Origin of the sequence: Bradyrhizobium oligotrophicum (genome assembly GCF_051168495.1) — a bacterium.
Classification (GTDB): domain Bacteria; phylum Pseudomonadota; class Alphaproteobacteria; order Rhizobiales; family Xanthobacteraceae; genus Bradyrhizobium; species Bradyrhizobium oligotrophicum_A.
The window spans coordinates 1-57671 of the sequence record NZ_JBNPVB010000013.1; the positions used below are offsets into that span (position 1 = coordinate 1).

Annotated in this window: 48 protein-coding genes (1 of these 48 running past the window's edge); 20 read left to right on the forward strand and 28 right to left on the reverse strand. The window is 65.4% G+C overall.

What is annotated here, in order from left to right; genetic code table 11:
* The first annotated feature begins 225 nt into the window (after positions 1 to 225).
* The 4 genes from ACQR1B_RS22995 (at position 226) to ACQR1B_RS23010 (ending at position 1591) form a co-directional block, all read left to right on the forward strand.
* Positions 226 to 480: a DUF433 domain-containing protein gene (locus tag ACQR1B_RS22995; RefSeq protein WP_434833845.1), complete on the forward strand. Its 255-nt coding sequence runs from the start codon at positions 226 to 228 to the stop codon at positions 478 to 480.
* Positions 477 to 893: a DUF5615 family PIN-like protein gene (locus ACQR1B_RS23000; RefSeq protein ID WP_434833846.1), complete on the forward strand. Its 417-nt coding sequence runs from the start codon at positions 477 to 479 to the stop codon at positions 891 to 893. Before ACQR1B_RS22995 ends, ACQR1B_RS23000 begins: the two co-directional genes overlap by 4 nt.
* Positions 894 to 1105: 212 nt before the next feature.
* Positions 1106 to 1234: a hypothetical protein gene (locus ACQR1B_RS23005; protein ID WP_284416324.1), complete on the forward strand. Its 129-nt coding sequence runs from the start codon at positions 1106 to 1108 to the stop codon at positions 1232 to 1234.
* A 36-nt stretch (positions 1235 to 1270) separates the two neighbouring features.
* On the forward strand, positions 1271 to 1591 hold the full coding sequence (locus ACQR1B_RS23010) for a hypothetical protein (protein WP_434833847.1): 321 nt from the start codon (positions 1271 to 1273) through the stop codon (positions 1589 to 1591).
* Between the two features lie 183 nt (positions 1592 to 1774).
* On the opposite strand, the gene ACQR1B_RS23015 is transcribed toward ACQR1B_RS23010, so the two are convergent.
* The 3 genes from ACQR1B_RS23015 to ACQR1B_RS23025 form a co-directional block, all read right to left on the reverse strand.
* Positions 1775 to 2542: a metallophosphoesterase gene (locus ACQR1B_RS23015; protein ID WP_434833848.1), complete on the reverse strand. Its 768-nt coding sequence runs from the start codon at positions 2540 to 2542 to the stop codon at positions 1775 to 1777.
* Between the two features lie 108 nt (positions 2543 to 2650).
* Positions 2651 to 5008 (reverse strand): restriction endonuclease, encoded by a 2358-nt coding sequence (locus ACQR1B_RS23020; protein WP_434833849.1) that lies wholly within the window; start codon positions 5006 to 5008, stop codon positions 2651 to 2653.
* 89 nt (positions 5009 to 5097) lie between these two features.
* Positions 5098 to 8862 (reverse strand): vitamin B12-dependent ribonucleotide reductase, encoded by a 3765-nt coding sequence (locus ACQR1B_RS23025; RefSeq protein WP_434833850.1) that lies wholly within the window; start codon positions 8860 to 8862, stop codon positions 5098 to 5100.
* An 834-nt stretch (positions 8863 to 9696) separates the two neighbouring features.
* Here ACQR1B_RS23025 and ACQR1B_RS23030 point away from each other — a divergent pair.
* Positions 9697 to 10590, forward strand: a complete 894-nt coding sequence (locus tag ACQR1B_RS23030) for a DMT family transporter (protein ID WP_434833851.1) — start codon at positions 9697 to 9699, stop codon at positions 10588 to 10590.
* Here ACQR1B_RS23030 and ACQR1B_RS23035 read toward each other — a convergent pair.
* From ACQR1B_RS23035 to ACQR1B_RS23045, 3 genes are all read right to left on the reverse strand, one after another.
* Positions 10553 to 12844, reverse strand: coding sequence for a CHASE3 domain-containing protein (locus tag ACQR1B_RS23035; protein ID WP_434833852.1), 2292 nt, complete (start codon positions 12842 to 12844; stop codon positions 10553 to 10555). The two genes, ACQR1B_RS23030 and ACQR1B_RS23035, sit on opposite strands and share 38 nt — an antisense overlap.
* Positions 12845 to 13045: 201 nt before the next feature.
* Positions 13046 to 15349, reverse strand: coding sequence for a CHASE3 domain-containing protein (locus ACQR1B_RS23040; RefSeq protein WP_434833853.1), 2304 nt, complete (start codon positions 15347 to 15349; stop codon positions 13046 to 13048).
* Between the two features lie 465 nt (positions 15350 to 15814).
* On the reverse strand, positions 15815 to 16492 hold the full coding sequence (locus tag ACQR1B_RS23045; protein ID WP_434833854.1) for a BA14K family protein: 678 nt from the start codon (positions 16490 to 16492) through the stop codon (positions 15815 to 15817).
* Positions 16493 to 16674: 182 nt separating this feature from the next.
* Here ACQR1B_RS23045 and ACQR1B_RS23050 point away from each other — a divergent pair, with 182 nt between their 5' ends.
* Complete coding sequence (locus tag ACQR1B_RS23050; protein ID WP_434833855.1) at positions 16675 to 17085, forward strand: NADH:ubiquinone oxidoreductase subunit NDUFA12; 411 nt, start codon at positions 16675 to 16677, stop codon at positions 17083 to 17085.
* A 92-nt stretch (positions 17086 to 17177) separates the two neighbouring features.
* On the opposite strand, the gene ACQR1B_RS23055 is transcribed toward ACQR1B_RS23050, so the two are convergent.
* Positions 17178 to 17876, reverse strand: a complete 699-nt coding sequence (locus ACQR1B_RS23055; protein WP_434833856.1) for a DJ-1/PfpI family protein — start codon at positions 17874 to 17876, stop codon at positions 17178 to 17180.
* Positions 17877 to 17988: 112 nt separating this feature from the next.
* Here ACQR1B_RS23055 and ACQR1B_RS23060 point away from each other — a divergent pair, with 112 nt between their 5' ends.
* The 7 genes from ACQR1B_RS23060 (at position 17989) to ACQR1B_RS23090 (ending at position 24861) form a co-directional block, all read left to right on the forward strand.
* Positions 17989 to 18936, forward strand: a complete 948-nt coding sequence (locus ACQR1B_RS23060; RefSeq protein ID WP_434833857.1) for a GlxA family transcriptional regulator — start codon at positions 17989 to 17991, stop codon at positions 18934 to 18936.
* 73 nt (positions 18937 to 19009) lie between these two features.
* On the forward strand, positions 19010 to 20086 hold the full coding sequence (locus ACQR1B_RS23065) for a M14 family metallopeptidase (RefSeq protein ID WP_434833858.1): 1077 nt from the start codon (positions 19010 to 19012) through the stop codon (positions 20084 to 20086).
* Between the two features lie 4 nt (positions 20087 to 20090).
* Positions 20091 to 21617, forward strand: coding sequence for a peptide ligase PGM1-related protein (locus ACQR1B_RS23070; protein WP_434833859.1), 1527 nt, complete (start codon positions 20091 to 20093; stop codon positions 21615 to 21617).
* Positions 21618 to 21639: 22 nt separating this feature from the next.
* Positions 21640 to 21978, forward strand: coding sequence for a hypothetical protein (locus tag ACQR1B_RS23075; protein ID WP_434833860.1), 339 nt, complete (start codon positions 21640 to 21642; stop codon positions 21976 to 21978).
* Between the two features lie 158 nt (positions 21979 to 22136).
* Positions 22137 to 22895, forward strand: a complete 759-nt coding sequence (locus tag ACQR1B_RS23080; protein ID WP_434833861.1) for an SDR family NAD(P)-dependent oxidoreductase — start codon at positions 22137 to 22139, stop codon at positions 22893 to 22895.
* A 15-nt stretch (positions 22896 to 22910) separates the two neighbouring features.
* On the forward strand, positions 22911 to 24161 hold the full coding sequence (locus ACQR1B_RS23085; protein ID WP_434833862.1) for an NAD(P)/FAD-dependent oxidoreductase: 1251 nt from the start codon (positions 22911 to 22913) through the stop codon (positions 24159 to 24161).
* Positions 24162 to 24192: 31 nt separating this feature from the next.
* Complete coding sequence (locus ACQR1B_RS23090; RefSeq protein WP_434833863.1) at positions 24193 to 24861, forward strand: amino acid ABC transporter permease; 669 nt, start codon at positions 24193 to 24195, stop codon at positions 24859 to 24861.
* Positions 24862 to 24971: 110 nt separating this feature from the next.
* Here ACQR1B_RS23090 and ACQR1B_RS23095 read toward each other — a convergent pair whose 3' ends face one another.
* From ACQR1B_RS23095 to ACQR1B_RS23130, 8 genes are all read right to left on the reverse strand, one after another.
* Positions 24972 to 25853 carry a transporter substrate-binding domain-containing protein gene (locus ACQR1B_RS23095; protein WP_434833864.1) on the reverse strand — a complete coding sequence of 294 codons (882 nt, stop codon included), beginning with the start codon at positions 25851 to 25853 and terminating at the stop codon, positions 24972 to 24974.
* A gap of 137 nt (positions 25854 to 25990) precedes the next feature.
* Entirely contained in the window at positions 25991 to 27004 is a 1014-nt protein-coding gene (locus ACQR1B_RS23100; RefSeq protein ID WP_434833865.1) for a Na+-dependent transporter, read from the reverse strand.
* A gap of 111 nt (positions 27005 to 27115) precedes the next feature.
* On the reverse strand, positions 27116 to 28180 hold the full coding sequence (locus tag ACQR1B_RS23105; protein ID WP_434833866.1) for a ketopantoate reductase family protein: 1065 nt from the start codon (positions 28178 to 28180) through the stop codon (positions 27116 to 27118).
* A 254-nt stretch (positions 28181 to 28434) separates the two neighbouring features.
* Positions 28435 to 29049 carry a YitT family protein gene (locus tag ACQR1B_RS23110; RefSeq protein ID WP_434833867.1) on the reverse strand — a complete coding sequence of 205 codons (615 nt, stop codon included), beginning with the start codon at positions 29047 to 29049 and terminating at the stop codon, positions 28435 to 28437.
* Positions 29050 to 29074: 25 nt separating this feature from the next.
* On the reverse strand, positions 29075 to 30241 hold the full coding sequence (locus ACQR1B_RS23115) for an amino acid aminotransferase (protein WP_434833868.1): 1167 nt from the start codon (positions 30239 to 30241) through the stop codon (positions 29075 to 29077).
* Between the two features lie 199 nt (positions 30242 to 30440).
* Positions 30441 to 30611: a hypothetical protein gene (locus ACQR1B_RS23120; RefSeq protein WP_434833869.1), complete on the reverse strand. Its 171-nt coding sequence runs from the start codon at positions 30609 to 30611 to the stop codon at positions 30441 to 30443.
* Positions 30612 to 30827: 216 nt separating this feature from the next.
* Positions 30828 to 31778, reverse strand: coding sequence for an alpha/beta hydrolase (locus tag ACQR1B_RS23125; RefSeq protein WP_434833870.1), 951 nt, complete (start codon positions 31776 to 31778; stop codon positions 30828 to 30830).
* A gap of 31 nt (positions 31779 to 31809) precedes the next feature.
* Positions 31810 to 32583 carry an SDR family NAD(P)-dependent oxidoreductase gene (locus ACQR1B_RS23130; protein WP_434833871.1) on the reverse strand — a complete coding sequence of 258 codons (774 nt, stop codon included), beginning with the start codon at positions 32581 to 32583 and terminating at the stop codon, positions 31810 to 31812.
* Positions 32584 to 32829: 246 nt separating this feature from the next.
* Here ACQR1B_RS23130 and ACQR1B_RS23135 point away from each other — a divergent pair, with 246 nt between their 5' ends.
* The gene (locus ACQR1B_RS23135; RefSeq protein WP_434833872.1) at positions 32830 to 33822 is read left to right on the forward strand and encodes a DUF2155 domain-containing protein; all 993 of its coding nucleotides are present in this window, start codon (positions 32830 to 32832) and stop codon (positions 33820 to 33822) included.
* Positions 33823 to 33828: 6 nt separating this feature from the next.
* Here ACQR1B_RS23135 and aat read toward each other — a convergent pair whose 3' ends face one another.
* The 10 genes from aat to tcuA all read right to left on the reverse strand — a co-directional run bounded on the left by aat (position 33829) and on the right by tcuA (position 43816).
* Positions 33829 to 34509: a leucyl/phenylalanyl-tRNA--protein transferase gene (gene aat, locus ACQR1B_RS23140; RefSeq protein WP_434833873.1), complete on the reverse strand. Its 681-nt coding sequence runs from the start codon at positions 34507 to 34509 to the stop codon at positions 33829 to 33831.
* 73 nt (positions 34510 to 34582) lie between these two features.
* A complete protein-coding gene (locus tag ACQR1B_RS23145) occupies positions 34583 to 35671 on the reverse strand; it encodes a sensor histidine kinase (protein WP_434833874.1) in 1089 nt (362 codons plus the stop codon).
* Positions 35668 to 36105, reverse strand: coding sequence for a response regulator (locus ACQR1B_RS23150; protein ID WP_434833875.1), 438 nt, complete (start codon positions 36103 to 36105; stop codon positions 35668 to 35670). Before ACQR1B_RS23150 ends, ACQR1B_RS23145 begins: the two co-directional genes overlap by 4 nt.
* Positions 36102 to 37622 carry a sensor histidine kinase gene (locus tag ACQR1B_RS23155; RefSeq protein WP_434833876.1) on the reverse strand — a complete coding sequence of 507 codons (1521 nt, stop codon included), beginning with the start codon at positions 37620 to 37622 and terminating at the stop codon, positions 36102 to 36104. The genes ACQR1B_RS23150 and ACQR1B_RS23155 overlap by 4 nt, the downstream gene beginning before the upstream one ends.
* Before the next feature lie 115 nt (positions 37623 to 37737).
* Complete coding sequence (gene accC / locus ACQR1B_RS23160) at positions 37738 to 39087, reverse strand: acetyl-CoA carboxylase biotin carboxylase subunit (RefSeq protein WP_434833877.1); 1350 nt, start codon at positions 39085 to 39087, stop codon at positions 37738 to 37740.
* 83 nt (positions 39088 to 39170) lie between these two features.
* Positions 39171 to 39650: an acetyl-CoA carboxylase biotin carboxyl carrier protein gene (accB, locus tag ACQR1B_RS23165; protein ID WP_434833878.1), complete on the reverse strand. Its 480-nt coding sequence runs from the start codon at positions 39648 to 39650 to the stop codon at positions 39171 to 39173.
* A 43-nt stretch (positions 39651 to 39693) separates the two neighbouring features.
* Positions 39694 to 40185 (reverse strand): type II 3-dehydroquinate dehydratase, encoded by a 492-nt coding sequence (locus ACQR1B_RS23170; RefSeq protein ID WP_434833879.1) that lies wholly within the window; start codon positions 40183 to 40185, stop codon positions 39694 to 39696.
* 249 nt (positions 40186 to 40434) lie between these two features.
* Positions 40435 to 41163, reverse strand: a complete 729-nt coding sequence (locus tag ACQR1B_RS23175) for a DUF1236 domain-containing protein (protein ID WP_434833880.1) — start codon at positions 41161 to 41163, stop codon at positions 40435 to 40437.
* Between the two features lie 156 nt (positions 41164 to 41319).
* Complete coding sequence (gene tcuB / locus ACQR1B_RS23180; RefSeq protein ID WP_434833881.1) at positions 41320 to 42414, reverse strand: tricarballylate utilization 4Fe-4S protein TcuB; 1095 nt, start codon at positions 42412 to 42414, stop codon at positions 41320 to 41322.
* The gene (tcuA, locus tag ACQR1B_RS23185) at positions 42401 to 43816 is read right to left on the reverse strand and encodes an FAD-dependent tricarballylate dehydrogenase TcuA (RefSeq protein ID WP_434833882.1); all 1416 of its coding nucleotides are present in this window, start codon (positions 43814 to 43816) and stop codon (positions 42401 to 42403) included. Before tcuA ends, tcuB begins: the two co-directional genes overlap by 14 nt.
* Positions 43817 to 43983: 167 nt before the next feature.
* Between tcuA and ACQR1B_RS23190 the strand changes: the two genes are divergently transcribed.
* Entirely contained in the window at positions 43984 to 44652 is a 669-nt protein-coding gene (locus tag ACQR1B_RS23190) for a GntR family transcriptional regulator (RefSeq protein WP_434833883.1), read from the forward strand.
* A gap of 1062 nt (positions 44653 to 45714) precedes the next feature.
* On the opposite strand, the gene ACQR1B_RS23195 is transcribed toward ACQR1B_RS23190, so the two are convergent.
* Positions 45715 to 46479, reverse strand: a complete 765-nt coding sequence (locus ACQR1B_RS23195) for a DsbA family protein (RefSeq protein ID WP_434833884.1) — start codon at positions 46477 to 46479, stop codon at positions 45715 to 45717.
* 96 nt (positions 46480 to 46575) lie between these two features.
* A complete protein-coding gene (locus ACQR1B_RS23200; protein ID WP_434833885.1) occupies positions 46576 to 47973 on the reverse strand; it encodes a M48 family metalloprotease in 1398 nt (465 codons plus the stop codon).
* 144 nt (positions 47974 to 48117) lie between these two features.
* On the opposite strand from ACQR1B_RS23200, the gene ACQR1B_RS23205 reads away from it, so the two are divergent.
* Both ACQR1B_RS23205 and dctA read left to right on the forward strand, forming a co-directional pair.
* Positions 48118 to 49317 carry a pyridoxal phosphate-dependent aminotransferase gene (locus ACQR1B_RS23205; RefSeq protein ID WP_434833886.1) on the forward strand — a complete coding sequence of 400 codons (1200 nt, stop codon included), beginning with the start codon at positions 48118 to 48120 and terminating at the stop codon, positions 49315 to 49317.
* A 121-nt stretch (positions 49318 to 49438) separates the two neighbouring features.
* Entirely contained in the window at positions 49439 to 50776 is a 1338-nt protein-coding gene (gene dctA, locus ACQR1B_RS23210) for a C4-dicarboxylate transporter DctA (protein WP_434833887.1), read from the forward strand.
* Between the two features lie 102 nt (positions 50777 to 50878).
* Here dctA and ACQR1B_RS23215 read toward each other — a convergent pair whose 3' ends face one another.
* A complete protein-coding gene (locus ACQR1B_RS23215) occupies positions 50879 to 53233 on the reverse strand; it encodes an Rne/Rng family ribonuclease (RefSeq protein WP_434833888.1) in 2355 nt (784 codons plus the stop codon).
* Between the two features lie 21 nt (positions 53234 to 53254).
* Here ACQR1B_RS23215 and ACQR1B_RS23220 point away from each other — a divergent pair, with 21 nt between their 5' ends.
* The 3 genes from ACQR1B_RS23220 to ACQR1B_RS23230 form a co-directional block, all read left to right on the forward strand.
* The gene (locus ACQR1B_RS23220) at positions 53255 to 54241 is read left to right on the forward strand and encodes a hypothetical protein (RefSeq protein ID WP_434833889.1); all 987 of its coding nucleotides are present in this window, start codon (positions 53255 to 53257) and stop codon (positions 54239 to 54241) included.
* Positions 54242 to 54975: 734 nt separating this feature from the next.
* On the forward strand, positions 54976 to 56292 hold the full coding sequence (locus ACQR1B_RS23225; protein ID WP_434834053.1) for an N-acetylmuramoyl-L-alanine amidase: 1317 nt from the start codon (positions 54976 to 54978) through the stop codon (positions 56290 to 56292).
* A gap of 232 nt (positions 56293 to 56524) precedes the next feature.
* A protein-coding gene (locus tag ACQR1B_RS23230) for a penicillin-binding protein 1A (protein WP_434833890.1) crosses the window boundary here: on the forward strand, positions 56525 to 57671 show its 5' portion. The gene runs 1361 nt beyond the window's last position; only the first 1147 of its 2508 coding nucleotides appear in the window; it begins with the start codon at positions 56525 to 56527; its stop codon lies off the right edge, out of view.

Consider the following 57671-nt stretch of genomic DNA (forward strand, 5'->3'; position numbering starts at 1 on the left):
CCGCCCCTCGAAAAAACAACCCGACCTATCAAACGAGACTTGACTCACAAGACCCCATATGAGGGTGGGCAAAGCGCCGCCTTCAGGCGGCGCGTGCCCACCATCGCCACCGGCGGAGCGCGTCATGGGCGTTGCGGGGGATTGAGCTCGCCCCGGCTGCTCCTTCCCGCTCGCCACCGGGTCCCGGTCGCGCTATGATGGGCGCTCCAACCAAGAAGGGCTGTCATGACCATCAAGGTTGCCGTCAGGTCAGAAGTCGTTCGTGATCCCACGGTCATGAGCGGTGATCCGGTGGTTCGGGGAACACGCGTTCCCGCCGAAACCATCCTGGCCTACCTTCGCGCCGGCTATCCAGCGCAGGAAATCTTTGCCGACTATCCGAGCCTCCCGATCGATGGCATCGACGCCGTGATCCGCTGGGCCGAGGCGACCTATGGCGCTGATTGGCGGTCGCCGGAGACAGCGGCAGCCGATCGTTGAGCGAACGATTTCTGATTGACGAATGCCTGAGCGGCGCCCTGGTCGGAGTCGCAAAGGCGCGCGGCTATCAGGCCGACTACGTTACCCATCTCGGAAAGAGCGGCTGGCAGGACTGGAATCTGGTCCGGTTCGCGAGCGCGAACGACTACATCATCGTCACCGACAATCGCAGAGACGTCCTGAAAGAATATGCCAAGCTGGATGTGCATGCCGGGTTGATCATCCTGATCCCGAAAGGCACTCGGGATCAGCAGATGACCCTGTTTCAGAAGGCGCTCGATCTTTATTCGGTGCGCAATGCCGATCTCGTGAACAAGTTGATCGAAGTCGCACGCGACGGCTCGGTCCATATCCGCGAGTGGAGCACCGACGATCACGACGACGGACATATCAACGATCCCAGGTGGGACTGACCGTCACAGATGCTCAGCGGCCACGCGCGAAACACTGTCACCGTGAGGCCTCATTACGAGCGCCGCCTTTAGGCGGCGCGTGCCCAGCATCGCCACCCTCCGCGCCGCCGTTGTCACGATGCGATGCCGCCGCTGAGCCGCCATGCCATTGTTTGGGGCGGCGATAGCGGCTAAACGCGGCGCATCGGACCAACTTCATCCGGGAGAGCACCATGGCCAACGAAAAAGGCCCGAACATCAAGAAGAAAGCCAAGTGCAAGAATTGCGAAGGCAAGGGCATGCTCAAGAAGGGCGACAAGGTGGTGAAATGCCAGCGCTGCCACGGAACGGGACTGCGCTAGGGCAGGGCGTTCCGCCGCTGGTGCGAAGCCCTGGCGATGCGGCGCGATAACCCGCCGCGAGGAGACTTTGCGGTCTATCAAACCGTTTCGGAGGACTGTGTGAGTTCGGATCGACGAACAGTTCTGGAGTTGATCGAGCAGACCGTGCCGGGAGTCCATCGCGCTTGGATCGAGAGGGAATATGAGCCGGACGCGAGCCACTCGAAAATTCTGGTCATTCAGGTCGTATTTGACCCCACGGGTTTCGGCGGGGCGCCGATCACGAGCATCGCGCAGGATTGCCGACGCGTATGGTATGAGCACACGCCGATGAGGATTGAAAAAGTGCGGGTCGTTCCGCGAATCAAAAGCGCGTAGGCGCGCCTCATGCGCTAAGCATTTGCGCTCCACTCGTTAGAGGTGGCGCGCACTGTCGGCCGTGGAGGCCGTGGGGTAGGGAAAGCGCCGCCGCAAGGCGGCGCGTGCCCGCCATTGTCATCATCCACGCCGGCGGTGGGCACGATGCGACGCGGCTGCGCCGCGAGCGCTTCTTTGCCCACCCTACGTGACCTCCACCACCAGGGCCGGATCGAAGTCCGGGTTTTCGCGGCCATAGCCGTGCGGGTTGCAGATCACACGGGTGGACCCGATCCGGTAGTCCGAGAGCGTGTGGATGTGGCCGTGGACCCAGAGCGCCGGCTGGGTGGCCTGGATCAGCGCGGAGAGATCGGAAGCGTAGGCGGCGGTGACGCGGTCGTTGCGATGGCGCTCGGCGACCGAGCCCCAGCCGGGGGCGTGGTGGGTGACGACGATTGTCGGGCCGTCGAACGGCGTCTCCAACAGGCCGGTGAGCCAGGTGCGGGATGTCCGGTGCAGGCCGAGCGCCTCCTGCGGCCGGAAGCGCAGCCAGGGCTGCTTGCGCCAGGTGATGCGGCGATGGTCGTTCATGCGGTCGCGGCAGACCGCCATGGTGTGGACCTCGGAGCCGGGGCCAAAGATCGCATAGTCGGTCCACAGCGTGCAGCCGGCAAAGCGCACGCCCGCGAGCACGACCGCCTCGTTCTCCAGGAGATGCACCCCGAACCGCGCCGCCTCGGCGCGCGCCTGCTTCAGCTCCTCGGGATAGATGCGGTGATAGAATTCATGGTTGCCCATCACCATGACGATCGGCACGTCGTCGGCCACGATCTCGCGCAGCCGCGCAAACCCGTTCACCGCCCCCTCGCTGACATCGCCGGCGACCACGACCACATCCACCCCGGGCAGGGCGTCGATCGGTTTGATGTCGGCCATGTCGGCGTGGAGATCGGAGAAGATGTGCAGGTGCATGGGGGGAGGGAGGTGGAGCCAAGAGCTCGGTGCGTAGGGCGCGTTAGCGAAGCGTAACGCGCCGCCCCGGCCAAGCGGGGGATTGCGCTTGCTTATAAAGCTATAGATCTAAACAAATCGGGGACGAGAACGCACACTCTCTCCAATGACGTTCTGTCTGTCGAAGATCAAGCCATCTCTGGCCGCTTCAAACCAACTTTCAAATTTGCGGCGATCCGCAGTGGTAAGACTTTTTGCGATGTCGCTCCTTTGAATTTTTATCGTTGTCGATGCGTAGGCTTTTTCATCTACAATGGAGTGAGGAACCGCCAAGGAATGTTTGTACATGACTGATAAGTCCATCGAGACTGTTTCATCTTTGTGGTCGATGGATACCGATGACAATAAAGTCACGAAAAATCTTTCGGCGGGTGCTGAGATGCGGAAGTCTACAAATGGATGTCGTACGGTGCTATTGAGCTTATCAAGGTTGATGTTCTGGAATATTCGGAGCATGAGAACAGTTGCGGCCGCACTCCTTATATTTGGGCGATCGAGTGAGGTTTTGAGCAGCAATTGAGACGCTATGGCGGTTGATCGTGGATCGGCTAAATTTATCAATCTGCCGCACCGCCTCAACGTCGCTGTTGAATTTCCATCTTCGAGTAGTACCATAAACTCAACGGAAAACTGCCAAAATGCGTCAACTGGCGTCTGCTTGAAGATTTCAACGTTTGCTCTCACCGTGCGCGACGTGGCAAGTGCGGCTATGACGTAGTATGGAAGTTCTCCAGTATAGCCACGTAGATCTCTATAAAGTTTATAGAGTCCATCTGTTTCCTTATAACTCTCAACAAACTCTCTAATTTCCGGGTCGAACAGTTGAGCGATATTTTCAATGTCTTCGTTGCCAAGTGTTCGCTGAATGATGTACTCGGCTACCAGGAATTCTGTAAATGAAAGGTGGGGAAAATAAAACGTACCTGCATCCTTCTCAGTGAGTAAGGAGCCGATTGACTTTTCCTCCACGACGGAGCCAATGAGTAGCTCTCTTAGTTGTCCAATTTGATCTCCCTCTGTAGTGAAGTCCCTCGCCAACTTAAGCGGAATATCATTCACCGTGAATGTTCTTGTTCGCTTGATTGCCCAAAGCCACCAAGCAATGTCTTGCATGAATGTTCTTCTTACGGATCGTTCGGTCTTGCGGCGTTCAGGTTTTTCTTCCTCTCTGGCGAAGCAGTCGTCTATGAACATGTTGTAGAGGTCGTACTTGGAGACGTTCTCTAGCGAATTTTTCGGATTCAGAAGAATTTGGGCGAGCATTCGCGCTTGTACGGGGCGCCTTATCAGGTCTTCTAGTCCTAGACTCGAAAGTTGACTTAGGCGGTCTTCAATGAATGACTCTCGATCTGGGCCGCTATAAAAGCATTCTAAGTACTTGCGGAGGAATTCACGGTATTCGGGTTCAGAAAAGAAATCGAGCCGAAGTTCGGTGAACTCCGAAGTCAAATTGTCCGAAATTTCCAAATCGGCAACGGTGCGTGTTCCTTTAGTGAGTATCTTGTGTTCTTCGCCGGAAATAATTGCGTCAGGTCGCCCGAGCAGCAAAACGCGAGAATTTGGTAGACAAAGCTTGCGGATTTCACGAGAGATGTTGGCAAATTCAGCCCGCGTCATTGCGTGCTTCATCTCGTCAAACCCGTCAAGAATGATGACGAAGCGGCCAGCTTCGTGTAAATTCCAGAACGTGTTGAAGTTGTACCCGTGTACGCCGCTGTCCTTCGTAAGGACGTTAGCGAAAAGGCCGTCGAGGCGTGGTGCTGTGTAGAAATCTCCGAGTGGGATCAAAATAGGGATTCTTCCGGTTGGATCCCGGAGAAAATTCAGCGCAAGTTCATGAGCAAGGAAGGTGGCGTAGCTAGTTTTGCCCATTCCGTATCCGGCCCAGATCGCGATCGGCTTCGGTGATTGTTGAGTGAGCCAGTCGGTTATGACCGCGTGTGCTGTCGTGTTGGAGCCTTCAAGTCTCGAAGGGATATAGTAATTTGAGAGCTGGTCCTTTTCAAACTTGTCACGCAAATATGTGGCGTACAACGTGAAGTCGATAATATCTCTCTCAAGTTCGCTTAGGTGCAATATTTCGATGCCCACAAAGGCATCGATATGTTCCTGAACCGTTGGTGATACAGGATTGGGTGTCACAATCCAAAGTTCGTCGATCATCTTTTGATCGAATAGAGGCTTGTAGTCGAAATAGATCTTACCGACTGCGTTCCGATCCAGGCCTGATCGCCAGTTCTTGCATTCTACGGCGATGGTGCGGTATTTGTGCGGGTTCCATTGCTTCTCGAAGATTATGTCGACGTTTTTCCCGCAGATATGTTGTTGTTCGCGTACATTTCTATGCCCCGTCGATGATCGAAATAGACGTGCGACGTAGGTTTCAAAATCGGTGCCGCGCTGAGCGTTCGAAATTGTTTGGGTCATGTGGGGCAATTAAAGGTTGTTGTTTGGGTTGCGAAAAAGGGGCGAAATCTCGTCGCCCCTTTCTGTTTGACGTGCCTATTTCTCGATGATCACGAACATCCCGTCGTGCTTCCGCAAGTATCGCACTTCATACAAGTCCCGTTCCGCACCAGCGTGAAATTCCCGCATTCCGAGCACATCTCGCCTTCGTAGCCTTTGGCCTTGGCTTCGGCGCGGCGTTCGGCTTTGGACGCGACTTGCGTCGCGGCCGTGCCGGCCTTGCTCCATTGCAGGGCCTCGAGCTTCTCGGTGGGCGAGAGGTCGTGCTGCGCCTCCTGCTTCAGGGCGACGGCGCCTTCGATGGCGTCGCCGGCGCGGGACGAGGAGAGGGCGGTGACGCGGCCCGACGGGCCGGCGTCATGCGGGGTGGAGACCGCCGCCGTGCTCGACGAGGAGCCGCCGCGCATCACGACGAGGTTGTCGGTGCGGGAGCGGGTCAGGCCGCGCGAGACGTACTTTGCGGCCTGCTGGCTCGGGCCGTCCTCCGACGGCTTGCCTTCGTCGACGCCGCGGCCGAGCGCATCGAAATTGCTCTCGGAGGGGTCGACATGGGCGAGGTCGAAGCGCGACATGTAGCTGACGGCGAGCTCGCGGAACACGTAGTCGAGGATCGACGTCGCATATTTGATCGAGTCGTTGCCCTGCACGGGGCCGGCCGGCTCGAAGCGGGTGAAGGTGAAGGCGTCGACATACTCCTCCAGCGGCACGCCGTATTGCAGGCCCAGCGACACCGCGATGGCGAAGTTGTTGATGAAGGAGCGCAGCGCCGCGCCCTCCTTGTGCATGTCGATGAAGATCTCGCCGAGGCGGCCGTCATCATACTCGCCGGTGCGCAAATACACCTTGTGGCCGCCGACGACCGCCTTCTGGGTGTAGCCCTTGCGGCGATCCGGCATCTTCTCGCGCTCGCGCATCACCACGATGCGCTCGACCAGCTTCTCGACGATCTTCTCCGAGACCTGGGTGGCGCGCGCCGCCATCGGCTTCTCGTAGAAGGACTCGACCGCATCGTCCTCGTCCTCATCGTCGCTGATGAGCTGCGAGTTGAGCGGCTGCGACAGCTTCGAGCCGTCGCGGTACAGCGCGTTGGCCTTCAGCGCGAGCTTCCAGGAGAGCAGATACGCCGCCTTGCAGTCCTCGACCGTGGCGTCGTTCGGCATGTTGATGGTCTTGGAGATCGCGCCCGAGATGAACGGCTGCGCCGCCGCCATCATGCGGATGTGGCTCTCGACCGAGAGATAGCGCTTGCCGATCTTGCCGCAGGGATTGGCGCAATCGAACACCGCATAGTGCTCGGCCTTCAGATGCGGGGCGCCCTCGACCGTCATCGCGCCGCAGATGTGCACGTTGGCGGCCTCGATCTCGCGCTTGGTGAAGCCGATGGCGGCGAGCAGCTCGAAGGTCGGCGACGCCAGCGCCTCGGCGGAGACGCCGAGCTGCTTCGTGATGAACTCCTCGCCGAGCGTCCACTTGTTGAACACGAACTTGATGTCGAACGCGGTCGGCAGCGCCTTTTCGACCTTGGCGATGGCCTCGTCGGTGAAACCCTTGGCCTTCAGGGTCGAGGCATTGATGCCGGGCGCGTTGGACAGCGAGCCGTGACCGACGGCATAAGCCTCGATCTCGGCGATCTCGCTCTCGCGATAGCCCAGCGCGCGCAGCGCCTCCGGCACGGCGCGGTTGATGATCTTGAAGTAGCCGCCGCCGGCCAGCTTCTTGAACTTCACCAGCGCAAAGTCAGGCTCGATGCCGGTGGTGTCGCAATCCATGACGAGGCCGATGGTGCCGGTGGGGGCGACCACGGTGACCTGGGCATTGCGATAGCCGTTGGTCTCGCCGAGCGCGAGCGCGTCGTCCCAGGCCTGGATGGCGTGGCTGACGAGCGAGACCTGCGGGCAGTGGGTGTGGTCGAGCGGGACAGGGTTGACCGACAGCGCCTCATAGCCGGTGGCCTCGCCCTTCGCGGCGCGGCGATGGTTCTTGATGACGCGCAGCATATGCGCGGCGTTCTTCTTGTAGCCGGGGAAGGGGCCGAGCTCGCCGGCCATCTCGGCCGAGGTCTTGTAGGCGATGCCGGTCATGATCGCCGAGAGCGCGCCGCACAGCGCGCGGCCTTCCTTGGAGTCGTAGGACAGGCCCATGGTCATCAGGAGGCCGCCGATATTGGCATAGCCGAGGCCGAGCGTGCGGAACTCGTAGGACAGCTCGGCGATGGCTTTGGACGGGAACTGCGCCATCAGCACGGAGATTTCGAGCACGATGGTCCAGAGCCGGCAGAGATGCTCGTAGGCTCCGACGTCGAAGTGCTTGGTCTGGGTGTTGTAGAACGTCAGCAGATTGGCCGAGGCCAAGTTGCAGGCGGTGTCGTCCAGGAACATGTATTCCGAGCACGGATTGGACGCGCGGATGTCGCCGGACGCCTTGCAGGTGTGCCAGTCGTTCATCGTGGTGTTGAAGTGCAGGCCGGGATCGGCCGAGGCCCAGGCGGCGTGGCCGATCTTCTCCCAGAGGTCGCGCGCCTTCAGCGTCTTGACGATTTTCTTGTTGGTGCGTCCGACGAGATTCCAGTCGCTATCGGTCTCGACCGCGCGCAGGAAGTCGTCCTTCAGCGACACCGAATTGTTGGAGTTCTGGCCGGACACCGTGAGATAGGCTTCCGAATCCCAGTCCGTGTCGTAGATCGGGAAGTCGATGTCCTTGTAGCCTTGTTTGGCGAACTGGATGACCCGCTTGATGTAGTTGTCGGGCACCAGCGCGCGGCGCGCGAGCTTGATCTCGCGGCGGAGCGCCGGGTTCTTCTCGGGATCGAAGCAGTCGTCGCCGGAGCCCTCGCAATTGACGCAGGCCTTCATCACGGCCTTCAAATGCTTCTGGTTGATCTTGGAGCCGGTGACCAGCGCCGCAACCTTCTGCTCCTCCTTCACCTTCCAGTCGATATAGGCCTCGATGTCCGGATGGTCGGCGTCGACCACCACCATCTTGGCGGCGCGGCGGGTGGTGCCGCCCGACTTGATCGCGCCGGCGGCGCGGTCGCCGATCTTGAGGAAGCTCATCAGGCCGGACGAGCGGCCGCCGCCCGACAGCTTCTCGCCTTCGCCGCGAAGCCTGGAGAAGTTGGAGCCGGTGCCGGAGCCGTACTTGAACAGGCGCGCCTCGCGCACCCAGAGGTCCATGATGCCGCCGTCATTGACGAGGTCGTCCTCGACGCCCTGGATGAAGCAGGCGTGCGGCTGCGGGTGCTCGTAGGAGGACTTCGACTTGGTCAGCTTGCCGGTCTTGTAGTCGACGTAATAATGGCCCTGGCCGGGGCCGTCGATGCCATAGGCCCAGTGCAGTCCGGTGTTGAACCATTGCGGCGAGTTCGGCGCGACCATCTGCTTGGCGAGCATGAAGCGCAGCTCGTCGTAGAACGCGACCGCGTCCTCCTCCGACGAGAAATAGCTGCCCTTCCAGCCCCAATAGGTCCAGCAGCCGGCGAGGCGGTCGAACACCTGCTTGGCGGAGCGCTCGCTGCCGTAGCGCTCGTTTTCGGGCAGCGCGGCGAGCGCGTCGGTGTCGGGCACCGAGCGCCACAGCCAGGACGGCACAGACTCTTCCTCGACCTTCTTCAGGCGCGCGGCAACGCCCGCTTTCCGGAAATATTTCTGCGCCAGCACGTCGGAGGCGACCTGCGACCAGACCTGGGGCACCTCGACATTCTCGAGCCGGAACACCACGGAGCCGTCCGGATTCTTGATCTCGGACGTGGTCAGGCGGAAGTCGATCCCTGCATAGGGCGACTGTCCTTCGGTGGTGTTGCGCCGTTCAATCCGCATCGCGAGCCCCAATTGTTCTTGCCGGACCGCGTCAGTTGCGGCCGGTATCATTGCATCCAAGGGCGACGGCTTGCGAGTCCCGAACGCTCTCGGGGAGTTCACCTGCCGCCGCAGTTCAACCGGTCGCCCGGTCCATCTGTTCAGCCTCGGACGGCGGACGCTTTCGGCGCCGTTGTCCGGCGTCCCGCCCCGTCGTCCCTGCCGGCGCGTGCAGCCCGTCCGCTGCCCGCTCCGCCTGTTTCGCAAACACACCACACTCAACGCGTCACGCGTGCCATCCTGCTCCGTCGTCCCTGCAGGGGAGCCCCCACATCTAGTGGGTTCCCCGGCGGACGATGGTTGCATGGCACTCCCCGCGCGGGACAGACGAGGCCGCCCACGCCGGGCCGGATGGCCGGAAGCGTGATGGTCCTCGAACCCCTTTGGGAAGCGGCCGGCCAGACCCGAAACATGACAGTGCGCCGAACCGGGCCGGAAGCTAGGACGACTCCGCTTCGCCCGTCAAGGACTAGTGGGGGTTCCCTAACCAAACACTAAATATGGGGGAAAGTACGGGATAACCAGGGCGCGTGCCGGTATCGTGATGGCCGTAACTATCGGCGAGTCCTCGCGGATTCGAAACCGAAAAATTTTGTGCGACAGCCTGTCCACAGGGCTTCGTCCCGCTGTTCACAGGCGAGGAATTTATTCGTCTGCGAATGGTGTGTTTTGCTTGCATCGGCGGGACTCACGCGCGCCTACGGAGCGGCGCGGGGCAGGCATGCCCCACAATCCCTGGTGTGGCCGGGGAAACGCCGGCAAGCTGGCTCTCCCACGGACGCGGCCGGTGATTCCATGCCAGAACCAGACAAGGCCAGCGGGCGCATCGCGCCCGCCGGGCTGATATTCCTTGCCATCACCTCGCTCGGCTGGGGCTTCAACTGGCCGGTCACCAAGCACCTCGTCGGCGTGCTGCCGCCGCTGACCCTGCGCGGCACCACCGGCGTGGTCGGTGCGCTGCTGCTGGCGCTGCTGGCCGTCATCCGCAGCCAGAGCCTGGCCGTGCCATCGGAGGTCTGGCCGCGGCTGGTGCTGGCGGGCCTGCTCAACGTCACCGTCTGGATGGTGCTGATGGGGCTGGCGCTGCTGTGGCTGCCGGCGGGCGAGGCGGCGCTGATCGCCTACACCATGCCGGTGTGGGCCTCGCTGCTGGCCTGGCCGATCCTGGGCGAGCGGCCGACGTGGCTTCGCGTGCTGGCGCTGGTGCTGGCGTTCGCCGGGCTCGGCGCAATCATGGGCGCCAACGGCTTGCCGGCGAGCCGCGACAAGCTGCCGGGCATCCTGATGGTGCTGGGCGGCGCGTTCGGCTTCGCGCTCGGCACGGTCATGGCCAAGAAGCTGCCGATCAGGCTGCCGCCGCTGTCGGCGGCGGCCTGGCAGATCGGCATCGGCTGCGTGCCGATCGTGCTGGCGGGATTCGCGCTCGAGCATTCCGACTGGACCAAGCTCGACCAGCTCGACTGGGCGCTGATGGTCTATTCCACCGTGATCCAGTTCTGCGTCGCCTATGTCGCCTGGTTCGCCGCGCTGTCGCGGCTGCCGGCGTCGGTGGCGGCGATCGGCACCATGGCGGTGCCGGTGATCGGCGTCGTCGCCTCCGCGGTGGCGCTGCGCGAGCCGCTCGGGGCAGGGCAGGTGGCGGCGCTGGCCCTCACGCTGGCGGCGGTGGCGATGGCGACGCGGGGCTGACCGGTCGCAGCGCCGCGGCCGGGCCGTCCAGCGCCCGCCGCACCATCTGCGCCAGTTCGGCGCGGCGATAGGGCTTGGTCAGCAGCAGCGCGTCGGCCTCCTGCTGCCGGTTGTCGATGGTCGCATCGTCGGTATAGCCCGAGGTGTAGAGCACGCGCAGCGAGGGCCGTGTCGCCGTGATGGTGTCCGCGAGCTGCCGTCCGCTGACGCCGCCGGGCATGATGACATCGGTAAAGAGCAGATCGAACGGCTGGGCCTGCGCGATCGCCAGCGCCTCCGCGGCCTGCGAGGCGGCCAGGATGGTGTAGCCGAGGCCTTGCAGCTGGCTGAGCACGAAGTCGCGCACCAGCGGATCGTCCTCGACCATCAGGATCGTCTCGCGGCCGCGCGGCAAGGCCTGCTCCTGCTCCGGCTCGATCGGCTGCAGCGCCTGCGCCGCCGGCAGATGGAGCCGGATGGTGGTGCCGCGGTTCTCCTCGCTCGACAGCTTGACGTATCCGCCGGACTGCTTGACGAAGCCATAGACCATGCTGAGCCCGAGGCCGGATCCCTTGCCGGCCTCCTTGGTGGTGAAGAACGGCTCGAAGGCGCGGTCCTGCACCTCCGGCGGCATGCCGGTGCCGCTGTCGCTGACGGCGACCACGACATAGCGGCCCGGCACGACGCCGGGATTGGCGGCGGCATCGGCCTCATCGAGTGTCGTACTCATCGTCTCCAGCAGCAGCCTGCCGCCCTCCGGCATCGCGTCGCGCGCGTTGATCGCCATGTTGACCAGCGCGTTCGCGAGCTGCGCCGAGTCCACATGGGCCACCAGATCCTCGTCTGCGAGCCGGGTCCTGATCTCGACCATCTCGCCGAGCGTCGGCCGCAGCAGCTTGGCGATGTCCTGCACGGTGGCATTGACGTCGATGTCGCGCGGGCGCAGCGGCTGCTTGCGCGCGAACGCCAGCAGATGGCGGATCAGTTCGGTGCAGCGATCGGTGGCCTTGCCGATCAGCGCGGCGAGTTCGGCCGCCGCCGGCCGGTCGTGGACGGCGTCGATCAGCACCTCGATCGATCCGGTGATGATGGTCAGCATGTTGTTGAAGTCGTGCGCGACGCCGCCGGTGAGCTTGCCGATGGCGTCCAGCTTCTGCGCCTGCTGCAGCAGGCGCTCGATCTCGCTCTCCTCGGTCACGTCGTGATACACCAGCGCCGCGCCGCGGATCGCGCCCTCCGAATTGCGCAACGGCCGTCCGCTGACCATCAGGCGGAATTGCGGCCGGCCATCGGTCGGCTTGACGACGACCTCGCGGCGGTCGAACGACAACCCGCGCAGGGTTCGCGCGATCGGCAGCTCATCGTCCGGGATGCGCGTGATGCCGTCGCTTTCGTAGAACTTGTTCTCGACGACCATTTCCGCGAAGGTCTTGCCCACGCCGGTCCCGAGGAAACGTCCCACCGCCTGGTTCGACAGCATGATCATGCCTGCCGGATCGACCACCAGCACGCCCTCCGCCATGCTCCTGAAGGTTGTTTCGAGGATTGCCGATGAGCGGCGCAACTCGTCATAGGCCGCTGCGAGATCGCCGCGATTCTGCTGCGCCTGGGCTTCGAGCGACGTTGCCGTCGCCTGTGACAGGCTGAGGGAGCTACGCAGAGCCCGGTCCGACAGATAGGTACGGCGCACGAGATAGATGGCAATCATGAGTAGCAGGCTGATGCCGGCGAGATCGATCGCCAACAGCCAGGTGCCCGTCCGCCGGGAGGTCGCGGCGCGAACCGCGAGCAGCCGGCGTTCTTCTTCGGCGAAGGCGTCGAGCATGTCGTTGATCGCCGCCATCGCCGCCGGGCCGGCCGCGCTCCTCGCGAGTGCCTCCTGGCCGGCGCGGTCGTTCGCCGCACGGCGGCGAATGAGCTCGTCAGCGAGAGCAATGCGCCGCCGAATCGGGTCCTCGATCGCCTTCAGCCGCTCGCCCTGGACCGGGTTGTCCTGGACGAGTTGCAGCAGGTCGGCCAAGGCCGGTGGGATCCGGCCGCTCGCCTCCTGGAACTCGGTGACGAAGTGATCAGCGCCCGACAGTGCAAACCCGCGTGAGGTGGCTTCGGCCTGCCGCAGCAGCACGCGCAGATCGGAGCACTGTTCCAGCACCTCCATGGTGTGCTCGACGGCGGCCGTATCTCTGCGCGCAGCGATGTCGAGCGTGGTCGATGCTGCACCGATCGCCAGCAGGATTCCAAGCCCGAGCGCGATGGCCACACGCCGGCCTATCACTTCTGAGTCCTGATGGCGCACGATGCGCTCGGTTCTTCAAATGGCATTGCGATTATGAATTTGCCTATCCGCCAAGGCGAACAGATTTTCAAGGAATATCATGAGTTGTAAGCAATGCGCGGACTGCTGCCAACCGGCCGTTAACCGTTGCATGTGGATTGCTCCTGACTAAGCCCGTTCCTGCGTTGTCGAGCGACCCGCTCAGATCGTGCGGGCGTGGTCTGCAGACCGGAGGTCAGTCGATCGGAAGGCCGGGGTCTCGTCGCCGGGACCGAGCAGGGCGCGCCGCACCATCTGGGCTAGCTCCGACTTGCGATACGGCTTGGTGAGCAGCAGCGCGGCCTGATCGATGCGGCCGTGCTCGACCATGGCATTTTCGGTATAGCCTGAGGTGTAGAGCACCTTGGTTCCGGGCCGCTGTCGCAGCGCTTCCTCCGCGAGCTCATTGCCGTTGACGCCGCCGGGCATGATGACGTCCGTGAACAGGAGGTCGAAGGACTGTCCGGAGTCGATCTTGGCGAGGGCTTCAACGCCGGTCGACGCGGTGATGGTCTTGTAGCCGAGGCTCTGCAGCTGCGAGACGACGAAGTCCTGCACCAGCAGGTCGTCCTCGACGATGAAGATCGTTTCATCGCCGCGTGGCGGCGGCGGCTCGGGCGGGGCAGGGCTTGCGGCCTGGGCCTTGGGAACGGGGATGTAGAGCCGGATCGTGGTGCCCCGGCCTTCCTCGCTGTAGATCTTGATGTGGCCGCCGGATTGCTTGACGAAGCCGTAGACCATGCTGAGGCCAAGGCCCGAGCCCTTGCCGGCCTCCTTGGTGGTGAAGAACGGCTCGAAGGCGCGGTCGCGCACTTCGGGTGACATGCCGGTCCCGGTGTCGCTCACCGCCACCATGACATAGGGGCCGGGTGTCACGCCGGCATTGGCGGCGGCATAGGCCTCGTCCAGCATGATCCGGCGGGATTCCAGCAGCAGCTTGCCGCCATTCGGCATCGCGTCGCGGGCGTTGATGGCCATGTTGACCAGCGAATTGGCGAGCTGGGCCGAATCGATGTGGGCGATCACCGTCTCTTCCGCGAGGATCGAGTCGATCTCGATCTGCTCGCCGAGCGTCGGCCGCAACAGCTTGGCAATGTCGAGGATCGTACTGTTCACGTCGCTGTCGCGCGGATGCAGCGGCTGCTTGCGGGCGAACGCCAGCAGATGACGAATGAGTTCGGTGCAGCGATCGGCTGCCTGTCCGATCAGCGCGGCGGTCGCCGCGGCCGCCGGGCGGTCCCTCACTTCGTCGGCCAGCGTCTCGATCGTGCCGGTGATGATCGTCAGCATGTTGTTGAAGTCGTGGGCGACGCCGCCGGTCAGCTTGCCGATGGCGTCGAGCTTCTGCGCCTGCTGCAGCAGGCGTTCGGTCTCATGGGCCATCGTGATGTCGTGATAGACCATCGCCGCGCCGGTGATGCCGCCGGCCGCATCGCGCAGCGGGCGGCCGCTCACCATCAGGCGCAGCGTCGCGTCGCTGTCGAGCTGGTGAACGATGAGCTCGCGCCGGTCGAACGACTCGCCGCGCAATGCCCGCGGCGTCGGCAGGTCGTACGTTGCAATCGGCGTCACGCCGTCGCTCTCATAGACGCGCAGGTGAGCCCGGACATCGGACAGCTTCATGCCGGGACGATAGGCGAGCAGGTGCTCGACCGCGGGATTGGAGAACACCACCGTGTCGGCGGCATCGATCACCAGCACGCCTTCGGCCATGCTGTTGAAGGTGCTCTGCAGGATCTCGGCGGAGTGGCGCAGCTTTTCATGGGCCTCGACAAGGTCGAGATGCTGTTTTTCGGCCCTTTCGGCCAGCGAAATGGCCTCGGCTTCGGAGCGGACCAGCGAGGCGCGCAGCGCCCGGTCGTCGAGATAGGCGCGCCGGATCAGGTAGCCTGCGATGATCAGCAGCAGCGCCAGGCCGCACAGGTCGATCGCGAGCAGCAGCGAGCCGGTGGCTTTCGAGGTTGCCGAACGCTGCGCCAGCAGCTCGCGCTGTTCGGTCACGAAGCGGTCGAGATTGGCCGTGATCGCACTCATGGTGGCCGGACCTTCGGCCCTGCTTCCCAGCAGCGCCAGGCCGGCACGGTCGGAGGCTGCGCGCAGACGGATCACCTCGGCAGCGATCTCGACCCTGCGGGTGATGAGGGCTTCGGTCTGACCGAGAAGCTGCGTCGGCGTCGGGCTGTCGGCGACGGCGCGCTGCAGATCGGCGACGGCGGCGGGAATCTTGGCGCGAACCTCGTCGAACTCGGCGCGAAACGGCTCGCCCGCCATCAGCGCGAAGCCGCGCGAAGTGGCTTCGGCTTCGCTCAGCAGCAGCCGCAGCTCGGACGTCCTCTGCAAGATGTTCAGCGACGAGGTCACCCAGGCTGCGTCGTGGCGCGACTTGATATCGAGCGCCGTCGACGCCGCGCCGATCGCGAGCAGAATTCCAAGGCCGAGCCCCAGGGCGAGACGCTGACGAGTCATCCGCGTTTCTCAATCATCGACATGGTGCGCCTGCTGTCCGCCACGGCCAGCCTGAAGCACCACCGTTCTGATGCAACTGCGTCGAAGGCTTGACGGTATGTCGGCAAGGCGCGCCTCCTTGTTCGAACTTTCTGGCGCGTTCAAGAGCGGCAGACACCACCTTCGGAGCGCTGTGGTCTGCACTGCGCGGTTCTGCGCGATCCAAATGTCCATCAGTAGAAATCAACCACGCTCACGTTCCCACGTTCAGCGTCTCGAAGCAGAATCATGATGCGATTCATCATGGACTGAAATCCGCGATACATCTGCACGTCGCGGGGCACATTCTCGAAATTCGGCTAAAATCAGTCTGTAACGTGGCGGATCTGACACAGAAACGTCAACAATTCGACATTCATGAAACAATGAAAGGCGGCGAGGTACGTACCTCGCCGCCTCCTCAATCACATCATCGAGCGCGCTGCCTTACGGGCAGGGATGACGCAGGCCGTCATAGCCCAGATAGGTCCCCGAAGCCGGGTCGTAGGAGCGGTAGCGCCGCGCGCAGTAGCTCGGGTCGGCACCCTCTGTTCCGACGACCGCGACCGGTGCAGAGTCATCATAGTAGGAATAATCGCCGTCGTAGTAGTCCTGGCCGTAGTAGTACGGACTGTTGTAGTAGGCATATGAACTGCCGACGCCGCCGATGACTGCGCCTGCGGCGAAGCCAGGCCAGAATCCGCCACCTCGGTTCCAGCCGCCATGCCCACCGTGCCAGCCGCCGTGCCCGCCGCCACGCCATTGGCCACCGTTGAAGTTGCCGCCCGGATTAGCTGCGACCTGGCCGCCGCTGGGGCCACGACCGCCGAAGGCGGCGCCGCCGCCACGTCCCGGCGAACCGGCGAAGCCGGCGCTTGGGCCACCGGAGAATCCGCCGCGACTGCCACCGATGGCTGCGCCGCCACCCATCGCGCCGCCGCCGCGACCGCCGCCACCGATGGCCGCACCGCCGCCGCCACCACCACCACCGCCCATTGCGGCTCCGCCACCGCCGGGACCGCGTCCGCCGCCGCCTGGGCCTTGGGCAAAGCTCGTCGTTGCCGCTGCGAGGGGCAGAATCAGCGCCACCGCAGCGGCGGCGCTCAGTGTCTTCAGTCTGGTCATCGATGTGACTCCATCAGGGGAAAGTGACCTAACCGCAGGCAAAGGAGGTCGTTCCCATCGTGGCCAACAGGTGTGATGAACGCGCGGCCGGAGCCTCCGTACGCCGAAGGCGGGAACACTGGACAAGTGGCGGGCGGGGTGGCATCAGAGCCGGGACCTTCACAACACCCGGCCTCAAGCGCATGAAACAGTTTTTCCTCAAGCTCTTCACGTGGTGGAACGGCCAGACTTTCGGCACGCAGCTGTGGACGTGGCGTTTCGGTGAGCTGGTGGGACAGGACGCGCAGGGCAACCGCTATTACCGGACCGCCGGCGGCAAGATCGATCCGGTGCTGCATTTCGAACGCCGCTGGGTGATCTATAACGGCCTCGCTGAAGCCAGCCGCATTCCGCCCGACTGGCATGGTTGGATCCATCACACGGTCGACGTGCCGCCGACGCAGGACGGCTACAAGCCGCGCGAATGGGAAAAGCCGCATCAGCCGAACCTGACCGGCACGCCGCTCGCGTATCGTCCGTCGGGTTCGACTCTGGCCAGCGGCCGCCGGCCGAAGGCGACGGGGGACTATCAGCCCTGGACGCCCGGAAGCTGATTCGATTTTCTTGTGGATCATGGTGTCAAAAGAGGCCGTCCGGAGTTCCGGGCGGCCTCTTTGAATTCTGGCACTCGCGTGCTGCCAGCCGGCTACGTGGCGCTCCGCCTGAGGGCCGCCGCAGCGTGCTCCGCGGCCTCGACCCGCCGCTTCCGGAACGGTGCGATCCGCTCCAGCATGCGTGACAGCACCTCCGGCGGCGCGGTGTCGGGCGAGCCGGACGTGAACGGCGGCGCTGGATTGTATTCGAGCCTGAGCTGGATCGCCTCGGCGGTCTGGCGATCGACCAAATGTGCCACCAGTGTCAGCGCGAAATCGATGCCGGCCGTGACACCGCCGCCGGTCACGCGGTTGCGGTCGATGCAGACGCGCTCGGTGCTGACGGTCGCGCCGAACAGCGGCAGACACTCGCGCGCGCTCCAATGGGTCGCGGCGCGATAGCCGTCGAGCAGGCCGGCGGCGCCGAGCGCGAGCGAGCCGGTGCAGACCGAGGTGATGTACTTGGCGCCTTCCGCCTGGCGGCGGATGAAGCCGATCACCTCCGCGTCATCGAGGATGGCGTCGACACCGAAGCCGCCGGGAATGCAGATCACGTCGGCCTGCGGACAATCGGCGAAGGTCGTGGTCGGCAGCAGCGTGAGAACCGAGTCGGTCGTGACGGGTTCGATCCTCTTCCACACCAGATGCAGCGTCGCACCGGGCACGCTGGAGAACACCTGAACCGGACCGGTCAGATCGAGCTGCGTCACCTGCGGAAACAGCACGAGAGCGATCGACAGCGGTTCGGCCATGGGCGTGCTCCTGGATGATGGGTTGACGGCGGCCATCCTGCATGATCCGCTGCCTGTCTCATATGCCAAAGTTCCCTCAATTTCGGACAAGCGGTTCGCGGAGCCTTGCGGCATGATCGGCGTGCTCATCTATCCGGACTTCCAACTGCTCGATGCGGCCGGTCCCATTTCGGTGTTCGAAGTCGCCGCGCGTTATGCGAGCGCAGCGCCGAGACTCCGGGTGGTCGCTGCCACCCCCGGACCGGTGCGCTCGTCCTCCGGCGCCGAGATGCTGGCGCGGAAATTCGGTCCGGTTTCGGCGTTCTCGACCTTGCTCATCGCCGGCGGTGACGGCGTCGAAGCGGCGAGCCGCAACAATTGCACCTTGAATTTCGTCCGGAACGTCGCATGTCGCGGCACCCGCATCGCCAGCATCTGCTCCGGCGCGTTCGTGCTCGCCGAAGCGGGCCTGCTGGATGGACGGCGCGCGACCACGCATTGGCAGCGCACGCGGCAATTCCTGCGCGCCTATCCGAACGTGAAGCTGGAGCCGGACAGCATCTATGTCCGCGACGGCCAGGTCTGGAGTTCGGCCGGCATCACCGCCGGCATCGATCTCGCGCTCGCGATGGTCGCCGAGGACCACGGCGAGGAGATCGCGCAGAAAACGGCGCGCCAGCTCGTGCTGTATCATCGCCGCAGCGGCGGTCAGTCGCAGTTCTCCTCGCTGCTGGAGCTGAAGGCGCCGAGCGGCCGCTTCGCCGGTCTCCTGACCTGGGCGCGCGAGCATCTCGATGCGCCGCTGACCGTCGACGATCTTGCCGAGCGTGCCGGCATGAGCACGCGCCATTTCACCCGCGCCTTCGTCGCCGAGACCGGCACCACACCGTCGAAGGCGATCGAGCGTCTGCGGCTGGAGGTGGCGCGCGACCGTGTGCAGGCCTCGCATCAGCCGATCGAACTGGTAGCCGAAGCCACCGGCTTTCGCGATCCCGAGCGGATGCGCCGCGCCTTCATCCGCGCCTTCGGCCAGCCGCCGCAGGCGTTGCGGCGCGCAGCCCGCAGCGTCGCCGCCGGTTGATCTGAATCAGCAGGCGAGCAACCGCGCAGGATTATCCTGGGCCATAGGCTGACAGTTCCTGGAGCAGGGCATATTGACGGCTGATAGCGCTGAACTCGCGGCAAGTCCGTGTGTCGATCGTCCGCTCGCGCTGGCAAGGTATGATCACCTGCCGGATGCGCTGCTGGATGTGCCGGCGCCGGAGCTGTGGCGGCATCTGCCCGGGCCGACGCTGGTCCATTTGCCGGGGCGGCACGCCAGCACGCTGTTTCTCAGCGTGCTGCTGCATGGCAACGAGGACACCGGCTGGCGCGCCGTCCAGAGCGTCCTGAAGCGTGCAGGGGGACGCCCGCTGCCGCGTTCGATCCTGCTGTTTGTCGGCAACCTCGCCGCGGCGAAGGCCGGTGTCCGTACGCTTCCCAGCCAGCACGACTACAATCGCGCCTGGCCGGGCACCGCGCATCCGCAGACTCCGGAAGCCGCCGTCATGCGCGAGGTCGTGGCGATCGCAGAACGCACGCCGCTGTTTGCAAGCATCGACATTCACAACAACACCGCCAACAATCCGCATTATGCCTGCGTCAACAGCTGTGACGATCATCATCTGCAGCTGGCGGGGCTGTTCGGCCGCACCGTCGTGTATTTCGAGGAGCCTGTCGGCGTGCAGTCGGCGGCGCTGTCGCGGCTGTGTCCGGCGGTGACTGTCGAATGCGGACGGCCCGGCGTCGCGGCGGGTGTGGCGCATGCGGTCGAGCTGATCGAAGCCGCGTTGTCATTGCAGCACTTTCCGGATCATGCCGTCATCGACGCCGACATCGATCTGATGCGCACCTTCGCCATCGTCAAGGTGCCGGCGGATGCCACCTTCTCCTATGACGGCAGCGACGCGGACTTCTGCTTTCGCTCCGATCTCGATCATCTGAACTTTGCCGAGCTCGAAGCGGGCGTGTCGTTCGGAACGCATGCCGGGACGCGGCGACTCGAAATCGTCACATCGCAAGGTGGACATGCGGAGTACTTCGACTACAGCGACGGCGAGATCCGGCTGGCGCAACGCGCCATCCCGGCCATGCTGACGCTCGATCCCAACGCCGTCAGGCTCGATTGCCTCGGCTATCTCATGCACCGGATCGGCCGCGATGGCCGGCGGCTGGCCGGGACCGGAGGGTAGCGCGATGACCGCCGATGCCTCCCTATCGCAGGATGGCGTCAGCGATGCGGAGCGCGCGCGGTTCGAGCAATTGCAGGCGCAGTTTGCGGCCTCCTACACGGCACTGTTCGACGATCCCGGCCTGCCGCGTACGGTCGTGATCGTGCCTAGCCTGAGCCTCGATCCCGAAGTGCTCGCCAAGGTCTCGGGCGTGCATCACTACGAAGAGCGCATGCTGTGCATGCTGCTCCTGCTGCGCATGCCGCGCACGCGCGTGATCTACGTGACGAGCACGGCGGTCTCCGAGACCATCATCGACTACTACCTGCATCTCTTGCCAGGCGTGCCGGGCGGACACGCCCGTGCGCGATTGACGCTATTGTCCTGCGACGATGCCTCCGCGGCGCCGCTCACGCACAAGATCCTCGCACGACCGCGGCTGCTCGCACGGCTCCGCGCCGCGCTTGCGCAGGGCGGCCCGGCCCATATGAGCTGCTACACGGTGACCGAGCCGGAGCGACGGCTGGCGCTGGCGTTGGGGCTGCCGATCTATGGCTGCGATCCCGCGCTGCGGGCATGGGGCTCCAAGAGCGGGTCGCGCCGCATCTTCAAGGAGGTCGGGATCGACCTGCCGGAGGGGTTCGAAGATCTGTTCGATGCCGGCATGCTGGCCGAAGCACTCGCCGAATTGAAGCGCCGCAAACCGGAGCTGCGCAAGGCCGTCGTCAAGCTCAACGAGGGCTTTTCCGGCGAGGGAAACGCGATCGTCGATCTCGCTGCGGCACCTGACGATCAGGGGCTGCGGCGTTGGTTGCAAGATCGCCTGCCGGTCATGGCCTTCGAGGCGCGGGGGATGAGCTGGGAGGTGTTTGCCGACAAGCTTCGCGTGATGGGTGGTATCGTCGAGGAGTTCATTCCGGGGGCCGTCAAGCAGTCGCCTTCGGCGCAACTGCGGATCGATCCGCTCGGCCGGGTCGAGCCGATCTCGACCCATGACCAGGTGCTGGGCGGGCCGAACGGCCAGATCTTTCTCGGCTGCCGGTTTCCCGCCGACGACGCCTATCGCCGGGACATCCAGGCTCGCGGCGTCGCGGTCGCGGAGGCGCTTGCGCGCAAGGGGGTCATCGGCCGGCTCGGCGTCGATTTCATCTCGGTTCGCGACGGACCCGACTGGCGCCATGTCGCCATCGAGATCAATCTGCGCAAGGGCGGCACCACGCATCCGTTCCTGATGCTGCAGTTCCTGACCGACGGCCGTTATGATTCCGGCAGCGGCGAATTCCTCACCCCCGCCGGCCAGCCGCGCTGCTACTATGCCTCCGACAATCTCGAAAGCGAGGCCTATCGCGGATTGACGCCCGACGACCTCGTCGACATTGCCGTCGTCAACGGCTTGCACTTCCACGCCGCCGCCGGCGAGGGTGTCGCCTTTCATCTGATCGGCGCGCTGTCGGAGTTCGGCAAACTCGGCGTCGTCTGCATCGGCCAGACCCATGACCGCGCGGCCGAGTTCTATCGGCGCACGGTGGCAGTTCTCGACGCCAACGATTGATTTGAGTTGAAGCAATTTTAAGTTGTCCATCCCGCGCGAAGCGCGCATAGTCTGCCGATTGCCACTGCAAACGGAGGATATGATGCGCGTATTTCTCTCTCTGATTTTGTTTGTTGCGGTTTCGATCGGCGGTCTGGACAGCGCCTTCGCCGCGAAGGCGGACGTCACAGGGATGTGCGTCTGCAAGAAGGGCAGCAGCGTTCTCAACACCTACAGCGAGACGCTATGCGTGAAGAACGACCATGCCGGCTGCACCTCCGTGAAGGTGGCCTGCGTGAACGCCAATGCCGCGGCGTGCACCGCGGCCGGCGGCAAGATCTCCCAATCGACCAACAAGTGCAGGGTCGGCGCCAAGTGCTGAGCGGCCCGATCGGGCGGCCCGGCACGGGTCATCTCGACGGACGAGCCGAGAGGCAGTCCCGCGCGGCGGACATCGGCGCATGCCCGTCCGCGTGTTGGCATCCGTAGGCGTGAGACCTATAGTCCGCCCCGCAACAACTCAGGGGCAGATCAGGTCGCATGCGCGTCACCCTCATCACCGGCAGCGCGTCCGGCATCGGCGCTGCGGTGGCGCGCCGTGTCGCTGCGCCGGGACAGGCCATCATGCTGCACGGGCAGGGCGCCGATGCGGCCGGGCAGGCGCGTCTGCAGGATGTCGCCGCGGCGTGCCGGCAGGCCGGAGCCGAGGTCGGGTTTCATTGCTGTGACCTCGCACAGGCCGGAACTGCGGCAGGTCTGGTCGAGGCAGCCCGCAAGACGTTCCGCCGGATCGATGCGCTGGTGCATGCCGCCGGCTTTGCCGATCGCCGCAGCTTCCGTGATCTGCCGCGCGAGGGGCTCGATCGGTCATTGGCGGTCATGCCGGCGGCGTTTCATGAATTGGCGAGTGCGGCGCTGCCGGACCTGATGCAGAGTGCGCAGGCGCGCGTCATCGCCATCTCCAGCTTCGTCGCGCATCGCTTCGTGCCGGGCGGCACGTTTCCAGCCTCGGCCGCCGCCAAGGCGGCGCTGGAGGCGCTGGTGAAATGTCTGGCGATCGAACTGGCCGCGAACGGTGGCTCCGCCAACGTCGTCGTGCCCGGCTACACGCGCAAGGATGAAGGGCGACTCGGTTCGCTCGATCCGGCGGCCTGGCAGCGGGCGGCGCAGGCCAATCCGCAAGCACGATTGGCTGAGCCGGACGACATCGCCGCAGCCGTCGGCTTCCTGCTGTCGCGCGAAGCCGGCCACATCACCGGCGCCGTGCTGCCGGTCGATGGCGGCCTGACCCTGATGTAAATGGATCGTGCAGTGATGCAGAATGAACAACAGACCCCCGACGTGGTCGTGCTGGGCGCGGGGATCGTCGGTGTCTCCTCGGCCTACGCCATCCGGGAGCGAGGCCTTTCGGTGGTGCTGGTCGACCGCAAGGCGCCGGGCGAGGAGACCTCCTACGGCAATGCCGGCATTCTTTCCTCCGGCTCGATCCTGCCGTTCAACAAGCCGTCGCTGTTTCGGGCGCTGCCGTCCTATCTCGGCAACAGGAGCGCGGCGCTGCGCTGGGATCCGTCATGGACCCTGCGCAATATCGAGTGGGTGCTGCGCTTCCTCGCCAACGCCGTGGAGTCCCGCGTCAAGCCGCGCGCGACTGCGCTGCACGGGCTGATCGGCGCCTCGCTGTCCCTGCATCGCGATTGGATCGTCCGCGCCGGCGAGCCGCAGCGCATTCGCGAGACCGGCTGGCTCAAGGCGTGGCGCAGCGATGCGCTGGCCGCCGCCAAGGCCGAGCAGGACGTGCTGGCGGAGTACGGCATCAAGAGCGAGCTGCTCGACCGGCAGGCGATCTCGGCGCTCGAGCCGAACATGCTTCCGGTCTACAAGATCGGGCTGCTGCACAGCCAGACGGCGTCGGTCGACTCGCCGGGTAACGTCACCAAGGCTTATGCACGGATGTTCGAGGGCGCCGGCGGCGTGCTGCGGCAATCCGAGATCCGGGCGCTGCTGGCCGACGGCGAGGGCTGGCGTGTCGTGCTCGGCGACGGCGAACTGTGCGCGCGCCACGTCGTGGTCGCGCTTGGGCCGTGGTCGCCGGACATCCTGCGGCCGCTCGGCTATCGGGTGCCGATGGCGTTCGAACGCGGCTATCATCAGGAGTTCGCGCCGAACCCCGCTCGCACGCTGCAGCGGCCGATTCACGATGCCGAGGGCAGCTTCCTGATGACGCCGATGGAGAACGGCGTGCGTGTGACGAGCGGCGTCGAGCTGACCGACCGCGACGCGCCGTCGAATTTCGCCCAGCTCGAACAGGTGGTGCCGCTGGCGCGTGGCGTGGTCGAATTCGGCGACGCCGTCGCGGCGCCCTGGCGCGGCGCGCGGCCGAGCCTGCCGGACTCGCTGCCGATGATCGGGCCGGCGCCGCGGCATTCCGGCCTGTGGCTTGCATTCGGCAACCAGCACATCGGCTTCACCACGGGGCCGGCCACGGGGGCGGCGATCGCCGCGATGATCGCGGGCGAGGCGCCGTCGTTCGACGCGTCGGCGTTCGCTCCGGGCCGGTATCTGTGATGCGCCGCGATCACACCGCGCCGGGGCTGCGATGAACTACACCTGGGATTTCGCGATCCTCGCCAAGTACAGCCATCTGTTCTGGGTCGGGCTTGCCTGGACCATGGCCTATACGCTCGGCACGATCCTGCTCGGGTCGATCATCGGCTTGCTCGTCGGCATCGTCAGGCTGCGCCGTCTGGTCGTGATCGACTGGCTGCTGATCGCCTATATCGAGCTGTTCCGCTGCACCCCGCTGCTGGTGCAGATCATCTGGTTCTACTACGCGTTTCCGGTCGTGATCGGCATCAATATCCCGGCCCATGTCGCCGCCGTGACCGTGCTGTCGCTCTATGCCGGTGCCTTCTACGCCGAGATCGTGCGCGGCAGCATCGAGAGCGTGCCGCGCGGCCAGTGGGATGCGGCGCGGGCGCTGGGCCTGCGTCCGTGGCGAATGATGCGGCTCGTCATCCTGCCGCAGGCGCTGAAGCCGATGCTCGCGCCCTACGTCAACCAGTCGGTGACGCAGCTCAAGAACACCTCGCTGGTGTCGGTGATCGCGGTGCCCGATCTCGTCTACAACGCCACTCTCATCAACGCCGACACCTATCGGCCGCTCGAGGTTTACACCATCATCGCGCTGATCTATTTCGCCATCCTGTTTCCGGCGACCTTGCTCAGCCGGCGGTTCGAGCGCGGCATGAGCTACGACAAGGCGTGAGGCGGTAATTTGCAGCCGCCATTGCGAGGAGCGAAGCGACGAAGCAATCTAGAGCTACGTCGAGACCCTGGATTGCGTCGCTTCGCTGGCAATGACGGCGGGGTTTGCCGTCAGATGCTCAGCTCGACCGGCACGTCCTCGGCCTTGACGCCGGCAAGTCCCAGGCCCTTGACGAACCATTCGCGCATCTGGCCGATGCCGCGGTTGTAGTCGATCCAGACCGCGAGGAAGTCGCGCCAGCGCTTGTCGGACTCGCGGCGCACGCCCATGCTGGAGGTAATCGCGACCGACGGCGACGTCAGGATCTTGTAGCTGCCGAGATTGGGGTTCTTGGCGATCGCGGTGAGGCCGAGGATCAGCGCGTTGACGACGACGTCGACGCGGCCGGACGCCATCTCCAGCATCACCTCGTCGCGCGACTTCAGCGACTTGATGGTCGCGTTCGGCGCAAAGCGCCGGGCCACCGCCTCGTTGGCCGAGCCGACGTCGACGGCGATCTTGACCTCGGGCTTGTTGATGTCGGCCCAGGTCTTCGCCTCGAGGCCCTTCTTCAGCATGGCGCCGAACGGATGCGGGAACACCGTACCGCAGAAGTCGATGACGAGCGCGCGCTGCGGCGTCGGGTTGAGCGCGAAACCGAGGTCGATCTTGCCGGCCTGCAGGTCGAGCACCGAATTGCCGTAGGTCGACTCGACATATTCGAGCTTGACGTCGAGCAGCTTGGCGATGTCGTTGGCCATCTCGATCGAGAAGCCCGACCATGTGCCGGAAGCGAGGTCCTTGTTGAAATAGGGCAGCTCGCCCGGCAGCACGGCGATGCGCAGCACCTTGTTGGCGCGGACGCGGTCGAGCGTGTTGTCGGCCGCCGCCTGCGCCGACGCGGGCGTCGTCGTCATGGCTGACGCGAGCGCGGCGCCGGAGCCGATCGCGAGCGCGTAGCGCAGCGCCTCACGGCGGTCTTCGGAAATTGTCTGATCGTCTGACGTGGTCACATAATCCTCCTGCACCAATCGGCGATGAGCGTAGCGTTGGCCGTGCGTGCCAGCAACAAGCATATCCGACGTGATAGCAGGCGGCCGCGCCGGGATGCAGATCGAACCGGACGGAGGCGTTGCGATGCGGGGCTGCCTCATTCCGGTGCAGGGCTGATCAAGCCGTGGTCGGTCTCGCCAGATGAACGTGGTTGCGGACGCAGGCGCTCAACGAGCGGCCGCAGCAGCTGTGGCGCGAGGTGAATTGGAAACTGACTCATCGCGAAATACAGCCACGTGGTGCCGGGGATCGCGCCTTCGGTGGCGGCCAGCATCAGTCCCATGTTGCGCAGCGAGACCATCATGCCCAGCGCCATGGCGCGCTCGCGGCCGGCGCTGCGGAACAGCAGGATCGTAGTTCCCAGCAGCAGGAAGAACACGGCGAAGGCCAGCACCGCCAGTCCCAACATATGGAACGGACTTGCGACCAGGTCGGCCAGGAAATGGGCCATGATGGCCGAGGCGAACACGAACAGGATGAGGATGTTGAAGCCGTCGATCGGCGCGCGGTGCCGTCGGATTGCCGTGATGCCGAAGGCGAAGCGGATTGCGGCGGCCACGGCCACCGCTCCTGCGAGGATGGCGGCGAGCTTCAGCCCGAGCGCGGCCGGCGACAGCGATAGTGCCTGTCCCAGGAAGGCGTAGGCAAACAGCGGCGCCGTCAGCGGCACCAGCGCGGTCGATGTCACCAGAGTGATCAGAACCAGCGTCGCATCGAGCCCCATCAGCGCGGCGAGCGCAGGCGAGGCCATCATCGGCGATGCCGTTGCCTGCAGCATCAGCGCGAGTTGCAGGTCGGGGTCGGCGGTATCGAGGCCGGTGACACGCATGAGCGTGCCGGCCAGGAACGGAACGGCGATCGTGGTCCAGGCGGTCGCGGCGAGCACCAGGGCAGGTCGGCGCAGATGCGCGCGCAGCATTGCGACGTCGACGCGCATGAACGAGATGCAGAGCAGCAGGAAGATCGCGTGCGTGACGTAGGGCCGCGTCAGCTCGCCGAGCGGCGGCACCGCGATTGCCACCAGCAGCACCGCGACGATGGCGCGTGTGCCCTGATTGCCGAGCCAGCTCAGGGCCTGCAGGGGAAAGGCGAGAGGCCCGAAGGATGGCATCAGTATTCCAAAACGATGTGAATCAAAGAACGCGCGAACCATGCGTTGGCCGCGCTTTCCTGCAAAGTCACATCTGGTTACGGACGATGTCGGCGCTTGACGCGCCCGGGATCATTGCGCGCTCGAGCCGCCCACCACGATCTTCTCGTTGAGCTTGTAATCGACGGTCTGCACGGTCTGGTCGATCTCCGTGTTGGGCATGCCGAGCTGCTGCGCGATCAGCTTCACCAGGAGGTCGACACGCTCGATGAAGGGTGCGCCGGCGGCGACGGCGCGGGCCGCCGACGATGGCTTGAGCAGGCTTTCGGCGGCCTTGGCGTATTTCTCGAACGGCACCTGGTCGCTCGGATCGGCGCCGAGCTTGCGCGCGATCGCATCGACGTGCTCGTAGATCGCCTTCGACTGCGCGAGATTGCCGTGCACGGCGTCGCGGATCGGTTGCGGCTCGCCGCGCGTGATGCAGCGGTAATTGCCTGTCAGCAGCATCGACCATTTCGCCAGCGGCACGAACAGCGAGTCGAACACCTTCAGCTTGACCGGCACGTCGTGGCCGTCGAGCCTGACGGCGTCGATGTCGCGCTCCAGTTCGCGCAGCAGCGCGGTGTGCTTCTCGTCCTCGAAGGCGGCGGCCTTGAAGTTCGTCGGCAATCCGACATGCAGCACGTTCGCGGCTTCCTCCGGCGGCCGGAAGGCCTGCGGATCCGGCGAGCACAGCGTCACCAGTCCGTGCGTGAAGCGCTCCCAGACCTGGGCGTTGGTGTAGGCCTCTTCCAGATCGCTGCCCGCCAGCGCCGGGATGCGCTTCAGGTAAGGCAGCGGCGGCATGTTCATGATCGAGAGGCACGGCAGCCGGGCCTCGGCGATCTTGACCATCAGCACGCGGATGGTGTGGTTGGCGTATTGCGGCTCCTGCATCGCCAGACCGACGAGGTCGTAGCGTGACAGGTCGACGGCGTCGGGCGAGGCCGCGTCGAGCTTGCCGGGCAGGTCACGCGAGAAGATCGAGCGATGCGCCGGCTCGTCGCGCAGCTTGATGCGGACTTCGGTGCCGTCGCGGTTGATCAGCTCGGCGGTCTTCTTGCGGCAGACCAGCGTCACGTTGTGGCCGGCCATCAACAGCTTGGTGCCGAGGAGAGAGCCGTAGGAGGCTCCGAGAATCAGAATGTTGCGTGCCATACCTTGGTCGTCCCTCGAGATTGGTTTGTGTGCGTGTTTTTTTGATTGGCGATCCAGTCCCACCGAAGAGTCCGTCGGACGTCCAAGTGTGCGGATGGAAGCGGTATTCGGTTGCCTTGATTGCTGGCATACCAGAGCTTTCATCCCACGGAACGGGCAGTCTGGCAAGGTGCGGTGCACCCGTGCGGCATCCGCCGCGGGTGCGGTTTGACGGTGGTTGGCAGAGGCAGGGGAGGCGATGAAGCGGCAGGCGCTCAGCTCAGCGCCATGTAGCGACCGGGCTTGTGGTTGATCGCGATGATGACGTTGACGATCACGATGCCCAGGATCGACAGCGCGAGCCGGTCGACCGGGACGACGAAGGAGGCGGCGATCATGATGAGGACGTCCACCGCGAGCTGGAAGTAGCCGGCGCGGATCTTCCAGTGCTCCTGCAGATAGAGCGCGAGGATGTTGATGCCGCCGAGTCCGGTGCGGTGGCGGAACAGCATCAAGAGCCCAGTCCCCGTCAGGCCGGCGCCGATCACGGTGGCATAGAGCGGATCGATACGGCTGATGTCGACCCAGGATGCCGTCAGCCGTGAGAACACCGCGACCAGGCCGACCGCGACGAAGGTGCGGACCGTGAACGGCCAGCCCATGCGCCTGACGGCCAGCACATAGAAGGGCAGGTTGAGCAGGAAGAAACAGAGACCGAAGCCGTAGCCGCTGATGTAGCTGAAGAGCAGCGACAGGCCGGCGGTGCTGCCGACCAGCAGCACCGTCTTGCTGTAGATCAGCATGCCCAGCGAAACGAACAGCGTGCCCAGGGTCAGGGCCATCGCGTCCTCGTAGAGCTTGTGCCGCTCCTGCAACACCATCTCGGTCACGGCGTCGATCCTCGCCCGCGAGCGCTCAGAGCGCCTTGAACAGGCCGGCGACGCGCGTCACGTCCGACAGCTTCAGGCCGGCGACGTTGATGCGGCCGGAGGTCGGCATGTACACGCCGTGCTTCTCCCGCAACGCCATCACCTCGGCCGGAGTCACCGGCAGCACCGAGAACATGCCTTCCTGGATGCCGATGGCGATCGTGTTCGACCAGCGTCCGCCCAGCGCCTCGGCAAAGGAACGACGCAGCGTCGCAAGCCGCACGCGCATCGACTCCAGCTCCTCGCTCCAGTCCTTTCGCAGATCGGGGCTGCCGAGGATGGTCTTCACGATCGCCGAGCCGTGGTCCGGCGGCATCGAATAGCTGGTGCGGGCGATGGCCACGAGATTTGAGCGCGCCGTCTCGGCCGCGACCTGCGATGAGGCGACGGCGTAGAGCGCGCCGGTCCGCTCGCGATAGAGGCCGAAGGATTTCGAGCAGGAGACCGCGACCAGCGCCTCGGGCACGGCTGCGATCATGGCCCGCAGTCCGGCGGCGTCACCGTCGAGGCCGGCGCCAAACCCCTGGTAGGCGGAATCGATCAGCGGCACGAGCCCGCGTGCGGAAATCGCGGTCGTGATGCGCGTCCAGTCTTCGGCGCTCAGAGGAGCGCCGGTCGGGTTGTGGCAAGAAGCGTGGATCAGGACCGCGTCGCCCGGCTGGGCGCGCTGCAGCGCCGCCAGCATGCTGTCGAGTTGCAGCGTCTGCGACGGAACGTCGAAATACGGATAGGTCTCAATCTCGAGGCCGGCCGCAGCAAAGATGCCGGCGTGATTGGGCCAGCTCGGCAGGCCAAGCCAGATCCTGCCGGTGCCGGCCTGGCGAATGAGATCGGCTGCCAGGCGCAATGCGCCCGAGCCGCCCGGCGTCTGCACGCCCGCGGCATGGACCGGGGAGGCGGTCCCGCCGACCATCGACCACAGCAGGTCGAGGAAGGCCTGGTCGCCCTCTGGCGCCACATAGGCCTTGCTGGTCTGGCTTTCCCAGATGCTGCGCTCGGCGGCCTTCACGGCGCGGAAGATCGGCGAGTTGCCGGCCTCGTCGCGATAGACGCCGACGCCGAGATCCACCTTGTCGGCCCTTGGATCGGCCTTGAAGATGCCGATCAGGGCAAGGAGCGGATCATCGGGCTGGCGGCTCAGTCGTTCGAACATTGCAGCATTCCTGGTGGCGGTCAGCCCACGAGCCGACCATTCGCCGTCGTCGTGGGCGGTCGGACCCTATCGCGGTTGCAGTGCAAAGACAGCGGGATTTTTCGCAATGCATGGCTCCGTCCGGCGAATGCGCAGATCCGTCGCGCCGCTGCGTCGGCAATGCCGATCGCCGTCGGCCGAACAAGCTGCACGACAAAGCTCAGCGGTTACGCCCCGAGCCAAGATCGGGCCCGTCGATCGGCTGATCGGGCGCGGTGCCGATCTTGTTCGCGCGCTTGATGGCAAGCCGGGAGCGGACCGCGCCATCGACTTTTCGTCCGGTCGCGCGCTTCCATTTCCGCAGCTCGCTGGCCGTCAGAACGACTTTCACGACCTGATAATTATTACTGGCAAGGCCATCGATGGCTTCCTAGGCTGCTCAGCCATTCTTCGTAGGTATCTTGAAGATCCGGGCAGATCAGTTTGAGCTCGTCCCATTCCTCAGGCCGGTACCAAGCGAGGGCAATCGCAACGCTTTCTTCCATGTTCATCCTGCCGTGGCGTCGTGCGTGGTCATTGAGGCCGTCGCGGTTCGCGGGGGCCGCGCTCAGCGATCGAGCTGCTTCAGCCAGGCGCCGATGTCGCGCGCGGCGACGTTGGCCTGGTCGAGCAGCTTGCCCATGGTGAAGAAGCCGTGGAACTGGCCGGGGTGCGTCCGGTGCGTCACCGGCACGCCGGCCTCGCGCAGGCGCCGCGCGTAGTCGTCGCCTTCGTCGCGCAGCGGGTCGGCGCCGGCGGTGAGCACGTAAGCGGGCGGCAGGCCGGCCAGCGTCTCGGCCTTGGCGGGTGAGGCGCGCCATTCGTGGATGTCGGCGGCGCTGCTGAGATAGTGGTCGCGAAACCAGCGGATCACCGAATGCGTCAGCAGTACGCTGGTCTCCGGCTCGCTGTGCGAGGGATGGCTCATCGTGAAGTCGGTGGCCGGATAGATCAGCACCTGGCCGGACAGCTTCGGTCCCTTGCCGTCACGCGCGGACAGTGCGACCACCGCGGCGAGATTGCCGCCGGCGGAATCGCCGCCGACGCTGAGCCTCGACGCGTCGATGCCGAGCGCGGTCGCATGGTCGGCGACCCATTGCGCCGCTGCGACGCAGTCGTCGACCGCGGCCGGAAACTTGTGCTCGGGCGCAAGGCGGTAGTCGACCGAGATCACGATCAGCTCGCCTTCGTGGGCGAGCGCGCGACAGGCCACGTCGTGAGAGTCCAGATTGCCGATCACCCAGCCGCCGCCGTGGAAGAACACCAGGGCCGGCGCGAGGCCGCCGACCTGACGCAGGGATTTCGGCCGATACAGCCGGGCCGGGATCACGCCATGCGGGGCAGGGATGGCGAGCTCCCGGATTTCGGCCAGCTCCGGCGGCTCGGGATTGCTGACGGCGCGCGCGGCCAGATAGTAGTCGCGCGCCTCCGCCGGTGTCAGCGTTTCATAGGCGGGACGGCCGGCCTCCTGGAATGCCTTGTAGACGGCGGCGGCATCGGCATCGAGTTGAACGGGCATTGGCAAGGGACCTGTTGCGGTTGAAGGACGTTTAAGCGGCGGTGCGGCCGCCGTCGACGGTGTAGGCGGCGCCGGAGACGTAGCTCGCATCGTCGGAGGCGAGGAAGGCGACGATCGCGGCGACCTCCGAGCCCTGGCCGAGCCGGCGCGCCGGCACGCGGTCGACGACCTTGTCGACGGGGACGGGGGCGCCGCTGCGGCCCTCGATGATCGCGCTCAGCATGCGGCTGTCGATCAGGCCGGGGCAGACGCAGTTCACGCGTACCTTGGTGCCGGTGCATTCCCACGACGCACTTTTGGTCAGGCCGATGACCGCGTGCTTGCTGGCGCTGTAGACGGCGATCTGCGGCGAGCCGATCAGGCCGGCGATCGAGGCGGTGTTGATGATGGAGCCGCGGTTCTGCTTCAGCATGACCGGCAGCACGTGCTTCAGGCCGAGAAACACGCCGACGACGTTGACGTCGAGCACGCGACGGAACGCGTCCAACGGATAGTCGGTGATCGACTTGATCTCGCCTTCGACGCCGGCATTGTTGAAGAACACGTCGATGGTTCCGAATCGCTCGCAGGTTCGGCGCACATAGGCTGCGACCTGGTCCTCGTCGGTGACGTCGGCGGCGATGGCCAGCGCCTCGGCGCTGGCGGGCAGATGCGCGATCGCGTCCTCCAGATCCTGCTCGCGCCGGTCGACGGCGACGATGCGGGCGCCGCGCGCCGCCAGCGTCTGCATGGTCGCGGTGCCGATCACACCGGCCGCGCCGGTGACGACGGCCACCCGGCCGTCGAGGCGGATCGAATCGGTCATGTGCGTCCTTCCCTTGGCCCCGGCTTCTGGTGGCCGTGGCCTTGTTGCGTGTTGGTTTCACGCTATCTTCCGATCATGCAACTATCTCATTGGATGAACCAGATGGCCACCTCGCGGTGTGCTGGCAGGTCGCCCTTCCCCCGCCGTATTCGGCATGTTAACGGGAGGGCTGATCGAGAGCGGCGGATGGGTCATGACGCGATTTGATTGTCCCGAACCCCGATTCGCCTGATAAAGCCGCGCGAGATGCACCGAACAATCGTCCTGACCGGTATCGCGGCATTGCTGGCCGCCACATCCATCGCGCTGGCCGTGCCGGCGCGCGCGCAGATCGGCACCATTTTCTCGGATCCGGTTCCGCGCCCGCCCGGCAACATTCCGCGCCGCGGAGAGCCGATCCCGCCGCCTGACGAAGAGGAAGACATCCCGGAGCTGCCGCAGGGCCGCGTGCTGCCGGCGCCGACCCGTCCGCCGCCAGGGCAGGGCGCCGCGCTGCCGGGTCCGGTCCAGTCTCAGCCGCTGGCGCCGCCGCCGGGAACGACGGTCGTGCCGCAGACCAATCCGCCGGTGGCGGTCGCGCCGCCGCCCGGCCAGCCGGGGGCTGCGCCGGCTCAACCGGGCCAGCGCCAGGTGCCGCCCCGCGGTACGCCCCAGAATGCGGCGATCCCGCCGAACGGCGCGGTGCCGCAGACGCCCGCCACCATTCAGCCGGGCGACGAGGTCGTGACCGAGCCGCCGGCGCAGAAGATCGTGAACAAGAAGGCGAGCTTTTCCGGGCTCGACAAGATCACCGGCCGGATCATCAATTTCGACGAGGAGATCGGCGAGACCGTGCAGTTCGGCGCGCTCAGGGTGAAGACCGACGCCTGCTACACGCGGCCGGCCACCGAGGCCGCCAACACCGACGCCTTCGTGCAGGTCGACGAGATCACCCTGCAGGGCGAGGTGAAGCGAATCTTCTCGGGCTGGATGTTCGCCGCCAGCCCGGGCCTGCACGGCGTCGAGCACCCGATCTACGATATCTGGCTGGTCGATTGCAAAGAGCCGCAGACCACGGTCGTCAGCGCAGCGCCCGATCAGAAGCCCGCAGCCCAGGCTCAGCCGGCCCAGAAGCGGCCGCCGCAGCAGAAGCAGGCCGCACCGCGGCCGTCGGCGCCGCCGCCGCAATACCAGAGCCAGCAGTCGGCGCCACCTCCGCCGCCCCAGGCCGGTGGACCGTTCGGCGGGGTGTTCCGATAGCGGGCCTCAGCCGCGGCGGGCGATGATCGCCAGGGCCTCGTCCCCGGAGATCGGCCGCTCGACAGGGAGCCGGACGAAATTGGCCGCGGGGCCGGTCAGCGCCTTTTCGAGCAGGGCCGTGTAGCGCCGGCGTGGGATCTCGACCGCGCCGAAGGTCTTCAGGTGCTCGGTGACGTATTGCGTATCAAGCAGCTCGAAGCCGCCGGCGATCAGCCGCGCCACCAGATGCACCAGCGCGACCTTGGACGCGTCGCGCGTGCGGTGAAACATGCTCTCGCCGAAGAAGGCGCGGCCCAGGCTGACGCCATAGAGGCCGCCGACCAGCTCGCCGTCCTGCCAGCATTCCACGCTGTGGCAGTGGCCGATGGCGTACAGGCCGCTGTAGAGCTCGCGGATGCGCCGGTTGATCCAGGTGTCCTCCCGGCCAGGCTGCGGCGCGGCGCAGCCATCCATCACCGCCTTGAAGGCCTGATTGACGGTGACGGTGAAGGCCTCCGAGCGAACGGTGCGGGCCAGCCGCGATGCCACCCGAAAGCCCTCCAGCGGGATGACGCCGCGCAGCTCCGGCTCCACCCAGAACAAGGTCGGGTCGTCGGCGCTCTCGGCCATCGGGAATATGCCGCAGGCATAGGCACGCAGCAGGACCTCGGGCGTGATCTCGGACGCTGCGGAGTCGCGCGAATTCATCGGAACAGTCTAGCAGGATGCCGCGGGCGGCGCGATGGTCCGTTGGTCACACCCGGCCCGTGGAGCGTATGTCTCAGCCCAGCGCGGCTGCGGCCGGCTTCGGCATGTCCTTGACGAGGCGGAAGCGGACGACGATCTTGGTGCCCCCATGGCTCGGATCGGGTCCCACGATCGCATCGAGCTTGGTCGCCATGGCGCTGACGATGCGCTGCCCCATGCCGGTCGACCGCGGATCGCTGGTGGCGTTGAGGCCGACGCCGTCATCGGCGATCGACAGCACGACGTCGCCAGCCTCCAGCTTCAGCTCGACGTGAATGGGGCCGGGCCCGTCGGGATAGGCGTATTTGACCGCGTTCATGACGAGCTCGTTGACGACGATACCGATGGCGACGGCGCGATCCGGGTCGATCTCGATCGCCTCGCCCCTCAAGGTCAGTCGTGACATCCGGTTGCCCTCGGCCGAACGCCTGAGGTCGTCGAGCAGGGCGTCGAGATACTGGTTGAGCAGCACGCTGTTGAGGTCGTGCGAGGTGTAGAGGCGGCGATGCACCTGGGCCACCGCGGCGACCCGGCCCATGGCATTGGTGAGGGCGGCCTTGACGTCGTTCTGTGTGCTCGAATTGGCCTGCAGATGCAGCAGCGAGGCGATGATCTGCAGCGAGTTGCCGACGCGGTGGTTGACCTCGCGCAGAAGGACCTCGCGCTCGGCAGCCAGTGCCGCGTAGCGGTCGCGCGAGGCGCGCACCTCGGCTTCTGCCTCGTCGCGGGCCTTCTGCAGCCGCGCCTGGCGCAGCGCGCCCTCAGCGGCAACCTGCAGCAGCGGGATGAATTCGCCCTGGACGTCCTTGACCAGGTAGTCTGCGGCGCCGGCCTTCAGGGCGGTGACGGCAATCTTGGAATCCTGCGAGGCCGTGACGAACACGACCGGCGGAGCATCGGGCAGGGCCATGATGCGCTCCAGCGTCTCCAGCCCGTCCAGCCCCGGCATGTATTGGTCGAGCGCCACGACATCGACGCCGCCGAGCGCGATTCGAGCGAGCCCCTCGGTGCCGCCAGGGGCATGCTCGACCGTAAAGCCCAGCCGTTTGAGCCCGCGATCCACCAGCCGCGCCAGCGCCGCGTCGTCGTCGATGTAGAGCAGCGTGGGTGCGGCGGAGCTCATGCGGCGGGCGGAACCTGGATGACGGAGAAGAACAGGCCGAGCTGGCGAATGGCGTTGGCGAAACTCTCGTAGTTGACGGGCTTGGTGATGTAGACGTTGCAACCGAGCTCGTAGCAGCGCTTGATCTCCTGGGAGTCGTCGGTCGTGGTCAGAATCACCACGGGCGCGCTCTTCAGGAAGCTGTTCTGCTTGACCAGCTTCAGGATGTCGATGCCGGTCATGTCCGGCAGATTGAGATCCAACAGGATCAGCAGGGCATTGCCCTTGTGATCCAGGCCGGTGCCGTCAGCGCCCAGCAGATACTTCACCGCGTCTGTACCGTTCGTGAACGGCTTGATCTCATTGTTGACGCCGGAGCGGCGGATGTTGCGCTCGATCAGGCGGGCGTGGCCTTCGTCATCCTCGATCATGATGATCGTCACGGGCATGGTCATCGGTCTGAGTTCCGGTTTGAGGCGTTCCAGTTGATCGGGAGCGTGATGGTGAACGTGCTGCCCTGGTCGAGCTCCGACGCGACCGACATGGTTCCACCCAGCCGGCGCACCAGGGCGCGGACATGGGCCAAACCGATCCCCTGACCCGGGCGATCCTGGGTCCCGGCGCGGCGGAACAGATCAAAGATACGTTGATGGTCCCTGGGATCAATCCCCCGGCCATTATCCGTGATCTCGAAGATCGCGAAACCGAGCTTGGTGCGGGCGCGGACGGCGATGTCGCCGGGGACTCCCGGCTTGAGATATTTGATCGCGTTGTCGATCAGGTTCGAAAAGATCTGCTCCAGCGCCAGACGATCGCTGACGATGGCGGGCAGCGGTTCCACGCGAACGGTCGTATCGGTCTCCGCCGCCTGATGGGCGAGCGTCGACACGATGCCCTCGATCAGCTCGCGGGTGTCGATCCGCGCCGGCACGAATTCCCGGCGGCCTTCGCGGGTCAGATTGAGGATCGCCGTGATCAGGCGGTCCATCTTGGCGATCGAGGATTTGATGAAGCCGAGCGCTTCCGAGAAATCCTCCGACAGCTGGCGGTCGGCGCCTTCCAGCTCCGGCTCAGTGCCTTCGGCCGGCGGCGGCGCGTCCGATGCAACCCTCGCGAGCGTCGCGATGCGCCGGAAGATGTCGTTGCGCAGCTCCTCGAGCTCGCTGGTGAAACCCATGATGTTGACGAGCGGCGAGCGCAGATCGTGGCTCACGATATAGGCGAACCGCTGGATCTCCTCATTGGCCTCGCGCAGGTCGGCGGTGCGCTCGTCGACGGTGCTTTCGAGGTTGAGATTGCTGTCGCGCAGTTGCGCCTCGGCTTCGTCCCGGGCGCGGGTCGAACGGCGGACCAGGAGCACCGAGATGACGGCGAGCACGACGACCAGCGTCGAGCCGGTGACGGTAACGATCGTCGCCAGCTGCTGGCTCTTGTCGGCATTGGTGGTTCGCAGCGCCAGCAGGCGCTCCTCCTCGCCGCGCATCGCCTCGGCGGTGATGCGCATCGTCGTGCTGCTGTCGGTCGAGCCAACGTCGCGCACCAGCGCCACGGCGCCGGGAAGATCGCCCGCCGCAACCAGGGATTTCTCACGATCGAATTGCGCAAGCCGCATCTCGATGACGCTGCGCAATTTGGCGAGGTTCTCCAGCTGCGCCTGGTTGTCGGCAACGAGCGTCGCCAGTTTGTCGAGCAGGGGCCGGATCGCGGCGACGGCGGCTTCGTGATCCCTGAGGAAATCGGGGCTCAGGGTCAGCAGATAGGCGCGGGCGCCGCTTTCGGCGCGGCGCACTTCCAGCAGCACTGCATTGATCTGGTTTTCGGCCTCGATGGTGTGCACCACCCAGGCGCTGTCGCTGCGGGCCTTGTTGACCAGCAGCGCCGAGGCCGTGCTGATGATGACCAGCACCACGAAGCCCGCCGATAACAGCAGGATCTGCCCCAGTGTGCGCCGATGTCTGATCTCAGGCGCCACCGCGTACTCGCTTGTGTATCAGAATCTGTCCCCCTCAGCGGAACCGCCGACACAGCAGAACGCGTCGCCGGCCGAAGAGTTCCGGCGATGGAGGTAAAATTATTGCACAAGGCGGTCAGTCCGCCTTCTGGCCGACGAGATACTGCTCGAGCCAATGGATGTGGTAGTCGCCGTCGATGATGGCGGGCTCGCGTACCAGCGCCCGGAACAGGGGCAGGGTGGTCTCGATGCCGTCGACGACCATCTCGTCCAGCGCCCGCCGCAGCCGCATCAGGCACTCGACGCGGGTCTTGCCGTGGACGATCAGCTTGCCGACCAGCGAATCGTAATAAGGCGGGATCACGTAGCCCTGGTAGACCGCCGAATCGATGCGCACGCCGAGGCCGCCCGGCGGGTGGTACTGCAGGATTTTGCCCGGCGAGGGCCGGAAGCTGACGGGGTTTTCCGCATTCACGCGGCACTCGATGGAGTGACCGTTGATGACGACAGCGTCCTGGGTCGTCGGCAGGTCGCCGCCGGCAGCGATGCGGATCTGCTCCAGCACGAGGTCGATGCCGGTGATCATCTCGGTGACGGGATGCTCGACCTGGATGCGGGTGTTCATCTCGATGAAGTAGAACTCGCCGTCCTCATAGAGGAATTCGACGGTGCCGACGCCGATATATTTCAGCTCCTGCATCGCCTTGCCGACGGTGTTGCCGATCTTGGCTCGGGCAGCCGCGTCGAGCACCGGCGAGGGGCCTTCCTCCCAGACCTTCTGGTGGCGGCGCTGCAGCGAGCAGTCGCGCTCGCCAAGATGGATGGCGCCGCCGCGGCCGTCGCCGAGCACCTGAATCTCGATGTGGCGCGGCTTCTGCAGGTATTTCTCGAGATAGACCGACGCATCGCCGAAGGCCGATTTGGCTTCGTTGGCCGCGGTGGTCAGCGCCAGCTGCAGGTCGGCCTCGGTGTGCGCGACCTTCATGCCGCGGCCGCCGCCGCCAGCGGCGGCCTTGACCAGCACCGGGAAGCCGATCTTCTTGGCGATCACCATCGCATCCTGATCGGGCGTCACGGCACCGTCCGAGCCGGGCACCACCGGGATGCCCAGCCGCTTGGCGGTCTTCTTGGCCTCGATCTTGTCGCCCATCAGGCGGATGTGCTCCGCCTTCGGTCCGATGAAATGCAAATTGTGGTCGGACAGGATCTCGGCGAAGCGCGCATTCTCTGACAGGAAGCCGTAGCCGGGATGGACGGCGTCGGCGCCGGTGATCTCGCAGGCGGCCAGCAGCGCCGGGATGTTGAGATAGCTGTCCTTCGACGGTGGCGGGCCGATGCAGACGCTTTCGTCAGCGAGACGCACATGCATGGCATCGGCGTCTGCGGTGGAATGCACCGCGACGGTGGAGATGCCGAGCTCCTTGCAAGCCCTGAGAATGCGGAGAGCGATTTCGCCGCGATTGGCGATGAGGATCTTGTCGAACATGGGGCCTCGGGGGCGAGTAGCGAATAGGGATTAGCGAATAGGGAACGGACAGCTATTCGCTATTCGCCATTGGCTATTCGCAGTTATTCAATGATCACCAGCGGCTCGCCGAACTCGACCGGCTGGCCGTCCTCGACCAGGACCTGCGTCACCGTGCCGGCGCGCGGCGACGGGATCTGGTTCATCGTCTTCATGGCCTCGATGATCATCAGGGTCTGGCCGACTGTGACCTTGGAGCCGATTTCAACGAACGGCTTGGCGCCGGGCTCCGGCGCCCAATAGGCAGTGCCGACCATGGGCGAGGGCACGACGCCCGGATGCTTGGTGAGATCGGCGCCGGCAGCCGCGGCGGCGGCGACAACCGGCATGGCGGCGGCCGCTGCCGAAACGGCCGAAGGGACGGCCGCAGCAATGGTGACATTGCGGGCGACGCGGATGCGCAAGCCGGCCCGCTCGAGCTCGATCTCGGTCAGGCTGGTCTCGTCCAGCAACGCCGCCAGCTCGCGGATGAGCTGGCTGTCTTCGGACTTGGCCGTGGTCTTTTCGTCGGGCTGGGGCGCCATGATCGTGATCCAGAAACCTTGTGTGACGTGAGGACGAGGAACGTCAGGCGAGCGCCTTGACGTCGGTCTTTGCGGAGCTGTTGGCACCAATTTTTGCCGCGAGGCCGGTGATGGCCAATCGGTAGCCATCGATTCCAAAGCCACAAATTGACGCAAAAGCGGCCTTGGCGGCGAAAGCGTGGTGCCGCCCGCTCGCGCGGGCATGGATGTTGCCGACGTGCACCTCGACCGTAGGGATCTTTCCCCTCGTGAGCGCATCATGAAGCGCAGGAGAGGTATTCGAGTATATGCCGGCATTCAGGATGATGCCAGCCACGCTCTTGGTCCGGGCCTCGTGAATGGACCCCACCAGTGCGCCCTCGTTGTCGGATTGGCGGCACTCGGTCGTCAGCCCGAAGCGGGCTGCCGTCTCCCCGCACAGACGCTCGACTTCGGCCAGCGTGGCGTGGCCATGGTGGTCCAGCTCGCCGGCACCCAGCAGGTCAAGGTTGGGTCCATTGAGCACATAGATCGTCTTGTTTGCGTCTTCGGCCATTCCCGTTCCGGCGGTGGTGACGACGGTGGCCGGCGTTATAGGTAACAAAGCCGCCAAGGGAAAGCCTTTCGGCACTGCCGATGGGGATAGGCGGCCCGATCCGTCACACGAAAAAAATGCGCCAAGTCCCGGAAATGGCTCATTAACTACCGTGGAATGCACCCTGCACGCCATGCGTGTGATCCGGCCGTATAGAAAGGGGGCGGGCATTGCGGCCCGCCCCCTTCGCGTCACCTGCCTGGTCGGGGATCAGGTGTCGAGGACTGCAACGATCTCGTGGGTCCGCGGATCGAGCACGATGATCTGCTCACGAACCAGGACGTAGTCATATCCGCGCCATTCCGGATAGATCGTCACGACTTCGGTCGGGAGCGGGTAGAAACGGACGTCGCGCGGCACGCGGGTGCCGACCGAGATGTTGAAGTTCACGTTCGTCACCGGCTCGACGCGCTGGCTGCGGATCACGGTCGTGATCTTGGTCCGCTGCTCGGTCGAGAGCTTCGCGCTGGCGCCGGCCTGTCCCGTCGTGGTCTGCGAGCGATCGCCGCCAGTCTTGGTCTCGGCGTTGGTGCTGGTGCCGGTCTTGCTGTCGCGGCCCTCGGCCTTCATGTTGTTGTCACGGCCCTCGTGGCCTTCGGCCTTCATGTTCTTGCCGCCGCTCTTGTCGGTCTCGGAGCTCATGCTCTTCGAATTCGGGCCCTTCATACCCTCGTCAGCGCGCTGCCCCTTCATCTCGGCGCCGGACTTCATCTCTGCGCCGGATTTCTGGCCCGGTTGGCCCGAGCGCATCTCGGACGAGCCGCCCGCTGACGGCGCGGCGCTGTCCCGGTTCATCGGTGCGCCGCCGCCCGCTGCGCCGCCCTGCATGGCAGCGCCGCCGGACTGACCGGCCGCACCGCCCGCGCCTTGCGCATGAGCGAGACCTGCACCCGCCAGGAGCGCGATTGCAGCAACTGATACCATCAAGCGATTGGTCATTCTTTATCCTCCTCTGTATTGGCACTGCCCGCGCCGACAACGGCAGGGGGTTGGAGTCGTTCCGTTTGCGTCCGTTCGTTCCTGCAAAATGTCGCGGCTCGCGACTTTATGAACCGACGCTCAGAGACATGAATGAAGAATGACGATCTGCTCTCGTTACGCTTGGCGCTCCTTTGCGTAGCGGACGAGCGCCAGGAAGCGATAGAGGCCGTGCACGAACTTGCCATAGGGCAACGTGACGAACAGCGCGAACACGGCGCCGAGATGCAGCGCGAGCAGCAGGCCCATCGCGCCGGTCTCGCGCAGGAGAAGCAGAGCAAGGCCGGAGGCGCCGGTCAGCATGAGCATGGCGAGGAACGCGACGTCCATGCCACGGCTGCCGGGATCCATCATGGCCGGATCACGCCTGCGCTTCGCGGCATGGAGGCCGAGCGGGCCGATCACGATGCCGAGTCCACCGAGGGTGCCGAGCACGACCGGCAGATCCCACAGCGGGTAGGGCGCCTCGCGATGCAACAGATAATGATAGAGTGTCGCGGTGCTGGTCGAGGCGAAGCAGAGCATGAAGCCCCAGAACGTCAGATGGTGATAGAACCGCCTGCTGTCGTTCGGTCGCTCATCCGCGTTGTAGCAGCCGACGCCGCCGCCATCGAGGTAGCGCAGGCCGGCCGCGTCGCGCACCGCCTGCAACAGCGGACGGGGCTCCGCGAGCGTCGCGGTGGGCTCGCCGATGTCGTTCCAGAATGCCCGCGCTCCCATGATGAAGGCGACGGTCGCCCACAGGAAGGCCGCGCCGAACAAGAGCGCCATCGCGCCGTGAGGCATCAGGGCATAGAACGATCCCGGGCCATGCCGGCTCGCAAACAACGCCTTGGGATCGCTGACTGCCACGAAGCCGAGGATGAACGCGGCGATGCTGACGACGGCGATCAGCGACACCGCAAGTCCGTTGCGCCGGAACAGCGGCGCCAGCGCCCGTGGCCACGCATAGTCGGCGTAGCTCTCGTGCCGCACCCGGGCGAGCACTGAGGGGACACAGACGTCGAATTCGTGCGGCGGCGAGAACTGGCAGTCGACGTAGCAGGCGCCGCAGGAATGGCAGAGATTGGCGAGATAGTTGAGGTCGCCGCCGCCGAACGCGCGGCGCATCTCCATTGCCGGAAATACTGCGCAGAGGCCCTCGCAATAGCGGCAGGAATTGCAGATCGTCATCAGGCGATCCGCCTCGGTCAACGCCTCACTGCGCTGCATGTCTTGCTGCTCCACGGCCCGCGATGCGTCCGAACACACTGCCGATCGTCATGCCGATGCCGGCGGCATAGCCGCGGCCGAGCACGTTGCCGGCCATGATCTCGCCGGCGGCATACATGTTGTCGGCCGGTCCGCCGGTCTTCATGATCATCTTCGCCTCGTGGTCGACGCGGACGCCGAGATAGGTGAAGGTGATGCCGGGGCGGACGGGATAGGCGTAGTACGGACCGGTGTCGATGCGGCGCGCCCAATGCGATTTGGGCGGCGTCAGGTTCTCGGTGCGGCAATCGTCGAGGATGTCGGGATTGAAGCTGCCGTCGCGCACCGATGCGTTGAACTGCGCGACGGTGGCGGAGAGCCTGTCGGGATCGAGGCCGAGCTTGCCGGCGAGTTCGCCGATATCAGCCGCTTCGATCGCCGGGTAGAGCGAAGGCATGAACAGTTTGGCGGATTTGGCATCGAAGATGATGTAGGCGATCTGGTCCGGCTGCATGGCCACGAGCCGCCCCCAGATGGCATAGCGCTTCGGCCAGACGTCCTCGCCCTCGTCATAGAAGCGCAGCGCGTCTTTGTTGACCACGATGCCGAACACGACGCAGTCGAGCCGGGTGATGATGCCGCCATCGAATTTCGGCGCGCGTGCATCGATCGCCACGGCATGGCACTGGGTGGGATCGCCGGTGCTGTCGACGCCGGCGCCGAGCAGCATGTCGAGCACCGTGCCGCGGTTGTTCGGCGTGCCGCGGATCAGGAAATTGCGGGCGATCTCGCCCCAGCCCTCGACCAGTCTGTCGATATTGGATTCGAAGCCGCCGGCGGCGGCGACCAGCGCCTGGCCGCGGATGCGCATCCGACCGCTGCTCTGCTGCACGATCGCCGCGCGGAAATGATCATCTTCGATCTCCAGCCCCACCACTTCCGACTCATAGAGAACGTCGACCCCGAGCCGCTCTGCCGTGAGATACAGCGCATTGAGCATGGCGCGGCCGCCGCCGAGGAAGAACGAGTTGGTGCGCCCCAGGCTCAGCGTGCCGCCGAGCGAGGGCTGGAAGCGCACGCCCTGTTCGGCGATCCAGTCGAGCATCGCCTTGGACTCGCGGATCATCATCCGCGCCAGCTGCTCGTTGGTCTGCCCCTCGGTGACGCGCAGCAGGTCGTCCCAGAACTCGTCCTCGGTGTAGGGACCGCTCAAGGTCGCCGTTGCCGCGTCATGGGCACAGCGCATGTTGCGGGTGTGGCGGGTGTTGCCGCCGCGATAGAACTTCGACGCCGCCTCCAGCACGATCACCGACGCGCCGGCGCGGCGTGCGGCAATGGCGGCACACAGCGCTGCGTTGCCGCCGCCGACGACCACGACGTCATAGGAACCGGGATGGTGAGCGAGGTCGTCCCCAGCCGTCATGACCGATCCGTCCTGCCGTGCGCGCTCACGCAGCCGAGAGCGCAGTCGCAAGAACGGAAGCCATCAACGTGCGTGCCGAATTCGAACATGGAAATTCGTATACTATTGTATACAAAAATATGCAAGAGAAGCTGTCGTTCCGCGCGCGCATGTGAGACATTGCCGCCATGTCCTCCGAAGGCCCGGCCCTCACCATCGATCGCGACAACGTCTCTCTCGGGGAGGCGGTGTTCCGCGCTCTGTGCCAGGCGCTGGAGAACGGCCTCTATCGCTCCGGCGACCGGCTGCGCGAGGATGAGGTGGCGCAGAAGCTGAACGTCAGCCGCACGCCGGTTCGCGAGGCGTTCGGCAAGCTGGTAGCCAAGGGCTGGGTGCAGCCGGCCGGCGGCCGCGGCCTGATCGTGCGCAGCCTGGACCAGAACGAGATCCTCGAGCTCTACGCGATGAGGGAGATTCTGGAGGGCGCCGCGGCCCGGCTGGCCGCGCAATATGCGGTGCAGGCCGAGCTCGCCGCACTGCGCGACATCCATGCCCGCTTTGCCAGTGGCGAAGACGGCGCGATCGAGCTCGCACGTCTGAACCGGCTGCTGCACGGCGCCATTCAGCGCGCCGCCCGCAACCGCTATCTCGATGCCGCGCTCGAAGACATGCACGTCGCGACGGCGCTGCTGGGCACCACGACCTTCGCTGCCGAGGGACGTCCGGCGACAGCCGCGGCGGAACATGGAGAGCTGATCGAGGCGATTGCGGCCCGCGATCCGGATCGGGCCGAGACGATCGCGCGGAGCCACATCCGCGAAGCGCTCCGCACCCGGCTCGGCATGAGGTCGAGATAGCCCAGGGCAAGAGCGGGGAAGCCCTTCGTTGCTCTCGATGCTGAACATGCGCGGCTGAAACATGAGGGTTGCTCGCTCTTCGCCTCGGGGACGCACCACCGCTGCCTCGCGGCGCAATCGCGTCCGAGCTTTGACTTCTGGACATGCCCTCTCCTCGAAGAGGGCACGGGGAATGCCGGGAGCTGGCCGCCCCCATGGCCCGCCTGCAGAAAAAAATGCAGGCGGCAGGTACCACAGGTTCAGCCGAGACATCCCGGCATTCCCCGCGCGATGGTTGGAACGGCTGCTTCGCGTTCTCCCCGGTGCTCCGGGCTTGTTGGCCACCGTCGGCCGCAGGACTCGTCCAGCCCTTCGACCTTGACACCAGCGTCGGGGTGTCAGGACCACGCGACTTGACCGTGCGCATCGTGCCGTTCGTCCGCGCGGATAACCACGCTGCAGCACCAACACGCCCACCACATCCCGCCTCAACGTCCGTGACGACCGCGAAGCGCCCCTCTGATCGAGACGGGACGGCGACAGAAAATCACGAATTACGATAAGGCGAAAGATGAATGTTTTTCGCGAGAGGACTGGACAGGGGTGATCGGCTTGAACGCGCGCGCGAAATCAGTTTCCGGGCGCACGCCGTTTGATGCCCGAACGGGGCGGCCAAGCCTTCCGTTCGGAAAAGGCGTGCCCGACGGGCGACTCAGCACTCCGCCAGCATGCTCTGAGTTTTTCGTCACGCTGTTTCCACATCGTCATGTGCCGGGCATCCACGTTCAGCCGCGCATGCCGAACGACGTGGATGGCCGGGACGAGCCCGGCCATGACGAATTGGAGGCGGGCGAGCGCAAGATGGCGAATGCGGAATGGGCGAGGGGGATCTGGCGCAGAGTTCGCAGTCCGATCCCCAACGATCTTCAACGGTGCCCAAGGCCCCGAAGGCTCTGAGGGCGCAGTCTGTATCCTCAGGGGCCGGCTTGTCCTGTTCGGCTGGTCCTGCCCAAGCAAAAGGCCGGCTGATCCAGCCGGCCTTTCGTTGATGTCCATGATGTCGACGTCGTCGGCGAGGCCGTGTCAGCAGCTCGCCTTGCCGCAGCGTGCGGTGCTGATCTTCTCGCGCAGACCCTCGACGCCGACGGCGCCGATCACGACCTGTTTGCCGATCACGTAGCTCGGCGTGCCGTTCATGCCCATCTCCTCGGCGAGCTTGAAGTTCTCTTCGATGGTCGCCTTGGCTTCGGGGCTCGCCATGTCCTTCTCGATGCGGCCCATGTCGAGCCCGATCTCCTTGGCGACGGCGAGTGCATGGGCCTTGTCGGCCTGGCCACGGCCGCCCAGCAGCTTCTGGTGGAAGTCGAGATATTTCTGCGGCGCCTGCATGCGGACGGCGACCGCGACCTGGGCCGCCTCGACCGAGCCCTGGCTCAGCACCGGGAATTCCTTGAGCACGACCTTCAGCTTCGGGTCGCTCTTCATCAGCTCCATCATGTCGAGCATCGCACGCTTGCAGTAGCCGCAATTGTAATCGAAGAATTCGACGAAGGTGACGTCACCGTCCTTGTTGCCGACCACGACGCCGCGCGGCGAGTTGAAGATGGCATCCGCGTTCTTGGCGATGCCCGCCTCGTGTTTGGCCGCCTCGGCCGCCGTCTGGCGCTTCTGCAACTCGGCCATGGCCTCCTCGAGCACCTCGGGATGCGAGATCAGGTAGTTCCTGACGATCGTCTCGATCTCGCTCCGCTGGCTGTCGGAGATGCTCTCTGCCGACGCGACCTGCGGGGCCCCGCTGAGCGAGAGCGCGAGCAACGCCGCGGGGAGGAGCGTGCGGAATGACGGCATGAAGGAGGTCCTCTTGGTCAAAATGATCGGGTCCTTGTCGCGGGTCTGTCGGTAGTCTGGTAATTCGGTGCAGATGATAGCAGTATTGTGTCCGGTCTACTGGTTCGAAAGCGGCTTCGAGGCGACGATGTCGTCGGCTTTCACCCATCCGGGAGAGCCCACGGCAAAGCGGGTTTTTGCACGCGAAGCGAGTTCTCGCGCCGTCTTGTTGTCACCGCGCAGGAAGGCCGCCTGGGCCGAGGCGAGATCCGCCTCCGCATAGTCGCCCTTGCGGCCATAGGCCATCGCAAGCTGGGAATAGCCGAGCGGCGCCTCGGACTCGCGCGCGACGGCCGCGCGCAGGATCGCGATGGCCTCCTCTGTGTAGGCCTTGTTCTCGGATGCCACCAAGGCCTGGCCAAGTAACATGTTGATGAGCGGCGCGTTATTGGAGAGCTGCGCCGCCTTGCGCAGCGGCGCGATCGCCTCGCTGGGGCGTCCACCTTCGAGCAGGGCCTGGCCGCGGACCTCGTAGAAATAGGCGTTATTGGGCTGCACCTGGATCAGGGCGTCGATCTGGCTCAGCGCGCTGCGCAGGTCGCCATGGAGGTAGGTCGAGATCGCCCGGGCATAGCGGGCCGGCATGCCGTTGTCGGACAGCGGATAGCGCCGGGCCACCGTGTCCGGCCGCTCCATGAAGGCCGAGATCTTGGCCCGGACCATGTCGTGGCGCAGCTGCAGCGCGGCATCGTCCTTCTTGTCCCAATAGGGTGACTGCCGCGCGAGGCCTTCCAGCGCCTCGACACGGTCGGCCGGCATCGGATGCGACTGCAGATAGGGGTCGGCGCCGCGGGCCGCGAACAGGCTCTCGTTGGTGAAGCGCTTGAAGGTCTCGTACATGCCCTTGGGCGACTGGCCGGTGGCGCTAAGGAATTTGACGCCGGCACGATCGGCGTTCTCCTCCTGCTGGCGCTGATAGGACAGGAGCGAGCGGCGGATGACTTCGCCCGGAGCCGAGAGCGTCGCCGCGCCGGCATTGGCCAGACCGCTATTGCTGCCGCTGCGGGCGCCGACGGCGAGTGCACCGGCGCCGAGGATGGTGGCGATGATCATCTGGGTCTGCGCCGTGGCGAGCTGCTGGCGCAGCTTGGCGAGATGGCCGCCGGCGAGATGCCCGGTCTCATGCGCGAGCACGCCGATCAGCTGGTTCGGGTTTTCCGACTGCATGATCGCGCCGTAATTGACGAAGATCCGACGGCCGTCCGCGACGAAGGCGTTGAACGACGAATCGTTGATGATGACCATCTGGATGTTCTGCTTCTCGAGGCCGGCAGCGCGCAGGATCGGCCGGGTATATTCCCGCAGCAGAATCTCGGTCTCGGTGTCGCGCAGGATCGGCGGTCCCTTGCCCTGCTGCGCCGAAACAGGCGCCAGCGGCGCCAGAGCCACGGCCGCCGCGACGATTGCGGCAAGTCCGCCGGACCATTTCTTGCGAAGCACGATGGGGAGCAACATCAGGCGATCTTTGCAATTGGCGCGAGGCTCGATACGGGCTATTGCCCACCAAACTGCGGAATGCGGCTCATCTGCGGCGAATGAGGCTCACGCCTGCCGGTTCAGAGAGCGGGTCCGAACAGCGGGGGTCAATAGCAGAATTCCATGGTGGATGCGACAGTGATACCGACATTGGAACAGAGGATCGCCGCCCTGACCGCGCCGTCCGGACGCAGCAATGTTCCGCCGTTCATGGTGATGGACGTGATGGCCGCGGCCGAGCGGATCGAGGCTGATGGTGGTCATGTCATTCATATGGAGGTTGGCCAGCCGGCTGCGCCGGCGCCGCGCGCCGCGATCGCGGCGGCGCACGCGGCACTCGACCGGGCGCGCATCGACTATACGTCCGCACTTGGCATCTCGTCGCTGCGACAGCGGATCGCGCGGCACTATCGCGAGACGCATGGCTGCGAGATCGATCCGGCGCGAATCGTGATCACCACGGGATCGTCGGCCGGGTTCATTCTGGCGTTCCTGGCGATGTTCGAGCCCGGAGATCGCGTGGCCGTCACGGTGCCGGGCTATCCGCCGTATCGCCACATCCTGACGGCGCTCGGCTGCGAGCCGGTGCTGATCGAGACCACCGCCGAGAACCGCCATGCCCTGACCGGCGAGGCGCTGCTCGCCGCCCATCGCAAGACGCCGCTGAAGGGCGTCCTGGTCGCGAGCCCCGCCAACCCGACGGGGACGATGATGTCGCGCGAGGCCCTGGGCGGTGTGATCGCGGCCGCACGCGATGCCGGCATCCGCTTCATCTCCGACGAGATCTATCATGGGCTCGACTACGCCTTTCCCGCGGTCACGGCGGCGGAGTTGTCGGCCGAGGCCCTTATCATCAATTCGTTCTCGAAGTACTTCTGCATGACCGGCTGGCGGATCGGCTGGATGGTGGTGCCGGAGGCGCTGGTGCGCCCGATCGAGCGGCTGCAGCAGAACCTCGCGATCTCGGTGCCGACCTTGTCGCAGATCGCGGCGGAAGCGGCATTCGACGGCCGGGCCGAGATGGACGCCATCAAGCACGGCTACCAGGAGAACCGCCGCATCCTGATCGAGGGTTTTCCGAAGGCCGGCCTGACGCGGTTCCTGCCGGCCGACGGCGCCTTCTACCTCTACGCCGATGTCTCCGACTTCACCTCCGACAGCTTCGACTTCGCCAAGCGCATGCTGGCGGAGACCCATGTCGCGGCGACGCCGGGCGTGGACTTCGACCCGATCCATGGCCGCAGCTTCGTGCGCTTCTCCTATGCACGCTCGGCTGAAGACATGCGCGAGGCGGTGGCCCGGATCGCCCGCTGGCTCGGCTAGGCCGATTGCAGCAGGCGTCCGCCCTTCGTCGTCATTGACTTGGCCGCGACAATTTGTCTGAGGTGCGCCCCGCAAGGGCGCGGGACACGCGGGCCCGACACAACGAAGGTGGATGAGGCCAATGGCGGCAGCGACTGAAATCGGGACGCAGGGCGTTCCGTCGCAAACGGGGAACAAGCCCTGGTACAGCGTTCTCTACGTCCAGGTTCTGATCGCGATCGTCATCGGCGTCGTGGTGGGCTGGCTGTTCCCGAACCTCGCCACCAACGAGTGGATCAAGGCGCTCGGCGACGGCTTCATCAAGCTGATCAAGATGGTGATCGCGCCGATCATCTTCTGCACCGTGGTGTCCGGAATCGCCCACATCCAGAGCGCGAGCAAGGTCGGCCGGGTCGGCGTCAAGGCGCTGGTCTATTTCGAGGTCGTCTCCACCTTCGCCCTGGTGCTCGGTCTGATCGTTGGTAACCTGATCCCGATCGGCCATGGCCTTGCGGCCAAGCCCGATGCGGCGGCCGTGGCGAATTACGTCAAGCAGGCCGAGGCGCAGAAGTCGGTCGATTTCGTCCTCAACATCATTCCCGACAGCGTCGTCGGCGCGCTCGCGCGCGGCGACATATTGCAGGTGCTGCTGTTCGCGATCCTGCTCGGCTTCGCACTGATGGCGCTGGGCGAGCGCGGCCATCGGCTGCGGGACGTGATCGACGACGCGGCGCATGCCGTGTTCGGCGTCATCGCCATCGTCATGAAGGCGGCCCCCATCGGCGCGTTCGGCGCCATGGCCTACACGATCGGCAAGTTCGGACCCGCCGCGCTCGGCAACCTGATCGGCCTGATCTTACTGTTCTACGTCACCGCGGGCCTGTTCGTCGTGGTCGTGCTCGGACTGATCGCCCGCTTCGTCGGCTTCAGCATCTTCAAGTTCATCGCCTACATCAAGGATGAGCTGCTGATCGTGCTCGGCACCAGCTCGTCCGAGAGCGCACTGCCGCAGCTGATGGAGAAGCTGGAGCGGCTCGGCTGCTCCAAGCCGGTGGTCGGCCTGGTGGTGCCGACCGGCTACTCCTTCAACCTCGACGGCACCAACATCTACATGACCTTGGCGACCCTGTTCATCTCGCAGGCGCTGGGTGTGGATCTATCGTTTGGCCAGCAGGTCACCATCCTCATCGTCGCCATGCTGACCTCCAAGGGCGCCAGCGGCGTGACCGGGGCGGGCTTCATCACGCTGGCCGCGACCCTGTCGGTCGTGAATCCGGCGCTGGTGCCGGGCATGGCGATCGTGTTCTCGATCGACAAGTTCATGAGCGAGGTGCGCGCGCTCACCAACATCACCGGCAACGGCATCGCCACCGTGTTCGTGTCGTGGTGGGAGGGCGAGCTCGACCACGATCTGCTGCAGAGGCGGCTCAACCAGGAGATCGACCCGTCCGACGTCGAGACGGCGGTCACGACCGGCTGAGCGGCCGTCGAGACGCTTCAGGTCGCAACAAAAAACGCCCGGCCATCTGGCCGGGCGTTTTGCATTGAGGTGTTCAGTCCCGCGTGCGGGCCGTTTAGCCGTTTACTGACCACCGCCGAAGCGGCGGGACCACCAGCCGGCCCGGCGCGGAGCCTCGGACGTCGTGGACTCCGCGGACGACGGCTCGGTTGCGACCGGCTCAGGCGTTGCGCTGTCCACGGCCGTTGCGCTGCTCTCGGCCACGTTCACGGCTGAAATCGCGGTCTCGGGCTTGGGGTCGGCTTTGGGCTCCGTGAACAAGCTGACCTTCTCGCGAACCGTCGAACGGCGCGGGGCCTTCTCGGACTCGGCCTTGTTGGCTTCGGTCTTTGGAGACTCGCTCTTGGGAGCCTCGGTCTTTGGGGCCTCTGTCTCCTGCACGGCGGGGGCAGGGGACTGAGGCGCGGGCGTCGCAGCGGCGACGGCAACGGGTTCATCGACCTCCGCGACAGCCGTGGCATGGAGCGGAGCCTCATGCTCGGCCGGCTCTTCGTCATGGCCGGCACCGCCATTGCCGTCGAAGTCGGCCACGGCAGCCTCGGCCTCCGAGGCCGATGTCGGCGCAAGCTCGTCGCCGATCGACGCGGCGAGACCATCCTCAGCGCCACCACGACGACGACGGCCGCCGCGGCGTCCACGCCGGCGGGGACGCCGCTCGCCGGGCTGATCGGTCTGCTCGCCCTGTGCGAAAGCAGTCTGTTCCTCGGCCTCGTCATCCTCGCCGTCGGCCTCCTCGGAGGGCTGCTCGGCCGCGAAATCTGCTTCGGCAACGGGCGCTCCGACGGCGCCCTCCGGCAGCTCGGCCTCGCGGGTCTCACTGCCACGGCCGCGCCGGCGCCGGCGCCGCTTGCGGCGCGGACCTTCGCGTTCGCCCTCAGCCGTGCCGCCTTCGGCCGCGTCATCGGACAGGCCTTCGGTCTCTTCGGTTTCGATCTCGGATTCGGTCTCGACGTCGAATACCTCGTCCTCGTCGTCGATCTCCTCGGCCACCAGCGGCGGCGCGGAGGCCTGCGCTGCGAGCAGCGCCTTGGCCGCCTCCAGCGTATGCACCTGCTCGCCGCGATCGATGATGAAGGATTGCTGGCCGCTCACATTCGGATCGGCGATGACCGCGAGCGACACCTTGAAGCCGTTCTCGAGGTCGCGCAGATGGCCGCGCTTGTGGTTGAGCACGTAAAGCGCCACCTCGGTCCGGGTGCGGACCACGAGATTGTGGGTGGCGCCCTTCATCAGCGCCTCTTCGAGGCTGCGCAAGAGCTGCAGCGCCACCGAGGATACCGAGCGGACGTGACCGGTGCCGCCGCAATGCGCGCAGGGCTCGGTCGAGCTTTCCAGCACGCTGGCGCGGATGCGCTGGCGCGACATCTCGAGCAGGCCGAAATGCGAGATGCGGCCGACCTGGATGCGCGCGCGATCCTGCCGCAGGCAGTCGGACAGCTTGCGTTCGACGGAGCGGTTGTTGCGCTTCTCGTCCATGTCGATGAAGTCGATGACGATCAGCCCGGCGAGGTCGCGCAGCCGGAGCTGGCGCGCCACTTCCTCGGCGGCCTCCATGTTGGTCTTGAGCGCGGTGTCCTCGATGTGATGCTCGCGCGTGGCGCGGCCGGAGTTCACGTCGATCGAGACCAGCGCCTCGGTCTGGTTGATCACGATGTAGCCGCCCGAGCGCAGCTGCACGGTCGGCGTGAACATCGCGTCGAGCTGGCTCTCGACGCCCATGCGCGAGAACAGCGGCTGGCCGTCTCGATACTGCTTCACCGCCCGAACGTTGGTCGGCATCAGCATCTTCATGAAATCGTGCGCCTCGCGGTAGCCGGCTTCGCCGGCCACCAGGATCTCGTCGATCTCCTTGTTATAGAGGTCGCGCAGCGAGCGCTTGATCAGCGAGCCTTCCTCGTAGACCAGGGTCGGGGCCTGCGACTTCAAGGTCATGTCGCGGACCGTTTCCCACAGCCGCAGCAGATATTCGAAGTCGCGCTTGATCTCGGGCTTGGTGCGGTTGGCGCCGGCGGTGCGCAGGATGACGCCCATGCCCTCGGGCACGTCGAGATCCTGCACCACTTCCTTCAGGCGCGAACGGTCCTGCGCCGAGGTGATCTTGCGGCTGATGCCGCCGCCGCGGGCGGTGTTGGGCATCAGCACGGCATAGCGGCCGGCCAGCGACAGATAGGTCGTCAGCGCCGCGCCCTTGTTGCCGCGCTCTTCCTTCACGACCTGCACCAGCATCACCTGGCGGCGCTTGATGACCTCCTGGATCTTGTACTGGCGGCGCGGACGGAAGGTGCGCTCCGGCACTTCCTCGAGCACGTCGTCGCCGCCGACGGATTCGACGAGCTCTTCCTCGATCTCGTCGCCGTCCTCGTCGTCATCCTCATTGTCGCCGGAACCGGCTTCGGTGCCGTTGTCGTCGCCCGGCACGATGGTGACGCCGTTGCCTTCATGCTCGGCTACGGGCGTGACCTCATCGTCATGATCATGCTCGTCGTGCTCGTGCTCGTCATGGTCATCATGGCCGTGATCGTCATGACCATGCGTCTCATGGTCGTGCTCGTCCTCGTCGTGCTCGTCCGCAGCATCGCCGGCCGCCTCGGCCGCCGGAGCGCCGCCGGTCTGCGCGACCGCCGTCTCTGCATCTTCGCTGACGGGCTCCGCGGTTTCACCGTGCCCGGCATGGCAGGGCTCGTGCGCGGCGACGGCCGCATGATGCGCGTCCCCATGGTCACGCGATTCGTCGTCCGCGCCCTGATGAGCCGCGGTCGGCGCCTCGTCGCCGGGGGACTCGACGGATGCCTCGGAGAAACCGTGCGTCTCGGCGTGATCGGCCGCCTCGTAATGCGGCTGATCGGAATGATCGTCAGGGGCGTAGGCGTGGTGCTCATGCGCCTCGTGGTCGGCATCATGGCCTTCGGCATGGGCGGACTGGCCGCCATCGGCAGCCTCGACGATCTCGCTCTGCACCCGCTCGCCGCCGCCGCGGCGGCGCGAGCTGCGATGCCGGTTGCGCCGGCGGTTGGACCGGTTCTCGCTCTCTTCTTCGGCTTCGCGGTGCGCGCGCTCCTCGGCCTCGATCAGCGCCTGCCGGTCGGCGACCGGAATCTGGTAGTAGTCGGGATGGATTTCGCTGAAGGCCAGGAAGCCGTGGCGGTTGCCGCCGTACTCGACGAACGCGGCCTGGAGCGAAGGCTCAACGCGGGTGACCTTCGCCAGGTAAATGTTGCCCCGGAGTTGCTTGCGTTGGGCAGTTTCGAAATCAAATTCCTCGACGCGGTTGCCGCGGACGACAACGACCCGGGTCTCTTCCGGGTGGGTAGCATCGATCAACATCTTGTTGGGCATATTGGAACTCTTGGAGGCGACGGGCGCGGTCAGCCGCGAGCGCGTGGCGCGCTGTCGGATGACGCGACGGTCCACCTGATTCGGGGGTGAGGGGAAGGCCTAAACGCAGCTGGTCGCGCCGCGCCAACCCTGGGGCCGGCGGGGTGATCGGCCGGGCGGGGGTCAAGCCCCGCATCGGCGCGGATCGTCCGCTGGTCATGGTTGGCAACTCAGTCTGGCGCATCAAGCGTCGGCCCGTCTGGAATATGTGGGCGGCAGCGGGTGCCGCCTTCTCTCTTGCTGAAGGCCAGATCGCGCCGAAACGCTTGCCCTGGGATCAAATACCACCCCGTCAGGAATGTGGTATCAGGCTACGCCGTGTCTGACCTTGGCCATATCTGACCTCGTGCCCGGGCGGTCTCGGCCAGACGGCGCCCAGGAAGAGGCGCTACTCGGCTCGTGACCGGCTCTCCGTTGCGGCCGCGCGGGATCGCGCAGGCTTTGTGGAGCGTCGGAAAGGCGCAGGAATCTCCGCAACGATCGAGGAACCCGAGAATGAGAACCCGATCACGAAGCTTCCGGCGTTTCACCGGGAGGTTGAACGCGACACAACCGGCAGTAAGGAATAGCCTTCAGCCCTTCGTACATACGAGGAATGGTCAGGCGGTGCAAGGGAAGCGTCGCGGAACCGCAACAATCGGTGGCCTTTAACGAAAATGACAAAATTAGGCGATTAACCCCTGGGATTGGTTGCGGTAAGACGGTCCCGCGGAGGCACGGAATTGGCAGCTGGCCGGGCATATTACCTTTCTTTGCTGAGATGTGCGGCGCTGTGCGTCACGCAAATGTTATGCACGACGTTGGCGCCGGCGCTGGCCCAGAGCGGGCCGGCCGGCCAGGTCCCGCCTGCCGCGGTCGGTCCGGCATTTCCCATCGCCACGGATGCGCGCCTTGCCGGTGATTCCCGACAGACCCGATTCGTGCTCGATCTGGACAGGACGGTGCCCTTTCGGGCGTTCCTGCTCGGTGACCCCTATCGCGTGGTCGTCGATCTCCCCCAGGTCAGCTTTCATTTGCCGACGGGGGCCGGCAGCGGCGGTCGTGGACTGGTGAAGGCATTTCGCTACGGGCTGGTGATGCCGGGCGGGTCGCGCATCGTTTTCGATCTCACAGGTCCCGCCCGAATCGCCAACTCCACGGTTCTCGACGCCGCCAATGGCCAGCCGACACGGATGGTCCTGGAACTCGAGGAGGTCGACGAGGCCACTTTCGCCCGCTCCATCGGGACCGATGGCCGAACGCCATCGGGGCAGGCCGATTCGACGGCGTCGCCGGCCGCTCCGGGTGGCGTCGTGCCACCCGCGGTCAGACCGCCGCCGACCACGGTCGCGGTGGCCGTCCCGCCGTCCGGCGGGGCGCCCGACAGCCGGCCCGTCGTGGTGATCGATCCCGGTCATGGCGGGATCGACTACGGCACCCAGGGCGGCGAAGTCCCGGAGAAGAATCTGGTGCTCGCCTTCGGTCAGGCGCTGCGCGACCGGCTCGAACGGTCCGGCAAATACCGCGTGGTCATGACCCGCGACGACGACACGTTCATTCCGCTCGGCGACCGCGTGCGAATCGCCCAGAAGCAGTCTGCGGCCCTGTTCGTGTCCATCCATGCCGACGCGCTGCCGCGGGGGGAGGGAACCGCGCAGGGCGCCACGATCTACACGCTGGCGGACAAGGCGTCGGACGTCGAGGCGGAGCGCCTGGCCGAGGCCGAGAACCGCGCCGACCAGATCGGCGGCGTCAACCTGACCGAGGAACCGGCGGACGTCGCTGACATCCTGTTCGATCTGGCCAGGAGAGAAACCCGCACGTTTTCCAACCGGTTTGCCCGCCTGCTGATGAACGACATGAAGACCGCCGTGCACATGCACAAGCGGCCGCTGAAATCCGCGGGCTTCCGGGTGCTGAAGGCCCCCGACGTGCCGTCCGTGCTGGTGGAACTCGGTTACGTCTCGAACAAGGGCGACATGGGGAACCTGGTTTCCGAGGCGTGGCGGTCGCGTACGGCCGACGCGATGGCCCGGTCGATCGACGTGTTCCTGGCCAAGCGCGTTGCCAATGCGGGCGCTGAGCGGGCAGACAAGCCCGCCGCGGCACGTGCAAAGCCCTAGTTTGGCCACAGCAACATCCGTATAAACGTGCTGCGAGGCACCCGGAATCAGGTGAGAGATTCCCTCTCTGCAGACTTGTGGTAGGCTTGACCGCTGATAGGTTTGACCATGCGGGTTCTCCGGCATGGGTTACGCGGCATTGCAGCCGACCGCGTGATTTGGGCGGAAGCGTCCCTCGGGTGCGCCGCGTCCAGGCCGAGAGACGAACAAGAGTTGGAACGGATATTCGCCGATGCGCTTTCTGGTGCGGTTTTTGGGCTTCCTGTTCGCCGCCGGTACCGTTGTCTTCCTGGTCGGTGTGGCGGCGGCGGCCGGCCTGATCTGGCATTTCTCCAAGGACCTGCCCGACTATTCTCAGCTGCAGGATTACGAACCGCCGGTGATGACGCGCGTGCACGCGGCCGATGGCTCGCTGGTGGGGGAATACGCCAGAGAGCGCAGGCTCTATCTGCCGATCCAGGCGGTTCCCAAGCTCGTCATCAACGCCTTCCTCGCCGCCGAGGACAAGAACTTCTATGAGCATGGCGGCATCGATTTCACCGGCATGGCGCGCGCCGCGGTGGTCTATGCCCAGAACTTCGGCTCGAATCGTCGTCCGCAGGGCGCCTCCACGATCACGCAGCAGGTCGCCAAGAACTTCCTTCTGACCAACGAGGTGTCGTTCGCCCGCAAGATCAAGGAAGCACTGCTGGCGATGCGCATCGAGCGCACCTATTCGAAGGACAAGATTCTCGAGCTGTATCTGAATGAGATCTATCTCGGGTCCGGCGCCTACGGCATCGCCGCGGCTTCGCTGGTCTATTTCGACAAGTCGGTGAACGAACTCACCGTTGCGGAGGCGTCGTATCTGGCGGCGCTGCCGAAAATGCCGGGCAGCCTGCATCCGATCCGCAACCGCGACCGCGCCATCGAGCGCCGCAACTACGTGGTCGACCGCCTGCTGGAGAACGGCTGGATCAAGCAGGCCGACGCCGACAAGGCGCGCAAGGATCCCCTGACGATCGCGAGCCGCAACACCGGTGCCCACATTTTCGCCGGCGAATACTTTGCCGAGGAAGTGCGGCGCGACATCTTCGAGCGTTACGGCGAGAAGAAGCTCTACGAGGGCGGGCTCTCGGTCCGCACGACGCTCGACCCGAAGGTCCAGGTGATGGCCCGCAAGGCCATGGTCGCGGGCCTCGTGAGGTATGACCAGGAGCAGGGCTATCGCGGGCCCGTGTCCAAGCTCGACATTTCCGGCGACTGGGGATTCAAGCTTGCCGAGGTCAAATCGCTCTCCGACATTTCGCCGTGGCGGATGGCCGTGGTGCTGGAGACCAGCGACCAGTCCGCCCGCATCGGCTTTCAGCCGTCGCGCGAACTCGGCGGCGCGGTCAGCA

Bases quoted from the DNA above. Each gene is read 5' to 3' on its own strand.
- ACQR1B_RS23205 (WP_434833886.1), top strand. From the start codon at position 48,118: ATGGTGGATGCGACAGTGATACCGACATTGGAACAGAGGATCGCCGCC.
- aat (WP_434833873.1), bottom strand. From the start codon at position 34,509: ATGAATTCGCGCGACTCCGCAGCGTCCGAGATCACGCCCGAGGTCCTG.
- ACQR1B_RS23170 (WP_434833879.1), bottom strand. From the start codon at position 40,185: ATGGCCGAAGACGCAAACAAGACGATCTATGTGCTCAATGGACCCAAC.
- dctA (WP_434833887.1), top strand. From the start codon at position 49,439: ATGGCGGCAGCGACTGAAATCGGGACGCAGGGCGTTCCGTCGCAAACG.
- ACQR1B_RS23145 (WP_434833874.1), bottom strand. From the start codon at position 35,671: ATGAGCTCCGCCGCACCCACGCTGCTCTACATCGACGACGACGCGGCG.
- ACQR1B_RS23040 (WP_434833853.1), bottom strand. From the start codon at position 15,349: ATGACTCGTCAGCGTCTCGCCCTGGGGCTCGGCCTTGGAATTCTGCTC.
- ACQR1B_RS23020 (WP_434833849.1), bottom strand. From the start codon at position 5,008: ATGACCCAAACAATTTCGAACGCTCAGCGCGGCACCGATTTTGAAACC.
- tcuB (WP_434833881.1), bottom strand. From the start codon at position 42,414: ATGCAGCGCAGTGAGGCGTTGACCGAGGCGGATCGCCTGATGACGATC.
- ACQR1B_RS23015 (WP_434833848.1), bottom strand. From the start codon at position 2,542: ATGCACCTGCACATCTTCTCCGATCTCCACGCCGACATGGCCGACATC.
- accC (WP_434833877.1), bottom strand. From the start codon at position 39,087: ATGTTCGACAAGATCCTCATCGCCAATCGCGGCGAAATCGCTCTCCGC.
- ACQR1B_RS23060 (WP_434833857.1), top strand. From the start codon at position 17,989: ATGATCGGCGTGCTCATCTATCCGGACTTCCAACTGCTCGATGCGGCC.
- ACQR1B_RS23190 (WP_434833883.1), top strand. From the start codon at position 43,984: ATGTCCTCCGAAGGCCCGGCCCTCACCATCGATCGCGACAACGTCTCT.
- ACQR1B_RS23135 (WP_434833872.1), top strand. From the start codon at position 32,830: ATGCACCGAACAATCGTCCTGACCGGTATCGCGGCATTGCTGGCCGCC.
- ACQR1B_RS23225 (WP_434834053.1), top strand. From the start codon at position 54,976: ATGTTATGCACGACGTTGGCGCCGGCGCTGGCCCAGAGCGGGCCGGCC.
- ACQR1B_RS23050 (WP_434833855.1), top strand. From the start codon at position 16,675: ATGAAACAGTTTTTCCTCAAGCTCTTCACGTGGTGGAACGGCCAGACT.
- ACQR1B_RS22995 (WP_434833845.1), top strand. From the start codon at position 226: ATGACCATCAAGGTTGCCGTCAGGTCAGAAGTCGTTCGTGATCCCACG.
- ACQR1B_RS23150 (WP_434833875.1), bottom strand. From the start codon at position 36,105: ATGACCATGCCCGTGACGATCATCATGATCGAGGATGACGAAGGCCAC.
- ACQR1B_RS23130 (WP_434833871.1), bottom strand. From the start codon at position 32,583: ATGACCGATTCGATCCGCCTCGACGGCCGGGTGGCCGTCGTCACCGGC.
- ACQR1B_RS23220 (WP_434833889.1), top strand. From the start codon at position 53,255: ATGCTCGGCTACGGGCGTGACCTCATCGTCATGATCATGCTCGTCGTG.
- ACQR1B_RS23175 (WP_434833880.1), bottom strand. From the start codon at position 41,163: ATGACCAATCGCTTGATGGTATCAGTTGCTGCAATCGCGCTCCTGGCG.
- ACQR1B_RS23195 (WP_434833884.1), bottom strand. From the start codon at position 46,479: ATGCCGTCATTCCGCACGCTCCTCCCCGCGGCGTTGCTCGCGCTCTCG.
- ACQR1B_RS23005 (WP_284416324.1), top strand. From the start codon at position 1,106: ATGGCCAACGAAAAAGGCCCGAACATCAAGAAGAAAGCCAAGTGCAAG.
- ACQR1B_RS23055 (WP_434833856.1), bottom strand. From the start codon at position 17,876: ATGGCCGAACCGCTGTCGATCGCTCTCGTGCTGTTTCCGCAGGTGACG.
- ACQR1B_RS23085 (WP_434833862.1), top strand. From the start codon at position 22,911: ATGCAGAATGAACAACAGACCCCCGACGTGGTCGTGCTGGGCGCGGGG.
- accB (WP_434833878.1), bottom strand. From the start codon at position 39,650: ATGGCGCCCCAGCCCGACGAAAAGACCACGGCCAAGTCCGAAGACAGC.
- ACQR1B_RS23090 (WP_434833863.1), top strand. From the start codon at position 24,193: ATGAACTACACCTGGGATTTCGCGATCCTCGCCAAGTACAGCCATCTG.
- ACQR1B_RS23105 (WP_434833866.1), bottom strand. From the start codon at position 28,180: ATGGCACGCAACATTCTGATTCTCGGAGCCTCCTACGGCTCTCTCCTC.
- ACQR1B_RS23125 (WP_434833870.1), bottom strand. From the start codon at position 31,778: ATGCCCGTTCAACTCGATGCCGATGCCGCCGCCGTCTACAAGGCATTC.
- ACQR1B_RS23200 (WP_434833885.1), bottom strand. From the start codon at position 47,973: ATGTTGCTCCCCATCGTGCTTCGCAAGAAATGGTCCGGCGGACTTGCC.
- ACQR1B_RS23045 (WP_434833854.1), bottom strand. From the start codon at position 16,492: ATGACCAGACTGAAGACACTGAGCGCCGCCGCTGCGGTGGCGCTGATT.
- ACQR1B_RS23030 (WP_434833851.1), top strand. From the start codon at position 9,697: ATGCCAGAACCAGACAAGGCCAGCGGGCGCATCGCGCCCGCCGGGCTG.
- tcuA (WP_434833882.1), bottom strand. From the start codon at position 43,816: ATGACGGCTGGGGACGACCTCGCTCACCATCCCGGTTCCTATGACGTC.
- ACQR1B_RS23115 (WP_434833868.1), bottom strand. From the start codon at position 30,241: ATGTTCGAACGACTGAGCCGCCAGCCCGATGATCCGCTCCTTGCCCTG.
- ACQR1B_RS23080 (WP_434833861.1), top strand. From the start codon at position 22,137: ATGCGCGTCACCCTCATCACCGGCAGCGCGTCCGGCATCGGCGCTGCG.
- ACQR1B_RS23010 (WP_434833847.1), top strand. From the start codon at position 1,271: ATGCGGCGCGATAACCCGCCGCGAGGAGACTTTGCGGTCTATCAAACC.
- ACQR1B_RS23100 (WP_434833865.1), bottom strand. From the start codon at position 27,004: ATGCCATCCTTCGGGCCTCTCGCCTTTCCCCTGCAGGCCCTGAGCTGG.
- ACQR1B_RS23070 (WP_434833859.1), top strand. From the start codon at position 20,091: ATGACCGCCGATGCCTCCCTATCGCAGGATGGCGTCAGCGATGCGGAG.
- ACQR1B_RS23025 (WP_434833850.1), bottom strand. From the start codon at position 8,862: ATGCGGATTGAACGGCGCAACACCACCGAAGGACAGTCGCCCTATGCA.